Consider the following 55719-nt stretch of genomic DNA (forward strand, 5'->3'; position numbering starts at 1 on the left):
CGCTGAGCATGTCCCCGGCCGGCTCCCGCGGCGGGGCGACGGGCAGGGCGGCGAGTACCGCGTCGTACATCGGTGGATCGCCGTCCCGGACCGGAAGCCGCAGACCGTGCGGGTCGAGGTCGCGGAGACCGACCGCGGGCTCGTTGGCGGCGGGGTGGCCGCGTGCGAGCACCACGTGCAGCGGCTCGGACCAGGCCCGCACCACCGTCACCTCCGTGGACGCGACCGCGCCCCGCACCAGCGCGAGGTCCAGTTCGCCGTCGCGGACGGCGTCCAGACGGGCGGTCACCGGGAGGCTGACCAGGCGTACCTCGGCCGGGCGCGCGCCGCCGCTCAGACGGCTCACCGCCCGGTCGAGCCGTTCGGTGAGGCAGGAGGCCACCCCGATCCGCAGGACGGCCGCGGGTTCTCCGGCGGCCACCCGTACCCGGGCCGCCGCGGCGAGGGCCTCGCGGGCGGCGGTGAGGACCCGTTCGCCGGCCGGGGTGAGCCGTACTCGTCGGGACGTGCGTTCGAGCAGGCGCACGCCGAGTTCGCGTTCCAGCCGGGCGATCTGCTGGCTCACCGCCGGCTGCACGATTCGCAGCCGCTCGGCCGCGCGCCCGAAGTGCAGTTCTTCGGCGACGGTCACGAAGTACTGCAGCGCCCTGAGTTCCATCCCCCTGATCTATCACACGATGTGATCGGTGCGGGGCGCTGGTGATCCTTGTTCGTACTGGTCGGCCCGGCTGGGATGGAAGCGAGCCCCCGGAGCGGTTCCGCCCGCTGGTGCCGCGGCGGGGGAATGCGTACGAACGGAGAACCAGAAGTGAGCATCACGACCCTCGGCGTCATCGGCACCGGTATGGTCGGCGCCGGCGTCGCCCGCCGCGCCGTCGACGCCGGTCTGAACGTCGTCCTGAGCAACTCGCGCCATCCCGATCTGCTGGCCGGTCTCGTCGCCGAGCTGGGCGGGCGGGCCCGCGCGGCCCGCCCGGCCGACGCCGCACGGGCCGGAGACGTGGTGCTGGCGGCCGTGCCGCTGGCCGCCCACGAGCGTCTGCCGCGGGCGGAACTCGCCGGCAAGACGGTGATCGACCCGATGAACTACGCGCCCAGACCCGACTGGGCGCTCCCCGAACTCGACCGCAACGAGCTGACCTCCAGCGAACTGGTCCAGCGGCACCTCGTGGGCGCCCGGGTGGTCAAGGCACTGCACAACATCGGTCCGCGGCAACTGCTGGACCTGCACCGCCCGTCCGGCGCCCCCGACCGCACCGCGCTGCCGCTGTCCGGTGACGACCCGGACGCCAAGAAGGAGGCCGCCGACCTCCTGGACATCCTCGGCTTCGACACGGTCGACCTCGGCCCGCTGTCCGACAGTTGGCGCAGCGAGCCCAACACCCCGCTGTACGCTCTGCCTTACGTGGGGCAGCCACCGGCCGGTCTCACCCCGCAGCAGTTCGTGACCTGGGCCCAGCAGGCACCCGGCGTCCCCGCGCCCGCCCCCCGGATCGAAGAACTGGCCGCCGCGGCGGTACGCGGACCGGCGGGCTTCCGTATGCACTGACACCACGCAACCGGACGTCGGCTCAGGACCGGGCAGCAAGCCACCGCTCGACGGAGGACCACGACATGAGCGACGAGGTCGAGCGGGGCAACGGCCTCGTCCCCGTCCACTACCACCAGTTCGCCATCAGCGACGAGGAGGGACCGGCCGGCCCCACCCTGGGCCGGCGACACAACGGCCTCGTCCAAGTCGCCGACGGGGCCCTCACCGTCCTGACCGGCATCCACACCGGCGACGTCGATGTCACCGTCAGCCTGCACCACTCCCCGCCCCCGCCCGACAGCGGCACCTGGCAGGAGATCGTCGAGGTCTCCGCGCACTCCGCATCCGGTGCCCTCATGGTCCACGGCATCATGGCCGACCTGGACGAAGACCTTCCCGTCCTGTCGTTCAACGGACCGGGCGACTACCGTCTGCGCCTTCACGCACGCGGCCGGGACACCGCCGTCGACCTGGCCCCCGACAGCATCACCGAGTGGTACCTCATCCAGGTCTGGCCGGCCCCCACCCACGAAGCGATCGTGCTGCGCCGGACCGATGCGTACGGGGGCACGGTCCGCGCCCGCTGACATCGGCCCATCACCCTCCCGCCCACCGCTCGCTCGCGGGCGGGACGATGCGCGGGGTTCGGCATCCTGGTGCCGACGCTCCCGCATCTGTCGTTCCAGTCGCGGCCGTTCGTGGCGCTCAAGTTCGTGTCAATGTCAGCGTCTGGGTGCGACGGAGAGACCGACCGGAGGAGGCGACCGGGTCGGCCGCGGTGTCAGGTCCCGGTCGGCACCCGGTCCCGTACCCAGGATGTGAAGGAGGTGAGTGGGATGCCCAGTTCGCGGGCGTACTCCGGGCGGGCGGGCTGGGGGAACTCGTTGAGTTGGGACTGGCCGAATCCCATGGGCGGCAGGCCGGCGGCCACCGCCTCCTCCTCCGTCATGTCGGGCGCGGTCAGCTCAGCGCCCAGGCGGTGGGAGAGCGCCGCGGCGATCTCCGTCATGGTCACGCGGTCGCCGGCCAGCTCCAGTTCGACCCCGTGGAACCGTTCCGGCTCGGCGATCGCCGCCGCGGCCGCCGCGCCGATGTCGTCGACGGCGACCAGGGCGAGCACCGTCTCGGGTTTCAGCAGCGTCACCAGGCCGCCCGCCACACCGCGCGGGAAGACGATGCGCTCCGAGGGCAGCAGGTTCTCCATGAGGTAGGACGGCTTGAGGATCGTCCAGGAGGTGAAGCCCGCCTCGCGCACCCGGTCCTGGATGGTGGCCTTCGCCGTGTAGTACGGCTCCATGGCCGCCCAGCGGCCTTCGATCAGGTGGGCGTGCCGCCCGGCGCCGGAGACCGAGGTGTGGACGAACTGGGGCACCCCCGCCGCGCGGGCGCTGCGGATGAGGTGCGTGGCCTGCGTGACCTCGCCCTCGAAGCCGCGTCCGCCGATGTCGGGCATCTGGACGGAGAAGACGGCGCGAACCCCGTCGGCGGCGCGGGTCAGCGAGGCGGGGTCGTACAGGTCCCCGGTGACCAGCTCGGCGCCGAGGGCCTCGACGGCCTTGGCCCGGTCGCTCGACGGGTCGCGGACCAGGGCCCGGACGGGCACCCCCGACCTGAGGAGGGCGCGGGCGGTGGCACCGCCCTGGCGGCCGGTCGCGCCGGTGACCAGGACGGGTGCGGGGGATGCGGGCATGGGAGTCCTCCAGAATCGGGGCGCAGCTAAGTGGCGGGGCCCGCCATTTAGCTGCCGGGTACGATACGGAGGCCCCCGCCAGTTAGCAACCGGAGAAGAGGACCCGTGGCCGACCAGCAGCGCGCCGACGCACGGCGCAACTACGCGCGGATCCTCGCCGTGGCCGAGCAGGAGGTCGCCGCCCACGGCGCCGATGCCTCGCTGGAACGGATCGCCCGCGTCGCAGGTGTCGGCTCGGCGACGGTGCGCCGGCACTTCCCCGGCAGACGCGCCCTGTTGCGGGCCGTGTTCGCCGAGCGGATCGAGGCGCTGAGCGCCCGCGCGGCCGCCCTCACCGACGCCGCCGACCCCGCGGCGGCGCTGCGCGACTGGCTGGCCGCGCTCACCGACTACGCCGCCTCGGCGCGCGGCATGGCCGACGCGCTGGCCCAGGACCGGCTCACCGAGCCGGAGGACGTGCAGTCCTGCGCGGCGAAACTCGCCGGGGCGCTCGAACCGCTGGTAGAACGCGCCGCCAGGGCGGGCGCGGTGACAGCGGACGTGACCGCCGCCGACCTGATCACACTGGTGACCGGCATCGCCCTCGCCACGGAACACCACCCCGACCCGGCGGCCGAGGCCCACCGGCTGCTCGACCTGACCTGGCGCGGAACCGGCAGCGCGGCGTAGGGATTTCGCCGGCGCGGGGCGTCGCTCGGGTCATGGTCGCGGTCGGCGCGGGACGGCACAGCGGGCGATACCCAGGGTCGTGAAGCATCCAAGTTGCGGAGCCGTGTTTGCATAAATGCAGGTCACGCGCTTGTCCGGTACGCGTCAAGGATGAAGTTTCGCGCACGGCCCCAGAGTTGGACCCGTCCTCTATAGAGTGAGCGCGATGGGCCGTTCTCCGCTGCTTCACGTCCCGGCCGGCCGGGCGTGGAGGCCGACCGATCCTCCCGCCCGGGGGGAGAAGCGCATGGTCGAGAACGAACCGCCGGACTACGGCCGGTGGGCCTTCTACGTCGCCTGTATGGATCTAGCCATCCAACTGGCGAACTGGCTCACCTCGTAGCCCGGCGGGTCCGTCGCAGTGGCCGCTTCCTGACGGGAGCGGCCACTCCCTGTACCCGGTCGATACGTTCCGGCCGCATCGGTTCGGGCGGTGCCCGCCCCGACGTATCCGCGAACGCATTACCTGGCGCCCTGCCAACATACCCACTCGGTTACGGCATCGCCCAGAGAACCGAAGCTCCTTTACGTGAATGGCTTTACGTCATCATCTTTCAGGGATGCTTATTACGCCGATCCGCGTCCCGCCTGCTCCAGGGCGGCTTCGTAGGCGTGCAGGGCGGTGATGACCGTGGCGCGTTCCTCGGGGGCGAGAGCGCGCATGACGCGCTCCCAGGCGGAGGCGTTGCCGGAGAGCCATTCGCCGATGGGTGCGGCGTAGGCGGAGGCGATGGCGATGATGCGGCGGCGGCGGTCGGCGGGGTCGGCGGTGCGCTCCAGGATGCCCAGCCGTGACAGTTCGCTCACCATCAGGCTGACGGTCGTCGGGGCCACCTCCAACCGGGCGGCCAGGTCGTTGACGCTGGTGGGGCCGTCGTACTCCAGGTGGGCCAGCAGCGCGAGGTGCCGGGGTGCCAGGTCCAGGCCCTGGAGCGCCGGGGGGATGGGCAGGCGCTTGGCACGGCCGACGAGCCGTGGCATGAGCAGCAGCAGGGTGCGGACGGCCTCGTCCACGGCAGGTCCGTTCGATTCCGTGGACATCGGTCACCTCTCCAGATAGCTTGAGAAACAAAGGCTTTGTAAGCAAAGGGAATGAGGGCGACTATGCCGCATCTGACCGTTCACCTTCCAGAGGACAGGCTGGCCGGCAAGGAACCCCTCCTCATCGCCGCACTGACCGACGCGATCGTCGACGTCTACGGCGACTGGGCCCGCGACCACGTGAGCATCCGCCTGTCCGCAGTCCCCGCGGGCCGTTTCGCGCGGGGCGGCAGAGCCGTGGACGCGAGCGCCTCGGTGGTCCTGGGCGTCCGCGCCGGCGTCTTCGACCGCCCCGACGCCGCACAGATCACCACGCGCCTCGGCACCGCGCTCACCGACGCGATCACGCGTGCCGTCGGCGACGACCTCCGCGCCGGCACCATGGTCGAACTCGTGGCGTCACCGCCGGAACGCACCTTCGTCGGCGGCGCGCCGACCGCATGATCCTCTCGGCTCGGCCGCCTCACGGCCGGCTGCTTGCCCTGCGGCCGCGGGTCGGGGCGGCCTTGTCCGGCCGAGCCCGGCCGTCTCGCCGGGGAAGGCGATACAGGGGATCAGGCCCGGCCGGGAGCCGGAGGGGCCTCAGTCGGTCTCCATCAGTTCCTTCAGCCGGGCCAGGTCGGCGGCGACCATGCCGGCGTCACGCTCGAAGTCGGCGTCGCTCATGCCCGGCCGTCGGCGGAGGGTGAACACCACTTCGCTTCCCGTGCCGTTGGCGATCACCCGGACCGGGTTGTAGACGGTCTCGCCGTTGGGCAGCGTGACATGGTGGTCGAAGACGCCCAGTTCGTTGCGCGGCGCGAAGGTGATCTCGACCCGTCCCATGGGGGAAGACTCCGCGACCCAGCGGTCCTCGACCTTCTCGATGGAGCCTCCCAGGCCGTTGGCCCACGCGGGCAGGTTGGCCGGGTCGGATGCATAGGCGTAGACGGCGTCGGCGGTGCGGTCGATGCAGGTACTGAGATGACGTGATGCTTCACCGGTGTGGTCCATGGCCGGAACGGTAACGGACCACGGCCGCCGTCCTCTTGAACGGATCGGACGCGCAGGCACTGCTCCGCCGCATACGTGCCCCACGCGGGTGCAGGCGGTGCCGGGCATGTGCGGAGGGGGCGTGCCCATCGGGGTCGGGCGAGCGCGCTCGGGCGCCGGACGGTCGGTCACGTCCGGCGCCCGTCGCGTGGTGTGCGACCGCTCGCTCAGGGCTTCAGGAGGGCCTTGATGGCGCGTCGTTCGTCCATGGCCCGGTAGGCGTCGGCGACCTGTTCGAGCGGCAGGGTGAGGTCGAAGACCCTGCCGGGGTCTATGCGGCCGGTGAGCACGCGGTCGATCAGGTCGGGCAGGAACTCCCGGACGGGGGCGGGGCCGCCGCGCAGGCCGACGTGGGAGTAGAACAGTTCGGTGCCGTCCACCGCCACGCCATGGGGGACGCCGACGAAGCCGATGTTGCCGCCGGGCCGCGTGGAGCGCAGCGCCTGCCGCATGGACTGCTCGGTGCCCACGCACTCCAGGACGCGGTCGGCGCCGATGCCGCCGGTCATCTCCTTGACGCGGGCGACGCCTTCCTCGTCGCGCTCGGCGACGATGTCGGTGGCCCCGAACTCGCGGGCCAGTTTCTGCCGGGGCTCGTGCCGGGACATGGCGATGATCCGGGACGCGCCCAGTTCCTTCGCGGCGATGACCGCGCACAGGCCGACCGCGCCGTCGCCGACCACCGCGACCGTGTCGCCGGGCCCTACCTCGGCGGCGACCGCCGCGTACCAGCCGGTGCCCATCACGTCGGAGCAGGCCAGCAGACTGGGTATGTGCTCCTCGGCCGGCTGGTCGGGCGTGGCGACCAGGGTGCCGTCCGCGAGCGGGATGCGGATCCTCTCGGCCTGGCAGCCCCCCGCGCCGACGAACTCGCGGTGCAGGCAGTTGGTCTGGTAGCCGTTGCGGCAGTTGGCGCAGGTGTTGTCCGAGGCGAAGAAGGAGCCGACGACGAACTGGCCCGGTCGCAGGGTGCTCACCTCGCCGCCGACTTCCTCGACGATGCCGACGTACTCGTGACCGAACGGCGTCGGCCCCTCGACCGGGTTGATGCCGCGGTAGTCCCACAGGTCCGAGCCACACACACAGGTGGCGACGGTACGGATCACCGCGTCCGCCGGGTCGATGATCTTCGGGTCGTCGCGCTCCTCGAAGCGGACGTCCCCGGGGGCGTGGAGAACGGCTCCGCGCATGATGGTGCTCCTTACGGTCGTGCGGGTGGGGTTCAGCGGCGGGTGCTCACGCGCGGACCGGCGTACTCGTCGCCGCTCACGCGCTTGAGCCGGTCGACCTCGTCGGTCTCCCACAGCGCGATGTGTGTGTCCATCGGGCGACTCCTCGGCTCTCGAACGGTAGGGAATCCGGGCACTGCCACTTCTGTGGCCGAGTACCCGTCCCGGCAGCGGCCACCACCGAGGAAACCGCAGGTCACATGCGGGCGGAAGGTACGGTCGTCACACGCACCGAGGCCGGGCGGGCGGCGCCCGGCGACAGCGGTCCACGGAACTGCCCGCACGCCCCGGCACCGGGGCCCCAGCGCCCGTACCGCGCTCACCGCCGAGGCCGTCCAGTCGTCCACCTCTTAGAAAAGGTCCCGTCCTCGACGGCCGGCTCGCGGCCTCCCCGACGGTGATGTTGTGCAGATTCTTGACGGCAGTGACGTTTCTACCTAGGTTCCTCCTGCGTCGGCAACAGCCTCAGGAGCCCATCGTGCAGATGTCCCCCTCCCCTTCCGCAGCCGGTCAACCCTCGGACGGCAACCGCCAGTTGCGTCGCGTGGCCCTGTCGGGCCTGCTCGGCACCGCCGTCGAGTTCTACGACTTCCTCGTGTACGGCACGGTCGCCGCGCTCGTCTTCGGAGATCTGTTCTTCCCCGGCGCCGACCCCGCGGTCGGCACCATCGCCGCCTTCGGCACGTTCGCCGCCGGTTATGTGGCCCGCCCGCTGGGCGGCATCGTCTTCGGCCACTTCGGCGACCGGATCGGCCGCAAGTCGATGATGCTGCTGACCATGGCCCTGATGGGCTGCGGCAGCTTCCTCATCGGCGTACTGCCGACCTACGACACCATCGGTGTGTGGGCGCCGGTCCTGCTCGTGGCCCTGCGCGTGGTGCAGGGGCTGGCCATCGGCGGCGAGTGGGGAGGCGCCACGCTCATGGTCGTCGAGCACGCCGAGCGGGGGCACAGTGCCCGGCGCGGCCTGTGGTCCAGCGCCACCCAGCTCGGTGCCCCGCTCGGCTCGGTGCTGTCCACGGGCGTGGTCACGCTGGTCTCCTCGCTGCCCGACGACGACTTCCGTACGTGGGGCTGGCGGGTGCCGTTCCTGCTCAGCATCCTGCTGCTGGCGGTCGGTCTGTTCGTCCGGCTGAAGGTCGCGGAGAGCCCGCTGTTCGAGCAGGTGAAGCCGGAGCCGGCCGCGCGGCCGCCGATCGTGGCGGTGCTGCGCCGCCCGGTGCCGGTGCTGCGCGCGGCCGGGGCGGGCATCGGCGCGTTCACCGCCCAGTCACTGCTGGCCAGCTTCATGATCTCGTACGCCGTCGACCACGGTTACAGCCGGCCGCAGGTGCTCACCGCCGTGACCGCCGCCTCGTGCGTCGCGCTGCTCGCGCTGCCCGCGGCCTCCGCGCTGTCCGACCGGGTCGGTCGGCGTCCGGTGGTACTGGCCGGGGCGATCGCCTCGGCGGCGCTCGCCTTCCCGGTGCTCGCCCTGGTGGACTCCGGCTCCCCCGGCCTGCTGATCCTGGCCCTCGTACTCGGCCACGGCCTCGCCCAGTCCACGATGTACGCGCCGCTGGGCGCCCTGCTCACCGAGATGTTCGGCACCGAGGTCCGCTACACCGGCGCCTCCCTGGGCTACCAGAGCGCGACCCTGATCGGCGCGGGCTTCTCCCCGCTCATCGCGAGCAGTCTGGTCGCCTCCGGCGGCGGTGGCAGCACCCCGGTCTCCCTGCTGCTGTGCTGCGGCGCGGCGATCACCGCGCTCACCGTGTGGCAACTGCGCGAGACCCGGACGAACACCCTGGGCGCCCCCGCGCCCGGCACCACGACGACCAGCACGTCCAGCCCCGAAGGGACCCTCCGTTGAAAGCCACGACCCTGCTGGTGACCCTGGCCCTGCTGACCTCCGGCGCCCTCCCCGCCCAGGCAGCGGCGGCGGACGACGACGCGCACGTGGAGGGCCGGCTGCCCTCCGGGGCGACCTACCTGATGGACATACCCGCCGCTTGGAACGGCACCGTCCTGCTCTACAGCCACGGCTACACCGCCGCCGACTGGCCCAACCCCGCCCAGAACGCGCCCGACGCGAAGACCCGGGACACCCTGCTCGACCAGGGGTACGCGCTGATCGGCTCCTCCTACGCGACGACCGGCTGGGCGGTCACCGACGCCGTCCCCGACCAGCTCGCCACCCTGGACCTGTTCACGCGGCGGTTCGGCACCGCGCGGCGGACCCTCGCCTGGGGCACCTCGTACGGCGGGTTCGTCACGACCGTGCTGGCCGAGCGGCACGCCGACCGCTTCGACGGCTCGCTGTCGCTGTGCGGGCTGCTGCAAGGCGGGATCGCCAACTGGAACAACACCCTCGACCCGGTGTTCGCGCTGAAGACCCTGCTCGCCCCCGGCAAGGACATCCCCCTCACCGGCTTCACCGGTTCCGTCCAGGCCCAGGCCGCCGCACGCGCCCTCGGCGCCGAGGTCACCGCCGCCCAGCAGTCCCCGACCGGTCGCGCCCGTACCGCACTGGCCGCCGCCCTCCAGCACATCCCCGGCTACAACGACCCCGCCCAGCCCGAGCCCGCACCGGCCGACTGGGACACCCAGCAGGCCAACCAGTACGCCGCCGTCACCGCCCTGGTCCAGTTCCCCGCGTTCGCCTGGCGGCAGGAGGCCGAACACCGGGCCGGCGGCAACCCGTCCTGGAACACCGGTGTCGACTACACCGCCATGCTGCGCCGGTCCCCGCTCTACAAGGAGGTGACCGAGCTGTACAAGAGCGCCGGACGGTCGCTCGCCGCCGACCTGGCCGTCCTCAACCGGGCACCGCGGATCTCCGCCGATCGCGAGGCGGTCCGCTGGATGCGCGACACCAGCGTCCTGACCGGCCGGCTCGCCGACCCCCAGCTCACCGTGCACACCACCGGCGACGCGCTGATCCCGGTCTCCGCCGAGAGCGCCTACCGACGGGCCGCGGCAGCGGCCGGCAGCGGCAGCAGGCTCGCGCAGGCGTACGTCGACGCACCGGGCCACTGCACCTTCACCCCCGGCGAGACCGTCGCCGCCGTCCACACGCTCGAGGACCGCCTGGCCACCGGCCGCTGGTCCACCGACCCCGGCGCGCTCAACGCCCGCGCCCGTGAGGCGGACGCGACGACGCCCGAGCCGCGCTACGTCCGCTACCGCCCGGCGGCTCACCCCCGGCCCTACGACCTCGCCCACCCCGGCGACGCCCGGCACTGACCCCGTACGCTCCCCCGCCACGGCCGCAGGGCGCCGGGTTCACCGATCGGCCTGCGGCTCCGCGGGGACGGTGTCCAGGACGGCGTCCGCGAGCTGCTTGGCCGGGGCGTCGTACTGGGCGGACAGGGCGCGGAAGACGCGTTCGGCGCGGATGGCGGGCCAGTCGGCGGGGAGGTGCTGCGCCGGGAGGCGGGGGTCGGAGCGGACCAGTTGCAGCCAGTCGGTGTGCAGCAGCAGTTGCCGGGCGAGGTCGTCGGACACGTCCGGCACGGGACGCGGGCGGTCCCAGCGGCCGAGGAAGGCCCGGTAGCGCGCGGCGATGCTGGCGATGTCGAAGGCCCGGCTCATCAACTGGGCGGCCTCCGTGGGCCGCGCCGCGTGCGCGTTCATCACGTTGAGGTGGTCCTCCAGACCGAGCCCGGCGACGACGGCGGGGACGTCGATGCGGCCCGGCGCGATCCACAGGCCGTTCTGCAGGGAGCCGAACCCGGCCCACACCAGACGTGAGCGCAGGTCGTGCCGCTGGCTGTGCCACGCCTCCGGCATGGAGAAGGCGACCAGGGTCCACGTACCGTCCCAGTCCCGGTTGACCGCCCCGGCCCCCCAGACCCGGTCGTGTCCGTCCCGGAGCACCTCGCTGGAGCGCGGGGTGAGCCCGAAGTACATGCGGCGGCCCCGCCGGTGACGGACCAGCAGGTCGCGTTTGACCATCCGGGCCAGGGTGGAGCGCACCGCCTCCTGCGAGACCCCCATCCGCGCGAACACGTCGATGACGCTGCCGGAGTACACCGCGCTGCCGCGGTCCAGGACGTAGAGGCCCAGGAAACTGAGCATCAACGACTGCGGCCGGACGGGTGCCGCGGCGCCCTCCTCGTCCCTCATCACCACGTCTTCGTTCGCGCTGGTCACCCGGCTCAGTCTAGATCCCGCCCCGGCCGCGCACCGCCGTACAGCTCGCGGCCACCGCGTCCGCGAAGCTCCGCGCCAGCGGGGAGAGCGCGTCCCAGCGGCGTACGGCCCAGCCGACCGGCAGCGGCCGCAGCGCCGGAACGGGGACGAGCCGCAGCGGGCCGCCGTCGGCGGGCGCGGTCAGGCCCGGTACGGCCGGGACGACGGCGTGGCCCAGGCCGAGTTCGGCGAGGAGCAGGGCGGTGTCCCAGTCGGCGACGCTGGTGTCCGAGCCGGTCCGGACCCCCAGTTCGGCGAAGCCGGTGTCCAGATGGGCGCCGGAGGTGGAGTTCGGCGGCAGCCGGACCAGGCGGATGCCCGCCAGGTCGGCGGCGTCGATCCGGGGCCGGGCGGCGAGCGGATCGTCGGAGCGCACGGCGAGCACCCAGGGCAGTTCGACGACGGGCCGCTGCTCGATGCCGCGCACCGGGCCGCCGACGGTGACCCAGGCGAGGTCGGGGTCGCCGGCCAGGAGGGCGTCGAAGCAGCCCCGGCTGGAGGTCTCGGTCTGGAACTCCAGGCTCACCTTCGGATAGCGCCTGCGGAAGGAGACGATCGCCTCGGCCATGAAGTGCCGGACGGTCGTGCCGCCGGTCGTGATCCGCACCGAGCCGCCTTCGCCGTTCACGAGGTCGCCCAGGCGGCGCAGCGCGAGGTCGAGCCCGGCGATCCCGTCGGCGGCGGCCTCGCACAGGACCCGCCCCGCCGCGGTGGGGACGACCCCGCGCGGCCGGCGCTCCAGCAGGCGCACGCCCGTCTCCCGTTCCAGGCGTTTGACGTGCTGGCTCACGGCGGACTGCGTACAGGACAGGTCGCGGGCCACGGCACTGAGGCTGCCGGCCCGGCACACGGCGACGAAGACACGCAGGTCGTCCAGGGTCACGGCACCCAAGCTACACCTGGGGTGAGGGGAGCAATTCCCAGGATTGACTTGGGTGTTCGGGTGCCGGACGATCCTGGCAGGGCCCAGGCGGCAACCCGTCCGCCGCCTTCGTACGGATCCGGACCGGCGAAGGCACCGGACGGGTGCCGACCACCCCCTCGCCGAAGGGAGACGGACACCATGCCCGCTCTTGCCGCCTCGACCGACCGCGCCGTCGCCCTGCTGCGTGAGCTAGGTGCCGCGGATGTCGCCCACCCCGGCGGCACCCTCCTCGTCCACCTCCAGCACGTCCAGGCGCGGCTGGCGAGGTGGCAGGCCCGCCCGGCCCTGCAACTCGCCGGTCTGTGCCACGCGTTCTACGGCACCGACGGCTTTCCCACGGCCCTGCTCCCGCTGGACCGTCGCCATGAGCTCGCAGCGGTGATCGGCACCGAGGCCGAGTCGCTCGTGTACCTGTACGCCGCGTGCGACCGCGAGGCCACCTATCCGGCCCTCGACCGGGCCGACGCCGCCTTCCACGACCGGTTCACCGGCCGCTCCCATGTGCCGGGGGCGCGGTCGCGCCGGGACTTCGCCGAACTGTCGGCGGCCAACGAACTCGACCTCGCCGTCACCGACCCCGCCTTCCTCGGCACATGGGGCCCACCGTTGCTCGCCCTGTTCACCAGGGTCCGCCATCTGCTGAGCCCTGACGCCTGGCTCGAGTGCCGCACCCTCCTGTCCGCCGGTCCCGGCGGGTCGGCGCGGGAGGCCGACCGGCGCTGAGGCGGCGGACCACGGGCGGGCGGCTGCTATGATCCCCGAGTCGGCCTTCGGCGCCCCGGACTGGGTGCGCGCGGAGGCTTTTTTCATGCCTTCCGACACCCCTGCCTCCAGCACACCTCCCACCACCTACCGTGACCTGCTCCGCAACCGCGAATTCGTCGGCCTGTACGTCAGCTTGACCCTGACGGTCGCCGCGAGCACCTTGTCGGGTTTCGCGCTCGGCACACTGGTCAGCCGGCGGACCGGGTCCCCGTTCCTGACCGCCGTGAGCATGTACGGCGCCACCTTCGCGACGGTCCTCGGCGCGCTGACGCTGATGTCGGTCGCGGACGGAGGCCGTCCCCGCCGGACCCTCGTCGTACTCCAGTGCGTGACGCTCGCGGGGGTCGCCGCCCAGGCGGTTCCCGGGCTGCCGCTCACCGCACGGTTCGGTCTGCTCCTCGTACTGGGGTTCTTCCAGTCGCTGGGCACGGGCGCGCGGATGGGGCTGCTCGCCGAGGTGGTGCCGGTCTCCGCGTACGCACTGGCACGTTCGCTGATGAACATCACCTCCGGCGGCATGGCCGTCCTCGGTTACGCCGTCGGCGCCGTCCTCGTGAGCTGCCTGAGCCCGCATCAGGTGTTCGTCGTCGCGGCGGCCCTGACCGGGGCGGGGCTGCTTCTGGTGGCCGGGACCGTCCGGGAACGCTCGGTCCGTCCGCCCCGCCGGCCCGGACTGCGCGAGACCTGGTCGACGAACACCGCGCTGTTCTCCCGGCCCGGCCCCCGCGCGCTGCTGCTGAACCTGTGGGTCCCCAATGGTCTGATCGTCGGCTGCGAGGCTCTGTTCCTCTCCTACGCCCCGCACCGCGCCGGAGTTCTGCTGGCCGCCGGATCGGCGGGCATGCTCCTCGGTGACCTGGCGGTCGGGCGACTGCTCACCGCCGGGCGGCGGCGCCGTTGTGCCTTCGCTCTGCGGCTGCTGCTCGCCGTCCCCTACCTGCTGTTCGCCCTGCACCCGCCCGTCCTGGTGGCGGTGGTCGCGGTGTTTCTCGCCGGCACAGGCTTCGCCGCCACCCTGCCGCTCCAGGAGCGGCTCCTGGAGCTGACTCCCGATCCGGTCCGTGGTCAGGTGCAGGGAGTCGAGTCGGCCGGCCGGATGACCTGGCAGAGCATCGGAGCCGCGATCGCCGGGGGCCTCGCCCAGTACGTCCCCGCCGGCACGGCCATCGCTTCGCTGGCCGCCGTCTCCGTCGCCGTCACGGTCCTCTCCCGGCCGTTCGTCGTCCGTGTCCGGCTCACCGAGGGGGCGCGCGCCCGGTGGTTCTCACCTCACCTCACAGAAAGGCAGGTCAAGGCGAGTACCGGGCGGGACGCTCATCTCGGGCACGGCGCTCGGACAGCTCGTTCTCAGGTCGTTCGGCCAGAGTCACCGTCAGATGCCCGGCCACCGGGACCGGGCGACGACCAGGGAGTCAGCGACGATGACCGGACTGGACCTGAACGGGACCACGGCACAAGGACCTGAGCAGCGGAGCGGCCGCCATGCCCGTGCGGACCGTCGTCAGTTCATGCGGAAGGTCTTCTTCGCCTCGGGAGCCACCGCCGTGGCGACGATGGGCGGTGCGGGGGCCTGGGCGGCGCTCGCCGACGACACCACCACGGCCGGCGCCGGGGCCGCCGCCTCGCCCGGCGGTGCCCCGAGCGGGGCGCCCGGGGGCGGGGCCGGTGGCGGCCCCGGCGACCAGGGCATCACCGAGGACTTCTTCGGTCTGACCACCGACGGCAAGCGGGTCACCGACCTGTTCACGATCCACTCCACCGGCGTGGCGACCGCTCCGGTCATCAGTGCCGCCGAAGCCTTCCTCGCCGGTCTCACCGACGACCAGAGGACCTCCACGCAGTTCACCGTCCACTCCACCGAGTGGCGCCTGTGGAGCAACGTCGACTCCTACGCCCGCCAGGGCGTCTCCCTCGCCGACCTCACCGGCACCCAGAAGGCCCTGGGGACCGCCCTGCTCGAGGCGGCCCTCAGCGCCGACGGCCTGGAGACCACGGAGAAGATCCGCAGGATCAACCAGGCGGCCGGCGAGGCGATCGGCAACACCGACGCGTTCAACGAGGACGCCTACTACTGGACCGTCATGGGCACCCCGTCCGCCACCGAGCCCTGGGGCTTCCAGTTCGACGGCCACCACCTCGTCGTCAACTACTTCGTCCTCGGCGACCAGGTCGTCATGAGCCCCTGCTTCTGGGGCTCGGAGCCGACCGAGATGGAGATCGACGGGACGACCGTGCGGGTGTGCCACGAGGAGGTCGAGGCCAGTCTCGCCTTCGTCAACTCCCTCACCCCCGCCCAGCGCAAGACCGCCATCGCCTCCGCCACCAAGTCGAACGAGTCGATGAAGGCGGGCGCGTTCTCCGACAACACCGTCCAGGCGTACGAGGGGCTGCGCGGCAACACGCTGAGCACCGCCCAGCGGAAGAAGCTGCTCGGCATCGCCGAAGCGTTCGTGGGCCGGGCCAGGGCCGACGCCGCGAAGGTGCGGATGGCCGAGATCGCCCGCCACCTCGACGACACCTACGTCACCTGGGCCGGTGGCATCGCCGACGACTCCGCGTTCTACGTGCGGGTGCACAGCCCCGTGGTCTGGATCGAGGTCGACTGCCAGGCCCCCGGTCCGCTGGCCGGCGCCTACGACTCCACCCAGGGCACCCCGACGCAGAAGCACGTCCACGCCATCATCCGCACCCCCAACGGCAACGACTACGGCCGGGAACTGCTCCGCCAGCACTACCTGACCTCCCCCCACCACAACTGAACCGCTCGGGCCCGCCGTCCTCCTGTGCGGCCGGTCATCGCGTCCCGGACCGGAGGCTGAGCGCCGCCTGCCGCCCGGTGCGGCGGGCGGCGCTGTCGGCGGTAGGCGTGGCCCGGGCGATGCGGACTTCGGGGCGGACTGGGCCTGCTTCTCGAAGGGCTGAGGGCTCGACGTCAGGCGATGTCGCCGTCGCCGAACGGCGTCGTGACCGCCGGGCGGAAGCCGCGCTCGCGCGGGCGGGCGCGGAGCACCGCGCTACCGGCGCGTGGCGTACGCGCGGATGAAGGCGTGCACACCGTCGGCCATGGTCCGGCGGACCTTCTCGGGGTCGGCGGTGGCGGGCACCGGGTGGCGTTCGTAGGCCAGCAGGACGGTCAGGGCGCTGAAGTGGTCGGCGGCCAGCCGCGGGTCGTCCGTGTCCAGGAGGCCGGCGTCGGCGAAGTGCGCGATGCGGTCCGCCAGTTCCTGTGAGGCCGCCTCCGTCGCCAGGTCGTCCGTGGTGGTGGGCGTCCGCAGGCGCTCCTGGGCGACGAGGGCGAAGGCGGCGGCGTAGTCGGGGGAACGGACGATCGACGTGCCCAGGTCGACGGCGAACGCCGTGAGCGCCTCCTCCAGTTGCGGCACGGTCGTGATCCGCGCGTCGGTGGGGAGGTGCTCGTCGAGTGCCCGGCAACTGGTGGCCAGCATGGAGTCGGACGCGGCGGTGAGGATGGCGAGGAAGAGCCGACGCTTGTCGCCGAAGTAGTCGTACACGGTGCGCTTCGAGACCCCGGCGCGGGCCGCCACGGCGTCCATGCTCACGCGGTCCACCCCCTGCCGCACGAACAGGTCCCGTGCCGCGGCGAGGATCGCCGCACGCTTCTCCGAGGACCCTTCGCGCACCGCCTTCCCCGGGTCGACGGCGTTCGCGCTCGTGTTCATGTCCACCTCCACGGCCACTCTACACCGTGCAGTTTACTTACTACACTGCACGGTGTAGTGTCGTCCGCGTTCGCAGGACTCCGCGGCTCCCGCGCAGCACGTCACCCCCTTGGAGATCTCTGGCCGGCCGGCCCACCGGCGCGGCCAGAAAGGATCAGGCCACCATGACCGAGACCCGCCACCCCCTCCCCCGGCGCTCCGCGCTCGTCTCCGGCGCGAGCATCGCCGGCCCCGCGGTCGCCTACTGGCTGCACCGCTACGGCTTCGACGTCACCGTGGTGGAAAAGGCGGCCACCGTACGCGGCGGCGGCTACCCCATCGACATCCGCGGGACCGCCGTGGAGGCGGTGCGGCGCATGGGCCTCCTCCCCCGGTTGCGGAAGGCCCACGTCGACACCCGCCGCATCACCTTCCTCGATCCCGACGGAGACGCCGTCGCCGCGCTGCGCCCCGAGTCCATGGCCATCGGCGCCGACGGTGACCTCGAAGTACGGCGCGGTGATCTGACCGAGATCCTCTACGACGCCGTCCGTGACTCCGTCGCGTTCGAGTTCGACGACTCCATAGCCGCCCTCGACGACCACCCGGACTGCATCGAGGTCACCTTCCGCAGCGGCGCCCGGCGCACCTTCGACGTCGTCATCGGCGCCGACGGACTGCACTCGCACACCCGTCGGCTGGTCCTCGGCCCCGAGGAGCGCTTCCACCACTACCTCGGCGCCTGCTTCGCCGGCTTCACCCTGCCCAACCACCTCGGGCTCGTCTCCGAGGGCCTGCTGTGGAACGCCCCCGGCCGGTCCGCCGCCCTCTACGCCGTCGGCTACGGACAGGACGTGTTCGGGCTGCTCACTTTCCGGCGCTCCGACCCGCCCTTCGACGCCTTCCGCGACCCCGAGGCGCAGCGCGAGCTGCTCGCCGCCACCTTCCCGGACGACCGCTGGGAGATCCCCCGGATCGTCGCCGAGATGCACACCGCCGACGACCTGTTCTTCGACGTGGTGAGCCAGATCCGGATGCCCCGCTGGTCCGCGGGCCGGGTCGCACTGGTCGGCGACGCCTGCTACGCGCCGTCCTTCCTGACCGGACAGGGCACCAGCCTCGCCCTGGCCGGCGCCTACGTGCTGGCCGGCGAACTGGCCACGCACCGCGACCACGCCGAGGCGTTCGCCGCCTACGAGAGGGTGATGCGGCCGTTCGTGACCGCCAACCAGGCGCTCGCGGGCGACGGCGACACCGAGCTGTTCCCCGCCACCGAAGAGGCCCTCCGGCAGCGCAACACCGCCCTGCGCGCGCTCTCCGCCCTCCCCGCCGACCGGCCGCACGCCGAGTACAGCGCCCTCACCCTGCCCGACTACGACTGAGCACGGCGGCCGGTCCGTCCTGTGGCGGTGTTCCGGGCCGGCCCCTACCGGTGCGCGGGCGCGCGCCCCAGCACCGCCACTGCCAGGGCACCTGCCGCGAGGGCGCCGCCCACGTACATCACGGCCCGGACGCCGGCCCCGTCCGCGACCAGGCCCCCGGCGAACGCCCCCAGCGCGATCGCGCCGTTGAACACGCCGGCGAACAGCGCCGAGACCGCCTCGCGGGCGTCACCGGCCGCCCTGAGCAGCCACGCCTGCGTGGTCACCGAGACCCCGCCGTAGGCCAGCCCCCAGACGGCCAGCAGCACCCCGGCCGTGACCACCGGACCGTCGAGCAGCGGCATCAGGCAGACCGCCACCGCGAGGACCAGCCCGATCACCACCAGCACAGCGCGCGGCGAGCGCGTGGCCCCCGCCCCGGCGGCGAAGTTGCCCAGCACCCCGGCCACCCCGTACACCAGCAGCACGGTGCCGATCACCGACGCCTCGGCCCCGTAGAGCCGCTCCAGGGCGGGGCGTACGTAGGTGTAGGCGGCGAAGTGACCCGTGACCAGGAGCGCCACCGCGCCGAGCCCGGTCGCCACCGGCGGACGGGTGCCGAGCCGCAGCACGCCGCCGAGCCGGACCTCCTGCTCGGGCGGCAGCCTCGGCAGCGACACCGCCAGCGCGGCCAGCACCACCAGCGCGAGGGCGGCGGCAGCGGCGAACGCGGCACGCCAGCCCGCCAGTTCACCGAGGTAGGTACCGGCCGGGACGCCGAGCACCGAGGCCACCGAGATGCCGCCGAACACCAGCGAGGTGGCCGGACCCACCGACCGCCCGGGGACGAGACGGACCGCGAGACCGGCCGCGACGGCCCACACCCCGCCCATGCCGGCGCCGACCAGGACCCGGGCCGCCACCATCACCGCGAAGTGCGGGGACCAGGCGGCCAGCAGGTTCCCGGCGGCCAGCACCGCCATCAGGGCGCACAGCACCACCCTGCGGTCCAGCCGGCCCAGCGCCGGGGTGAGCAGCGGCGCGGACACTGCGCCCATCACGCCCGTGACCGTCAGCGTCAGCCCGGCCGTGCCCTCCGTGACGCCCAGCGCCGTGCCGATCGGTGTGAGCAGGCCGACGGGCAGCATCTCGGAGGTGACCACCATGAACGTCGCGCCCGCCACGGCGGTCACCGCGGGCCATCCTCCGCCCCGCTCTCCGCGCGGACGGTCCTGGGTCACACCTGTGAGTTGCCGACTCTGTGCCATGCCGTCAGCCAACCGGCCGCGGACCGGCGGAACAACGGCCGATCTCTCATGGTTCCATGAGCTGGGCTACTCGATCGGCATCGCACAGGGGGTCGGCCATGGGCACGCTGGAGATCCGCGAGCTGGAGGCGTTCCTCGTGCTCGCCGAGGAACTGCACTTCGGCCGCGCGGGTGAACGCCTGTTTGTGTCGCAGAGCCGGGTCAGCCAGTTGCTGAAGTCCCTGGAGGCCCGTATCGGTGCCCCGCTGGTGGAGCGCACCAGCCGCCGTGTGCGCCTGACACCGCTCGGGCAGACCTTCCTGTCGTCGCTGCGCCCGGCGTACGAGGCGCTGCGGGCGACGGTCGAGGAGACCCGGGCCGCCGCCCGCGGTACGGGCGGGGTGCTGCGGATCGGCTTCCAGGGCACGATCGACGACCAACTGGCCGGTGCCGTGGCCCTCTTCGAGGAACGCCGCCCCGCCTGCGCGGTCGAGGTGGCGGAGATCGCCCTGTCCGATCCGTTCGGGCCGGTGCGCCGCCAGGAGGTGGACTGCGCGGTGGTACTGCTGCCGGTGGCCGAGGACGACCTGGTGCTCGGGCCGGTGTTCTCCCGGCAGTTGCGGGTCCTCGCCCTCCCCGCCCGGCACCCGTACGCGTCCCGCGCCTCCCTCTCGGTGGAAGAGCTGGCCGACGTGCGGTTGATCGGCGTGCGGGGCGATGCCCCGGACTACTGGCGCCACGCGCAAGCCCCCCGGCGGACCCCGGACGGCCGGCCCATCCCGGCCGGTCCCCTCGTCAACACCCTCCAGGAGGGCCTCTCGCTGGCCGCGGCGGGCCGGGGAGCGATGCTGCTGTGCCGCTCCAGCGCCGAGTACCACGGGAGCGGCCGCAGTTCGCTGGCCTTCGTGCCCGTCGAGGGCCTGCCCGGCTCCCTGCTGGGCCTGGTCCTGCGCCGCGCCTCCAGCTCCCCCCAGGCCCGCGCCTTCGCCCAGGCCCTCGCCGAGACGCTCACCGAGCCGCCGCACGGCCTTCGTCCGTCGCGAAAAGACGCTGGATCACCGGGCACGTCCCCGCTTACGGTGACGCCATGAGCGATCACCCGGAGACGCCTGTCGCGCCCGTCGAAGCCTTCGAACCGCCCTACTACGTCGCCGTGTTCGCCACGGTGCGGACCCCGGACCAGACCGGCTACGGCGAGACCAACGCCCGCATGGAGGAACTGGTCAAGGACGTCCCCGGGTTCCTGGGCATGGACCACGCGCAGACCCCCGGCGGGCTGGGCATCACCGTCGGGTACTTCCGTGACGCCGAGGCCCTCGCCGAGTGGCGGGACAACGCCGAGCACCGCGCGGCACAGCGGCGCGGGCGGGCCGACTGGTACCAGAACTACACCCTGCATGTGGCGAAGGTGGAGCGGAGCCACGGATTCACCCGCGCGCCGGGGTAGTGCCGGGACGGACACGGGGCGGGGCGCGCGGTCACCGCGGCGTCGGCGGAGCCCGCGCGGGCAGTGCCTCGCCCCCGGCTCAGTAGATGCTCAGGCCGTACACGGCGAGTATCTCGACCACCGGCTGATAGTAAGTGACGCCCCCGCTGGCGCAGTTGCCGCTGCCACCGACGATGATGCCGAGGGCCGTACCGCCGGAGAACGCCGGGCCGCCCATGTCTCCGGGCTCTGAGCAGAGGTTCGACCGGAACAGGCCGGACACCACGCCGCCGCCGTAGTTGACGGTGACGTTGACCGCCTGGACGGTTCCGCAGCGGTAGCCCGAGGTCCGTCCGACGTGGCAGATCTGCTGCCCCACGGCCGGGCTGGCCGCGGCGGTGATGTCCTGGACCCCGCCGCCGCCCAGCGAGATCTCGCCCGGGTAGGAGACCGTCGTGTTGGTGTACCGGATGACCGCGTAGTCGTTGCCCGGGAAACTCATCCCCGCGGTGACACCGACGGCCGTGGTCAAGGTGGAGTCGGCGTACCAGGTGCTGCCGACGCTCCCCACGCACCAGCCGGAGACCAGGGCGTACAGCGTGGAACCGGACCGGGCGTTGAAGCCGACGGTGCACCGGGCGCCGCTCGCGCTGTAGAGCGTGTTGCCGCCGCGCACCACGACGGCGCCGGCCCGTGCCTCCCCCGCCCGGGCGTCCGGCCCGGCTGCGATGGACCAGCCGAGCAGCAGGGCGAGGATGAGCGCGGCCCGCAGGACGGTCCCGGCGGGGCTGGCGAAACGAGCAGGGTTCACGGCGGCCTCCCACAGCGTGTGCCCGCCATTGTGAGGCTCGCGGGCCCGCACGGTCAGACCGAAAGCCGCCAGTCACGCGACGCGACCGGCCCCCCGCCGCCGCTCCCGGCTTCGGCTCGCCCGGCAGACGACCGGTTATCCCATTGACAGCCTCGTACACCATGGCCGGAACCGACCCGCCCGCGTGCGAGTCTCACAGTCCGGACAGTTGAGGTATCCATGCTGGCCTCGGGCTTTACACAGGAGTAACACTGAGGGCCGGCCGTTTCCGGTGCGGTCGGTGCGATGCGCCGGCCCCGCTCCGGGGCGGCCCGTCCTGCGCGCGGCAACGGCGCCGAGCGCTCCTCACCGGTCGCGTACCGGTGGCAGCCGTGTCAGAGAGGGACCCTGTGACGACCCGAGACGACAGCAAGAGCCGGCTCGACGCCCTGCGCGTCGAGATCGAGCGGCGCAACCCGGCCCAGCCGGAGTTCCACCAGGCCGTGCACGAAGTGCTGGACACGCTGGCCCCGGTGCTGGCGGCCCGGCCGGAGTACGCCGAGCCCGGTCTCATCGAGCGGCTGTGCGAGCCGGAACGGCAGGTCATCTTCCGGGTGCCCTGGCAGGACGACCAGGGCCGGGTGCACGTCAACCGGGGTTTCCGGGTGGAGTTCAACAGCGCGCTCGGTCCGTACAAGGGCGGTCTGCGCTTCCATCCGTCCGTCAACCTCGGCATCGTCAAGTTCCTCGGCTTCGAGCAGATCTTCAAGAACGCGCTGACCGGCCTGGGCATCGGCGGCGGCAAGGGCGGCAGCGACTTCGACCCGCACGGCCGCAGCGACGCGGAGGTCATGCGGTTCTGCCAGTCGTTCATGACGGAGCTGTACCGGCACATCGGCGAGCACACCGACGTACCGGCCGGTGACATAGGGGTCGGCGGACGCGAGATCGGCTACCTGTTCGGGCAGTACCGGCGGATCACCAACCGCTGGGAGGCCGGGGTCCTGACCGGCAAGGGAGCGGGCTGGGGCGGCTCGGCGATCCGGCCCGAGGCCACCGGCTACGGCAGCGTGCTGTTCGCGGCGGCGATGCTGCGCGAGCGCGGCGAGGACCTGGAGGGGCAGACGGCGGTCGTCTCCGGCTCCGGCAACGTCGCCATCTACACCGTCGAGAAGCTCCTCGCCCTCGGCGCCAACCCGCTGACCTGCTCGGACTCCAGCGGGTACGTCGTCGACGACAAGGGCATCGACCTCGAACTGCTCAAGCAGGTCAAGGAGGTGGAGCGCGGGCGGATCAGCGAGTACGCCGAGCGGCGCGGCGCCTCCGCGCGCTTCGTGCCGGACGGACGGGTCTGGGAGGTGCCGGCCGACATCGCGCTGCCGTCCGCCACCCAGAACGAGCTGGACGAGAACGACGCGGCGACCCTCGTGCGCAACGGCGTGAAGGCGGTCGCCGAGGGCGCGAACATGCCCACCACCCCCGAGGCGGTGCACCTGTTCCAGCGCGCGGGCGTCGCCTTCGGCCCCGGCAAGGCCGCCAACGCGGGCGGGGTCGCGGTGAGCGCGCTGGAGATGGCGCAGAACCACGCCCGTACGGCCTGGTCGCCGGCCCGGGTGGAGGAGGAGCTGACGCACATCATGAACGACATCCACGCCACCTGCCACGAGACCGCCCTGCGCTACGGCGCCCCCGGCGACTACGTCACCGGCGCCAACATCGCCGGCTTCGAGCGGGTCGCGGACGCGATGCTCGCCCAGGGCGTCATCTGACGCGGACCCGCCCGCGCGGCTGTCCACGGACGGGGTGTCCGTGGACAGGGCCGCGGTTCCTGTCGGCTCCGGGACGCGGGTGGCGAGGGCCCGCCGGGCCACGTCGGAGCTGACGGCTCGGGAGTCGATCCCGTGCGGGACGCCGGGGTTCCTCCGGCGGAGGACCGGTGTCAGGCGGTGGGCGGGACGACGACGACCTTGCCGTGCACCGCGCCCTGGGCGGCCCGTGCGTGCAGGGCCGGCAGTTCGGCCAGCGGCACCCGCTCGGCGACCTCGACGCGCAGTTCGCCGCTGTCGACCAGGGCCACCAGGTGCGCCAGTTGGCCGGCGTCGCTGCGGACGAACAGGTCGATGCCGCGCACGTCCCGGTCCTCGTCGCTGGGGGCCGGCATCCATACCGTGGTGTTGACGAGGACCCCGCCGGGGCGGATCACGGTGACCAGGGCGGCCAGTTCGGCCGGGTCGACCGGCGCGAGGTTGAGGGCGATGTCGACCGGTTCGGTCACCGCCGCGGTCACACTGGTGGCGGTGTGGTCGATCACCTCGTCGGCACCGGCGGAGGTGACCGCCGCGCCGCTGCGCGGGCTGCCGGTGGCGATGACGTGGGCACCGGCGTTCTTGGCCAGTTGCACGGCGTAACCGCCGACCGCGCCGCCGGCCCCGTTGATCAGTACCCGCTGTCCGGCCGTGAGCTTGCCGTGGTCGAACAGCGCCTGGTACGCCGTCAGGCCCACCAGGGGCAGGGCGGCGGCGTCGGCCAGGGGCACGTTCTCGGGCGCCGCGGTCAGGGCCTCGGCGGGGGCGAGGGCGTACTCCGCGGCGGCTCCGGGACGGTCCATCGGCAGGAAGCCGACCACGTCGTCGCCGACGGCCAGGCCGGTCACGCCCTCGCCGAGCGCGTCGACCGTGCCGGCGATGTCGATGCCGGGGGTGTGCGGCAGCTCCGTCGGGATGGGGCCGCGCATGAAGCCGGCGCGGATGTTGCCGTCCACGGAGTTGAACGAGGTGGCGGCGACGCGGACCCGGACCTGGCCGGCGCCGGGAGCGGGCTGCTCGGTGTCCTCGTAACGCAGGACGTCGGGGTCGCCGTACTCGTGGAAACGCACTGCCTTCATGTCGGTACTCGCTTTCATCGCGATCGATGCTGCTTCGAATTCGAAGCAACTGTTGAGGAGCGTACATCTGCTTCGAATTCGAAGCAAGGGGTGGGGTCGGTCAGTGCCGGTGCGGACGCATCGCCGCCGCCAGTTCGGCGGCGGCCCGGCCGATACGGGCGTCCAGCTCTCCCGCGTCGCCGTCGGAGGTGCTCTGCCGGTCCGGGGGTCCGGCGACGACGACCGTGGGGACGGGATCGGCGCGCAGGCCGGTCAGACGCCCGCGCAGGACGTGCGCGAGGCCGGGGGCCGGCCGGTGCGGGCCGGTGTGCAGCGCCAGGAGCACCGGCATGCCGGCGAGGACCCGGTCCCCGAGGACGGCGAAGAACGAGTCGAACAGCTCGCCCGGGGACGCGGCGAGCACCGGGGTCGCCACCACCAGCCCGTCGGCCGCCGCGACCGCCGCGACCGCCTCCCGCAGGTCGAGGCTGGCGCGACCGTGGGCGGCGTGCTGGGCGAGGTCGGCCGCCAGCCGGTGCAGCTCCACCACCTCCACCTCGGCGCGCGCACCACCGGCCGCCAGTGACCGGCACACCACCTCCACGACCCGGTCCGCCAGCAGCCGGGTCGGCCGCGGACGACCGGCACCGGCACCGGCGCTCACGACGGTCAAGGACACCGGGCTCCACCCGGCGGTACTCATGCCGGCACCGCGTGCACGGCCTCGTCCCCGTGGCCCGGCCGCGCCGCCCTCACCGCGCGGACCCGGACCGCCGGTCCGTCCGGCCGGTCGACGCGGCGCCGGGCGGGGCGCCGGTGACAGCGCCGCCGGTCCGCTCGACATGCTGCTGGTCCTCGCGCGGTGCGAGGCAGGGGATGCTCATGGCCGGTCCTCGGGACTGTGCGGGCGGCGGCGCCGTCCTCCTTCCCGCAACCCTGCGCCGCGTCGCTGCCCGATCACCAGGTTCCGCGGTGCTCAACAGCGTCCAGAACTGCCCACCCGGTGCGGCACCCGCACCCACATCCTTCGAATTCGCAGCAGTAGACTCAGGTCATGTCTGATTCGCCGCCCTCGCTCAACCCCGTGCAGCTCGGCGCCTACTTCGACCTGATCGAGGTGACCAGCCTGCTGCGGCACGCCGTCGAGCAGCAACTGCGCGAGACCGGCGACCTCAGTTATGTGCAGTTCCAGTTGCTGGCCCGCCTCGGGGACTCGCCGACGGGCAGCCACCGCATGACCGACCTGGCCGACGGCGTCGTCTACAGCCGCAGCGGCCTGACCTATCAGGTGAGTCTGCTGGAGAAGGAGGGTCTGGTCGTCCGCGCCCCCTCGCCGGACGACGAGCGCGGCGTCACCGTGACCCTCACCGGCGCCGGACGCGCACTGCTCGCGAAGGTGCTGCCGGGTCACGTCGAGGTGGTCAGAAGCCTGTTGTTCGCCCCGCTCGCATCCGAGGACGTCGAGACCCTCGCCGGCCTGCTGGCGCCGGTACGGGACCACATGCGTTCGGCGCCCCCGCGCTCGGCCGCGCCTCGCCGCCGCAAGGGCGGGGCGTAGCGGCCGTCGCCGTCAGGCCGCTCGGCGGGCGTACCGCGCCGGCGTCACCTGGTACTGCTTCTTGAAGGCCCGGATGAAGTGGCTGCTGTCGGTGAAGTGCCAGCGCGCGGCGGCCTCGGAGACGGTGAGGCGGGTTCCGGGAACGCTGAGCGCCTCGGCCGCCTCCGCCAGGCGCCGGCGGCGTATGTAGGCGCTGAACGACTCGTCGAGTCCCGCGAAGGCCCGCTGCAGCGTGCGTACGGAGACGTGCAGGTGCGCGGCGATGGCGGCCGGGGACAGGTCCGCGTCGGTGAGGCGGGTGTCCGCCAGGTCCTTGGCCGCCTGGGCGAGCGCCGGGGTGAAGGTGGGCTCGCGGTCGTCGAAGTGGTCGAGGACCAGCCCCTTGGCCAGTTCGATCAGGGCGGTGCGGGACGCCCGCGCGGCGGCCGGGCCGAGATCGCCCACGGTCCGCTGGACCATGGTGGTGTGGGCCATCAGGACCTGCGCGGCGGGCGAGGTGGCCGGACCGGAGCGGGGCCTGCCGGAGACCAGGGAGCGCAGGGCGTCGCCGGGGAAGATGAAGATGCGGCTGGCGCTGTCGGCCGTGGTGTGGAAGTGGTTCTCCCGTACGACGTGGTGCATGAAGTAGGTGCCGGCCGGGATGCGGGCGTCCCCGCCCTGGTCGTGCGGGTCCTGCAGGGCCAACGCGCCCCGCAGTCCGACGTACAGCCTGATGTGGTCGTGCTCGTGCGTGCCGACGGCCCGGGTCCTCAGGGGCGAGGAGCCCCAGAGTTCGTTGACGGCGGTGTCGTGCAGGGTCACCGAGCGCATGGTCCCCTGGAAGCCCTCGACCGTGGCGGCGTCGAACTCCGGCAGGGGGTAGCTGTCCCCCATGCGGTCGTTCCAGGTGTCGATGAACGACTCCCACGTCTCCCGGCCGGAGCCGGTGGCTTCGGCGTCGACGGCGAACGTGCCCACCTTCCCGCCCGGGCCGAGGAAACGCGGTCTGTCGCTCATCCGTCCTCCTCGTCGATGATGATGTCGCCGGTGTCCCATCCGGTGTCGTCAACGTACACGCCTTCCATGAACGGACGTTCTTACTCTGGCTGCACCGACCGTTGATGATCACCGTCCGCGGGTGTGGCCGGCCGAGCCGCCGCCCCGCGCTGCGGCGCCACCGCGGATGTCGTGCCCCGTGCGCGGTCGTCATCGCCCGGCGCCCGACCCCCCTGACCGAACTCCCGAGGAGACGAACCCGATGATTCCCGACGACGACCCGACCCGGTCGCTGACCGTGGCCCACCCGGACGACCCCGGCACGACCTACGTGTCCCTGGTGGGCAACACGTACGCCATGCTGGTCACCGGCGAGCAGACCGACGGCCGGTACTGCCTGATAGACATGCGCGTGCCGGATGGTGGCGGCCCGCCGCCGCACCGGCACGACTTCGAGGAGATGTTCACCATCCTCGAAGGCGAGATCGAGTTCACCTTCCGCGGCGAGAAGCACACGGTGACGGCCGGGTCCACGATCAACGTCCCGGCCAACGCGCCGCACCACTTCCGCAATGTCTCGGGTGCGCCGGCCCGCATGCTGTGCATGTGCACCCCGGCCGGGCAGGACGAGTACTTCCTGCGCATCGGTGACGTGGTCGCGGGCAAGGACGCGCCGCCGCCGCGGTTGTCGGAGGACGAACTGGCGGAGCGCCGCCGCCGCGCGGCCGAGCTGGCCTCGACCTACCGCAGCGAGTTCCTCTGACCCGGCCCAGGCGCCCTGGGTGCTCGGCCGGGCCCGGGTCCGTTCCGGTCCGCTGAGTCGTCCGTCCCGGAAAGCTCCGGTACGTCCGGTGCGCCTACTGCGACCGCTATGCGATGAGGAGCGCGGAGTGACAGCCGTCGGACTGGCGGACCGGCTGGCCGCGGCGCGAGCCGGTGCGCTGGTCGGCCGGGAGCCGGAGCGGGAGGTGCTCGACCGGATGCTGTCGGGCGCGGCGGACGCCCCGCTCGTGGCCTACCTGCACGGCCCCGGCGGCATCGGCAAGTCGTCGCTGCTGCGCCACGCCGCGCGGCGGGCCCAGCTCGGCGGGCGCCGCGTGGTGCACGTGGACGGCCGGTTCCTGGGCGCCGATCCGCGCCAACTGGCGGAGGCCGCCGCACCGGCGTGCGCCGAACCCGGCGCGGTGCTGCTCATCGACAGCTTCGAGCAGTGCCGGTCCCTTGAGGCGTGGCTGCGCGAGACCCTGCTGCTGCGGCTCGCCGACCGGGCGGTGGTGATCCTGGCCGGCCGGAACGCCCCCGACGCCGAGTGGTCGCTGGACCCCGGCTGGGCGCGCCTGTTCACCGCGCTGGCCGTGCGGCCGCTGGACGCCGCCCGGTCCCAGGCGCTGCTCGCCGCCCGGGGGGTTCCCGCCGGACGGCGCGACGCCGTGGCCGCCTTCGCCGGCGGCAACCCGCTCGCCCTGTCGCTGTCCGCCTCCGTGCCCGCCCCGGCACCGGGCACGCCGTGGGAGCCGACCGGCGACGTGCTGGCGACCCTGGTCGAACGGCTGGTGGGCGACCTGCCCGGCGCCGTCCACCGGCGCGCCCTCGAAGTCGCCGTCCAGGCGCACGTCACCCGCGAACCCCTGCTGCGCGCGGTGCTGGGCGACGAGGGCACCGACGCGGTGTTCTCCTGGTTGCGTCAGTTGCCCTGCGTCGAGGTCACGCCCGAAGGGCTGCACCCGCACGACGCCGTGCGGGCGGCCTTCGCGGCCGATCTGCGCTGGCGGGACCCCGAGCGCTACGACGACGTACGGGTCCGTGTCTCACTGGCGGGCCTGCGGTCCGTACGCGCCGCGACCGAGGACGACGCGCCGCTGCGGGCCGCGGAGTGGATGTTCCTCTTCCGCGACCAGGGCGACCCGGACCATCCCTACACCTACCGGGCGTACCCGGATATCGAGGACACCCCGCTGCGGCCCGAGGACGTGCCCGGCGTGGTGCGCCTGGCCGAGGACGCGGAGGGCCCGGCCTCGGCGGCCGCGGTCGCGTACTGGGTGCGCCGGCAACCGGCGGCCTTCCGCGTCCACCGCTACAAGGGCTCCGCCGCGCCCGTGTCGTTCACGGCCCTGCTGCGGCTGGACACCCCGCTGGCCGAGGACCGCGCCGCGGACCCGGTGGTCGCGGCGGTCTGGGACCTGATGGCGGCGGTCGCTCCGCTCGCGCCGGGCGAGCATCTCGGCATCCGCCGCTTGGCGGTGCAGCGCGGCCACCAGGGGCCCCTGAGGGAACTCATCACCCGGCGCGCCATCGGCGAGGAGATGCGGGCCCACGGACGCGCGGCCACCTTCACCGTGATCGAGGACGCCGACCGGTGGGGACGCCACCTCGCCGAGGCCGGGATGCCGGAACTCGCCGCCGTGGCGGCCGGCGGGCGGCTCCACCACGTCTTCGGCCGGGACTGGCGGCGGCAGACGGTGGAGCAGTGGGTGCGGCACCGGGCCCGCGCCGCGCACCCGCCCGTGGCGACCTGGCCCGCGACCGCCGCCCCGAGCGGCCCGGCGGGCCCGGTGCCGCGCGCGGAGTTCGCGGAGGGCGTGCTGGAGGCGCTGCGCACCTGGCACTCGCCGCGCGCCTTCGCCACCAGTGTCCTGCTGCGCTCCCCTCTCGTGCCGCGCGGCTGCGCCGACCCGGCCGCGGAGCTGCGCGGTGCCGTCCTCGCCGCCCTGGACGCGATCCAGACCGACCCGGCGGGCGTCAGGGCTCACGAGGCCCTCACCGCCACGTACATCACCGCGTCCCGCACCCACAAGAGCGCCGCCCGGCGCCTCGGGGTGCCCTACGGCACCTACCGTCGCCATCTCGCCCTGGCCAAGGAACGGCTCATCGCACAACTGCTGCGGCAACCGGCCATGACCTCCTCACCGCGGCAGGAGTGCCCTGAGGGAAGCCTGTCACCCTGATACGTCGTTCAGTCGGCCTCGGCGCGTCGTCGCGCCCGGCCCGTACCGGGGCGGGGGGACCGGATGCGGTCCCGGGAGGGGGCGCGCGGGGGCCGATGTCTGGTCCGGGACTCGGCCGGCCCCCTACGCTGGGCCGGTGATTCGACGGAGTCTCACCGAACTCGGCCGCGCGCGCGTGGTGTTCGTGACGGTCGTTGTGTGCTCGGCGGCAGCGGGCCTGGGGGTACTGCTCTGGCCGGACTCCGGCGGCGGGGGCCAACCGTCCCCCGGCGCCACGGCGCCGGTCAGGAAACTGCCGGTCGTGGTCGACTCGGCGGTGCCGGGGCTCATCGACGCCGACACCGACCGCTCGGAGATGGGCCTGCCGTCGATGCCCGGCGACGACCCGCTCACCGAGCGGGCACTGACCGAGATCCAGGAGAGAACGCTCGTCATGGCCGGGATCCGCGCCGACGTCAGTGCCGCGTGCGAGGGCGGCCGGGTCCTGCCGAAGGCCGGGCACAAAACGCTGTGCACGGTCACCTACCGGGGCGTGGAACTGACGTGGGACGTGTGGGTCTCCGACGTCGCCGGGTCGGGGGCCGGGCAGTTGTACTGGTACGACATCTACCCTCCCGACTCGGGCCTGCTGCTGGCCGACGCGGTCTACGGCCGGTTCTGGAACGAGCACCACAAGACCGCCGAGGAGCTGCGCTGCGACCGGATCCCCGCTGTCAAGACGGTCGAACTCGGTGCCGACACCGGCTACGCGTGCCAGTACCTGGACACGGCGGATGCTGACACGCCCCGCTGGGTGACCGAAGAGGTCCTCGCGGACACGACCGGTCCCGTCTTCCGCGAGCCCGAACAGCGGGACACCTCCGGCTCCTGAGGGCGCCGCGCCCTCGGGAGCGAGCCGCGCCCCGGCCGGCCGAGGGTCACGGCACACGTCACGCCTGGGCGGTGGGACGTACGTTGATCTCGCCGATCTCGACATCGCCGGGCTGCTCGACGGCGAAGGCCACCGCGCGGGCGACCGCCGCCGGAGGGATGCCCACCGCGTCCATGTTCTGACGCGTCCGCTCGCGGAGCCGCGGGTCGGTCATGGAGTCGGCGAGGTCGGTGCGGACGTATCCCGGCGAGATGGCTGTCGTGCGCACCACCCCGTCGGTGGACTCGGTGCGCAGCCCCTCGTGCAAGGTGCGCACCGCGTTCTTGGTCGCCGCGTAGACGGCCATCGAGGGGGACACGGTGAGACCGGCCACGGAGACGATGTTCACCAGGTGGCCCGCGCCCTGCTCCCGGAAGACGGGCAGCGCCGCGGCGATGCCGTGCAGCGCGCCACGGAGGTTGACATCGATCATGGCCGACCAGCTCTCGGTGTCGAGGTCGGCCAGCGGGCTGATCGGGGCGATGCCGGCGTTGTTGACCAGCACGTCGAGACGGCCGTACCGGTCGACGGTGGTGGAGACCAGGCGCCGCAGGTCCTCGGCCCGGGTGACGTCGACGACGCACGTGGTGGCACGGCCGCCCTGCCGCTGGATGTCCTGGGCGACGGCGTCGATGCGTTCGCCCCGTCGGGCGGCGAGGACGACCGCGGCGCCGCGTTCGGCGAGGAGGCGGGCCGTGGCCTCGCCGATGCCGCCACTCGCTCCGGTGATGGCGACGGTCTTGCCGTGCAGAGAGAGCACTGCTGCCTCCAAGTAAAGTGGACACGTGTCCGGTGTGCGACTCACCCTACCGGACACGTGTCCATTTGTGGTGAGGGTGGCATCGGGAGAGGCCCATGAACGTCAGGAGCGGTCCATGAAGGCGCCACGCCGTCCGGACGCCGCACAGAACCGGACCCGCATCGTGGAGGCCGCCCGCGCGGCCCTCGCCGAGTCCGACCACGTCCACCTGAACGAGATCGCCAAGCGCGCCGGGGTGGGACAGGGAACCCTCTACCGGAACTTCCCCAGCCGCGAGGCGCTGCTGGCCGAGGTCTACCGGCGCGATGTGGAGGAACTGGTGGCCGCCGCCTCCGCTTTGCTGGCGGAACACGAGCCCGTGGACGCCTTGCGTCACTGGCTCGACCGGGTGATCGACTACGCCGAGGTCAAGCGTGGCGTCCTGGCCGCGCTGGAGCCCGCGGCCTGGCAGGATCTCGTCGCGGACAGCCACCACCCCATCGAGGGCGCCCTCGGCCGTCTGCTGGAGGCCGGGAAAGCGGCCGGTTCCGTCCGCGCGGACGTGGACGCCCGCGGGGTCCTCCAGCTCATCGCCTATCTCGGGCGGCTGGACCGGCAGGAGTGGGACTCGGCGGCGCGGCCTCTGATGAACGTCGTCCTCGACGGTCTCACCCGGTGACGGCCCGCCGGACGGTTCACGGCCCGCTCCGGCGCCGACGGCAGGCCACCGCACCGGCACCCGCGGTCGGTCAACGCCGCGCCGCCCACCGGGTGTTGCCCCGCCCTGCAAAAATGCACGAGCGAACGCGCCGCTGCCCGTAGACTCCTGACGTGGCATTCATCAGCATTCCGCACTACTGCTTCCTGTGACCGGAAGACGCTGAGGGCGACGCCGGACGGCGCCGCCCTCCCCGGTGTGCCTCTCGCGCGCACGACGTCCCCGCCGAGGCGGTGACGTCCTGAGTGCGCGCAGGCCCGGTCTTCTCCCCTCACCCCTCAGTCAGGAGTGCTTCGTGCCCGTGTCGCTTCCCCCTGCCCTGCACCTCTCCCTCGACCTGCTGCGCTGCCCGGCCTGCCGGACCGGCCGGCTGCGGCCCCGCGACGGCGCTCTGCGCTGTCCGGCGGGCCACACCTTCGACATAGCCCGCCACGGCTACGCCGGACTGCTCACCGGCGCCCGCGCCACCAGCGGTGACGACACGGCCATGGTGCGGGCCCGGGACCGGTTCCTGTCCACCGGCGCCTACGCGCCCGTCCGTGACGCCGCGGCCCGCCTGGCGGCCGGTGCCGTGACCGGGGAGGCCACCGTGGTGGACGCGGGGTGCGGCACCGGCTACTACCTGGCCGGTGTGCTGGACCGGCTGCCCGGCGCCCGCGGCCTGGGGCTGGACACATCGGCCCGCGCGCTGCGCTCGGCGGCCCGTGCCCACCACCGGGCCGCCGCGGTGGCCTGGGACGTCTTCCGGCCCTTCCCCCTGGCCGACGGCGTGGCCGATGTCGTGCTGGACGTGTTCGCCCCGCGCAACCCGCCCGAGTTCCACCGTGTACTGCGCCCCGGCGGCCGGTTGATCGTGGTCCGCCCCACCGGTCGGCACCTGGCCGAACTGCGCGGCACGCTGCCGTCGATGGTCACGGTCGACCCGGTCAAGGAAGAGCGCCTGCACCGGGCGCTGGACCCCTTCTTCACCGCCGCCGTCACCGAACAGGTGGAGTACCGCGCCGAACTGACCAGACACGAGGCCATGGATCTGGTGGCGATGACACCGAGCGCCCGCCACACCAGCCGTGCGGCCCTGGACGGCGAGGGTCCGCTGCCCGGCCGGGTCACCGTCTCCGTACTGGCCACCGCGTACCGGCCCCGCTGACCGGTGCGAAGGCGCGCTGCCGCTCTCAGACGGCGGTGCGGTGGCGGGCGGCGCTGGTGAGGCGTTCCCAGTTGCGGTGGCCTATGTCGGCCTTCTGCTCCTCGGTGAAGGGCGCGTTCTCCAGGAAGGCACGGGCCCGGCCGCCGCTGGTGTCGACGTAGGGGAAGCCGCCGGGGCGGAAGCCGTAGGTGAAGGGGTAGTCGGTGGAGTACAGCATCCGGTCGGTGCCCATGACCTCGGCGGTCCACCGCAGATAGCGGGGGCTGTTGGTGCCGCTGCCGGCGACCCAGAAGTTCTGCCGGAAGTAGTCGGCGAGCGGTCGGCGCAGACCGCCGGCCTCGGCGAAGAAGCCGGTGTGGTCGAGGTAGAAGAGGACGATCTCCCCCCAGTGTCCGGCGATGATCTGCAGGTCGGGGAACCGGTCGAAGGTCCCGTTGAAGATCATGCGCAGATACTGGACGCCCAAGTCGTAGTACCAGCCGATGCCCGCCCCCGCCAGCGCGGTGCCGATGGGTCCGATGCCGGAGTAGTAGGCGTCGACGACCGGTGCGGGAGGCATCTGCGGGTGGAAGTGCAGGGGGACGCCCAGGTGTTCGGCGGCGGCGTACAGCTCGTCGTTGGCGGGGTCGTCGGCGAGCCGGTTCCCGGTGCGGCCGTACAGCATGGCCCCGGGGAACCCCAGTTCCGTCACGGCGCGCTCCAGTTCGGCCGCGGCCGCGGCGGGCGACTGCACGGGGATCGCGGCGAACGCCTGGAAACGGTCGGGGCGGGAGGCGACGATCTCGGCGAGCTGGTCGTTGGCGTCCCGGGCCACGGCGATGGCCTCGACATCGGGCAGGTCCTGCACTCCCGGACTCGCCAACGACAGCACCGCCACGTCGATGCCCTGGTCGTCCATGTGCGCCAGCCGCCGCTCACCGTACTCCAGGAGATTCCGGGCGACGGGACCGTCACCGAAACCGCGGGCCGGGATCCGCGGTGATCCGTTGCGCTCGTACGCCTCGTGGACGGCGGGCACGACCACCGTCTCCTCCACCCCCACGATCCGCAGACGATCAGCCATCACGCCACTCCTCACACGCCGATACAGACGATACACAAAGCACGATACCATCGTTACTAACGACGGAAACAGTGATTTCGTAACGTCGATAACAGTGGTCGGCACCGGATCGGTCCGAGGGCCGGTCAGTGGTGTCCCTGGACGTCTCCCAGGGTCGACGCGGCGACCGGGTCGCCGTGCGGGAAGTCGCCCGGGGGGATGCCCGGATGGTGTCCGTCGGGTGCTGGGGCGGGGGCCGTGTCGGCTCCGAGCGTCAGACGGGAGACGATGCGGTAGCGGTCGCCGCGGTAGAGGGAGTGGACGTATTCGACCGGGCGCCCTCCGGTGTCGGTGGTCAGACGTTCGAAGAGGAGGGCCGGGGAGAGTTCCGGTACGTCGAGTATCTCCGCCTCGGCGCGTGTCACCACCGTGGGTTCGATGGTCTGGGTGGCCTCGCTCACGTGGATGCCGTGGTGGGCGCGCAGATGCTCGTAGAGGTCGCCGTGTTCGAGTTCGCGGGCGGTCAGGCCGGGCACGAGGTCGGCGGGGATGTGCAGGTGCTCGATGGCCATCGGCGCGGCGTCGACCAGGCGCAGCCGGGCTACGTAGACGATCCGCGCGGCGGGTGAGAGGCGCAGCCTGCGGCCCACCCGGGCGCCCGCGGGGACCGTGGTGAACTCCAGCAGCCGGCTCGCCCAGCTCCCCGACGCCTGGGGCACGCCGAGCGAGTGGTGACCCGGCACGAGTTCCTGGGTGATCTTCTCCGGGGCGACGAACATGCCCCGGCCGTGTTCGCGGACGAGGACGCCGGCGGCGACCAGTTCGTCCACGGCCGCCCGCAGCGTCGGCCGGGACACGCCGAGCCGGGCGCACAGGGTGCGCTCGGAGGGGATGGCGTCCCCGGGGCGGCGCTGTTCGACCATCTCCAGTACGGCGTCGCGGACCCGCTCGCGTTTGAGTACGCCGCCGGCCCGGTCCGCCCGCCGCCCGCCGCTGCCGGGGGGCGGTGCGGCGGGCGGTGCCCCGGGGCCCGTCCCGGGGCCGTCCGGTCGGGCCGTATCCGGTGCTCTGTCACCCATCCGTGCCGTCCCCTCCGGTGCGCGCACCGCCCGTACGCGGTTGACCAGTTGTCGCCGTCGTGGCCTCAACACTGTACGGATCAGGACCAGTTCGCGCCCGCTGGTAAAGGGAGCGGCAGGCTGCGGATTTCCTCGGTGGAGCGAACATCCTTGTGTACCAAGGGGGTTGACGGACTCATTGGTCCATGCCAGTTTCGTCCAGCATCAGCAGGTCATCTGTCCAGTTGGTCACTGGTCAGGTCCCTGGTGGGTGCTGTCCCTGCCGCGCGCCATCCAAGAGCTCCCCTTGAGGTGAACCGTGAAGTTGCGCTTGCTCGCCGGCGTGTCCGTGCTCACGCTGACCACCGCCCTCAGCGCCTGCTCCGGCGACGCCTCCGGCGGCAGCGGGGACGGCGGCGCGTCCTCACTGACCGTCTGGCTGATGCGGGACAGCGTCTCCGCCGCCTTCCAGAAGGAGTTCACCACCGCCTTCACCACGGCACACCCCGACATCGACCTCACGATCCAGACACAGGAGTGGGACGGCATCGGCCAGAAGGTCACCGCCGCTCTCGCCAGCAACGACGCACCCGATGTCATCGAGGTCGGCAACACCCAGGTCGCCCAGTACGCCCAGAGCGGCGGACTGCTCGACCTCACCGGCAAGAAGGCCGACCTCGGCGGCGGCACCTGGCTCAAGGGACTGGCCGAGCCCGGCTCCTGGGAGGGCAAGCAGTACGGCATCCCGTACTACGCCGCCAACCGCGTCGTCGTCTACCGCAAGGACCTCTTCCAGCGGGCCGGTGTCGACCCGGCCGCCCTGCGGACCCGCGCGCAGTGGCTCGCCGCCACCAAGAAGCTGAACCGGGGCGGCCATCAGGGCATCTACCTCACCGGCCAGACCTGGTACGCGCTGGCCGGGTTCATCTGGGACGAGGGCGGTGACCTGGCCGTCCGGAAGGGCGGGCGCTGGCAGGGGGCCCTGGACACCCCGCAGGCCCTGGCCGGGATGGAGTTCTACCAGGAGCTGCAAGCGCTCGGCAAGGGGCCCAAGGACGCCGACGAGGCCAACCCTCCGCAGGCCGAGGTCATGGCCGAGGAGAAGGTCGCGCAGATCATCTCCGTGCCCGGCGGGGCCGACATCGTCGCCGAGCAGAACCCCGCTCTCAAGGGCAAGCTCGGCTTCCTGCCCATCCCGGGCAAGACCGCCGACCGGCCCGGCGCGGTCTTCACCGGCGGCTCCGACCTGGTGATCCCGGCCGCCTCCCGGCACCAGGACGCCGCCTACACCTTCGTCAAGGAACTCACCGGCGACACCTGGCAGAAGAAGCTCGCCCTCGCCATGAGCTACGTACCGAACAAGACCTCCCTCGCCTCCGCCGTGGCCTCCGACCCCGGAGCCGCCGCGATGGCCGCCGGCGCCGCCCAGGGCCGGGCCACGCCCAACACCCCCGGCTGGGCCGCCGTGGAGGCGGAGAACCCGATCAAGGACTACATGACCGCCGCCCTCACCGGCGGCGACATGAAGCGGGAGGCGGCGAAGGCGTCCGAGGCGATGACCCGCGCGCTGAACAGCGCCTCCTGACGCACGGCTCCCATCCGGTCGACGACATCCGGTCGACGACCGCCCCGTACGAAAGGAGGAGCCGTGTCCGCCGTCCGAGAGCACACCGTTCCCCGCCCCGCCCGTCGCCGGCCGGGCCGCACTCCCCCGCCGCCCGCCGCCGGCCGTGCCTGCGGCGACCGCGGCGGCCCCTGGCCCTACCTGCTGGTGGCACCCGCCGTCCTCGGCATGCTGTATCTGCTGCTCTACCCGCTGGCCCGGGCCGTCCTGATCTCCTTCCAGGACTTCCGCCTGCGGGAACTCATCTCGGGGAACGCCCGATTCGTCGGCTTCGCCAACTACCGGACGCTGCTGACCGATCCTCGGTTCTGGACCGTCGTGCGCCGCACCTTCCTGTTCATGGCCGTCAACGTCGTCCTCATCATGGCGATCGCCCTGCTCGTGGCGCTGATGACCCAGCGGCTCGGCCGGGTCTGGCGTACCGCCGTGCTCAGCTCCCTGGTGCTGGCCTGGGCGATGCCGGTGGTCGCCGCCACCACCGTCTTCCAGTGGCTGTTCCACTCCGAGTTCGGCGTCGTCAACTGGGCGCTGACCTCCCTCGGGTTCGACTCCTTCGAGCGCTACCCCTGGTTCGCCCACGGCACCGCGGCCTTCGCCATCCTCGTCACCCTGGTGGTGTGGCAGTCGGTGCCCTTCGCCGCCATCACCCTGTACTCGGCGCTCACCACCGTCCCCGCCGAACTCCACGAGGCCGCCCGCATCGACGGCGCCGGCGCCGTGCGCGTCCTCAGGTCGGTGACCCTGCCGATGATCCGGCCGATCGTGACGCTGGTGTGGTGCCTGGAGGTGATCTGGACGTTCAAGGCGTTCGTGCAGATCTGGGTGATGACCAAGGGCGGCCCCGGTGACGCCACCACCATCCTGCCCGTCTACGCGGTGCAGACCGCGCTGTCGAGCCAGCGCTACGACCTCGGCTCGGCCGCCTCGATGGTCACCGTGGTCCTCATGTCGGGCGTCCTGGTCCTGTACTTCCGTCAGATGTTCCGGCAGGAGGGCGAGCTGTGAGCGCCGCGCACGCCACCGGTCCGGTCCGCCGCACCCCCGCCGCCCAACTGCGCCGTCTGCCGCTGCACGCGGGGGCCGCGCTGACCGTGCTGATCTGCCTGTTCCCCGTCTACTGGATGGCCGTCACCGCGTTCAAGCCGTCCCGTGACATCCAGTCCGCCGATCCCCGGTTCGTGCCGCACGCCTGGACGCTGGACCACTTCCGCACCGCCGTGCAGGCGGACGGCTTCGCCCAGTTCTGGCGCAACAGCCTGCTGGTCACCGCCGGGGCCGTCCTGCTGTCCCTGGTGGTCGCGCTGGGCGCGGCGTTCGCCGTGGCCCGTATGCGGTGGCGGGGACGGCGGCAGTTCGTCCTCGCCGTCTTCGTCGCCCAGATGGCACCGTGGGAGTCGCTGATCATCCCCGTGTACATCATCGCCCGCGACACCGGCATGCTCGACCGGCTCGCCACCCTCACCCTGATCTACTTCATGGTCACGCTGCCGTTCACCATCATCGTGCTGCGCGGCTTCATCGCCACCATCCCGGCGGAGCTGGAGGAGGCCGCGCAGGTCGACGGCTGCACCCGCCTCGGGGCGTTCCGGCGGGTCGCCTTCCCGCTGCTCGCCCCCGGTCTCATGGCCACCTCGCTCTTCGGGTTCATCACCGCCTGGAACGAGTTCGCCTACGCCAACTTCCTCATCATCAAGAACCAGGAGAACCGGACCCTGCCGGTGTGGCTCTCCTCGTTCCAGAACACCTTCGGCACCGACTGGGGCGCCACCATGGCCGCCTCCACCCTCTTCGCACTTCCCGCCCTGGTCGTCTTCCTGGTCCTCCAGCGCCATGTCACCTCCGGTCTCGCCGCCGGAGCCGTCAAGGGCTGAGGCCCGCCCCGCGCACCGCGCCCGACCCCGGTAGCCCGCCCCCTTCCCGGAAGGCCGCCCCGCCCGTGCCCTCACCTCACCGCGAACAGACCCTGCTGCCCCGGCCCACCCGGGTCGTCGCCCGCTCCGGCCACTTCCCCCTCGACGCCGGCACCAGCATCCGCACCACCCGCGACGCCGAGGGCGCGGCCGACCTGCTGCGCACCCTTCTCACCCCCGCCACCGGCCTGCCCCTGCCCTCCTCGCCGACCGGCGCCATCACGCTCGCCGTCGACGCGGGACTGGCCGGCCTCGGCCGGGAGGGGTACGGGCTGACCGTCTCGCGGCACTCCGTCCTGCTGCGTGCCGCCCGGCCCGCGGGTCTGCTCCGCGGCGTGCAGACCCTGCGCCAGCTCCTGCCGCCCGAGGCGCTCGCCCCGGCGGCGGCCGCCGTCCGCCGCGAGCGGTGGGAGGTGCCCTGCACCGAGATCACCGACGTGCCCCGGCACGACTGGCGCGGCCTGATGATCGACGTGGCGCGGCACTTCCACGACGCCGCCACGCTGCGCCGGCACATCGACCTGCTCGCCCTGCACAAGCTCAACGTCCTCCACCTCCACCTCACCGACGACCAGGGCTGGCGGATGCCCGTGCCCGCCTTCCCCCGCCTCACCTCGGTCGGCGCCCACCGGGCCGAGTCGATGGTCGGCCCCGACGGCTCCACCCGCTTCGACGGCCGCCCGCACGGCGGCGCGTACACCCGCGCGGAACTCGCCGGGCTCGTCGCCTACGCGGCGCGGCGCGGTGTGTCGGTGGTGCCGGAGATCGGGATGCCCGGCCATGTCCGCGCCGCCCTCGCCGCCTATCCGCACCTCGGCAACCACCCCGGGCGCGCCCTCGACGTATGGACCCGCTGGGGTGTCTGCGACACCGTCCTCGGCGTCCACGGCGAAGCCCTCGACTTCCTCCACGCCGTCCTCGGCGAGGTCATGGACGTCTTCCCCTCGCCCTACGTCCACCTCGGCGGGGACGAGTGCCCGACCACCGAGTGGGAGCACAGCCCCGCCGCCCGGGCCCGCGCCGCCGCGGAAGGGCTGCCCTCGCCCGCCGCCCTGCACGGCTGGCTCCTGGGCCGGGCGGGTTCCCATCTGCTGGAGCACGGCCGCCGTCCCGTCGGCTGGGCCGAGCACGGCACCCGGCTGCCGCCCGGGTTCACGGTGATGAGCTGGCGCGAGCCCGCCCACGCCGCCGACGCGCTGCGCCGCGGCCACGACGTCGTCCTCACCCACCACCGCACCACCTACCTCGACTACGCCCAGGACGACGCGCCCGACGGTCCGCCCGCCCAGCCCGGCCCCGTGGTGGACCTGCGCACCGTCCACGCCGGCGAGCCCGAACCGGTCGCCCCCGGCACCGGCGGCGGGCGGGTCCTCGGGACCCAGGCGCAGATCTGGACCGAGTTCGCCCCCACCGCGGCGGACCTCGACCGCCTCGCCTACCCCCGGCTGTGCGCGCTGGCCGACCGGGCCTGGAGCGGCCCCACCCCCTGGCCGGACTTCACCGCCCGGCTGAGCGCGCACACCGCCCGGCTGGACGTCCTCGGCGTCCGCCGTCACCCCGCCCCGGCCGCGCCCCGGACCGCCGCGGCGACCGGCAGCGGTACCGCGTCCTCCGCATAAGCCGACTCCCCCTCACCGAAGAGAGGACACCACTGTGACCAGCAACGGAACCCCGCCCACCGGGCGGCGCCACGGTCGTCTGCGGGCCGCCGCCGCGGCCTGCGCCGTCACCGCCCTGGGCGCCACCGCGCTCGCCGCCCTGCCCTCCACCGCCAGTGCCGCGGGCGAGCTGTCGGTGCAGTACCGCACCAGTGCCACCGGCGCCACCGCCGACCAGAGCGAGCCATGGTTCAAGGTGCGCAACACCGGCGCCGCCGCCCTGCCGCTGAGCGAGGTGAAGCTCCGCTACTACTTCAAGGCCGACTCGGCCGGTGCCGCCTACCGCTTCGGCTGCTCCTGGGCCGTCAAGGGCTGCGCCAACGTCACCGGCACCTTCGGCACCCTCGCCCACCCCACGGCCACCGCCGACCGCTACCTGGAGATCGGCTTCACCGCCGGCGCCGGCTCCCTCGCCCCCGGCGCCGACAGCGGTGACCTGCAACTGCGGTTCTACCAGTCCACCTGGCAGTCGCTGCGGCAGAGCGACGACTACTCCTTCGGCGCCGCCCAGACCGCCTACGGGGACTGGACCAAGGTCACCGCCACCCGCGCCGGCACCCTGGTGTGGGGCGAGGCCCCGGCCGGCAACACGCCCACCGACCCGCCGACCACCCCGCCGCCCGGCTCCGGCACCCTCTGGGACGACTTCGGCTACACCTCGTACAACGATCCGAGAATCTCGGCCAACGGCTGGTCGGTGCGCGCCAACTCCGGCGGCCCCGGCGTCCCCGGAGCCACCTGGGACCCGTCCAACGTCACCTTCGCCGACTCCGGCGGCAGCACCGTCATGACCTTGGAGACCTCGACCGACGGCACGGCCGCCGGCACCGAGCAGACCGAGGTGCTCACCAAGACGACCAAGTTCCGCAACGGCACCTACGCGGCCCGGGTGCGGTTCAGCGACGCCCCGGTCTCCGGCCCCGACGGCGACCACCTGGTGCAGACCTTCTTCACCATCAACGACCTCAAGGCACCGATGGCCGACGACTACGCCGAGTACGACTTCGAGTACCTTCCCAACGGCGGCTGGGGCGAGCCGTCCAGCATCCTCTACACCACCTCCTGGGAGACCTACGATCCCGACCCGTGGCAGGCGGTCAACCAGCACACCGAGGACCGCCGGAGCTACGCGGGCTGGCACGACCTGGTCCTCACCATCGACGACAGCGCCGTCAAGTACTACGTCGACGGGCAGTTGTTCGGCACCCACGACGCCGCCTACCTGCCCGAGCGCCCCATGTCGATCAACTTCAACCAGTGGCTGATCGACCTCGCCGGTCAGCCGTCGACCACCCCGCGGGCCTACCGGCAGCAGGTCGACTACGTCCTGCACGTCAAGGACCAGGTCCTGACCCCCGCTCAGGTCAGCGGTAAGGTCGCGGCCTACCGGTCGGCGGGCACCGCCTTCGAGGACACCGTCCCCACCCCCTAGTACGCCTTCCGCCCGGGAGCCCCCCCGGCTCCCGGGTGACGCCGCGGTACCCGGCGGGCGTGGCGGCTCAGTGCAGGGTCTGGGCGGCGTACAGGGCGCCGAGGGCGGTGGCGAGGGTGCCGAGCAGGAGCCGCAGGAGGCGTTCCGGCAGCCGGGGCTGGAGGCGGGCGCCGAGGTAGCCGCCGATCAGTCCGCCGGTGCCGCAGGCCAGGCCGAGCCACCAGTGGGGGGCGACGTCCCCGGAGCTGACCAGCGACAGCAGCGCGAAGGCGGCGGCGCCGACCAGCGAGGTGGCGAAGGTGGCGGCGAGCGCGGCCGGGGCGACGCGGGCGACGGGCAGACCGCGGCCGACGAGGACCGGTCCGAGGATCGAGCCGCCGCCGATGCCGTAGACGCCGCCGACCACTCCGACCGCCAGGGCGAGGCCGGTGAGCGCCCGCGGGGTCAACTCCCGGGCGTGCGGCGGGCGGTGGCGGGCCGGGGTGAGGGTGCGCAGGCACAGCCACAGGCCGAGCGGCAGCAGCAGGGCGGCGATCAGCAGCCGGAAGACGCCGGGCCCGGGGAGGGCGAGGACGCGGAGGGCGGCCCCGGCCACCACGCCGGGCAGGGTGCCGAGCACCAGGCGCCGGGCGAGGTCGCCGCGCAGCGCGCCGTCGCGGCGGTAGCGCCACAGGGCGCCGGGTCCGGCGACGACGTTGAACAGCAGGTTGGTCGGGGTGACCGCGGGGTCGGGCACCGCGAAGACGCTCATCTGGACGGGCAGCAGGAACACCGCGCCGGACACCCCGACCGGGGCGGTGACGGTCGCGATCAGCAGACCGGCGGCCAGCCCGCCCGCCAGCGTCCAGTCCACCGCCGCCCCCGTTCGCCGCTCACCCGGCCGGACCCCGGTCCCCCGCCGCCGGGCGGCCCGCCCGGCTTGCACCTGACGCCGGTGTCAGGTCCTAGCGTAGTGCGCGCCGGCACTCGCCGGACATCCATCCCCCTCACCTCACGCACGGCCGGTCGCCCTGGCCGCGTGGAAAGGCAGAGCGTCATGCGCGCAGTCCGCTATCACGAGTACGGCGGTGTGGAGACCCTCGTGGTCGAGGAGGTGCCGGACCCGCACCCCGGGCCCGGCGAGATACGTATCCGCGTCGCGGCGGCCGGGGTCAATCCGGTCGACTGGAAGGTGCGTTCCGGCGCGGTGCGCGAGGTGCTCCCCGTGGATCTCCCTGCGATCCCCGGGCGGGACGCCGTCGGTGTGGTCGACGAGGTGGGCGAGGGCGTGCGGGGCGTGCGCGTCGGTGACCGTGTCTTCGGGCTGGGCGGCGTCACCGGTGCGACGGCGGAGCTGGCCGTGCTCTCGGCCTGGGCCCCCGCGCCCGCCGCGTGGAGCGACGAGGAGGCCGCCGGTGCCGCCCTGGCGGCCGTGACCGCGATGGGCGGGCTGACGGCGCTCGGTCCCCTGCGGGGGCGCACACTGCTGGTCGAGGGCGCCGCCGGAGGCGTGGGCAGTGCCGCGGTCGAGATCGCGGCGGCCCGGGGCGCCACCGTGATCGGCACGGCCGGCGAGCGCAATCACGCCTTCCTCGCCGCGCTGGGGGCCGTCCCCACCACCTACGGCACCGGCCTCGCGGACCGCCTCGCCGCCCTGGCCCCGCACGGCGTCGACCTCGTGCTGGACACCGCCGCCTCCGGGTCCCTGGCCGATCTCGTCGCGATCGCCGGCGACCCCGCCCGCGTGGTGACGGTCGCCGACCATGCCAACGCCGGGCGCCTGGGGGTGCGGGTGGCCAACGCGGAGAACGACCCCGCGCTCCTGGCCGCGGCGGCCGAACTGGGCCGGCAGGGCCGCTACACCCCGCGCGTCGAGCGGACCTACCCGCTCGAACGGATCGCGGACGCGCACGCCTACGGCGAACGCGGACACACGCGCGGGAAGATCGTGGTCCGCCTCTGAGCGCCGGACCGCCGCGCCGGGCTCAGGCCGGCTTGCGCCAGACGGAGATGTGCTTGGCGGAGTCCTGGGTGAACGGCGTACCGTCCCAGTCCGCGACCCGGCGTTCGAGTTCCAGACCGGCGATCCGTGCCATCAGGTCGAGCTCCGCGGGCCACGCGTACCGGTGCCGGGAGCTGTCGCGGCGGTAGCGGCCGTCGTCGCCGTCGCGGGTGAAGTGGTGGGAGACGAGGACCTGCTCGACCAGGTCGAAGGTGTCGAAGCCGAGATGCCGTTCGGAGACGTCGAACGGCACCGCCACCTGGCCGGGCGGCAGCAGCCGCAACGGCGGCACGCCCAGCTCGATGACGAACCGGCCGCCGGGCCGGAGATGACGGGCCGCGTTGCGGAAGCACTCGACCTGCTCGTCCTGGGTGAGCAGGTTGCCGATGGTGTTGTAGACGAGGTAGACCAGGGTGAACTCGCCGGGGACCACGGTGGTGGCCATGTCCCCGATGGTCACCGGGAGCTGACTTTCGTCGATCTTGCGGCGCAGGACCGCCGCCATGTGCTCGGACAGTTCGATGCCCACGACCGGCACGCCGCGCCGCCGGAGCGGGACGCCCACGCGTCCGGTGCCGATGGCGAACTCCAGCGCAGGGCCGTCCCCGGCGAGTTCGGCGAGGAAGTCGAGGGTCGGTCCGAGCACGGCGGCCGAGGACATCTCGGTCTCTTCGGCGTCGTAGCGGTCGGCGGTCGCGCGGGTCCACAGTTCACTGCTGGTCACGGACGGCTACTCTGCCGAGCGGCGAGGGCCGCTGTCGACGCATTTTTTCCTGCCGCCCGGCGCGAGCGGGCGGTCCGGACGACGACGCCGCCGGTACGGGCCGGGGTGCCTCACTTCACGCTCATGTGCAGGCGCAGGACCAGGCCCTGTGCCGACGACCGGATCTCGACCAAGTCGCAGAGCTGATGCATGATCCACACGCCGCGTCCGCCGGTCGGCGCGTACGGGTCGGGGCGGCGGCGGCCCGTCAGGGGGTCGGCCAGCCGGCCGCGGTCGCTGATCTCCGCGACCAGTTCGCCGTCGGCCCGCCACAGGCGCAGCCGGCCCTGGCCCCCGCCGTGGCGTACCGAGTTGCTGGTGGCCTCGCCGATGGCGAGGAGCCAGTCCGTGCGGCGTTCCGGCGACAGGCCGGCGGCCGTCGCCCAGTGGTCGGCCTCGTCGCGCACCCGCGCCAGGTCCTCCCTGCCGAACGCGAGGACCACCGCGTCCCGTGGCTCGGGCAGCGGTACGTCGCAGTCGCGGCAGACCTCGCGGGGGTCGGTGTAGCGGGCACTGGCCCGGTAGGCCGCCGAGTCGCCGACGACCGGGTGGGTGCGGTACGCCTGGGCCAGTACCTCCTCGGGCAGCGCGGTGTCGTAGGGACACAGGATGCTCAGGCCCCGGCCCTCGAAGGCCAGGTTGATCAGGGCCTCGTGCCGTGTGGCCTCCCAGCTCTCGGCCGGGGTGCGCCCGACCCAGATGGGTTCCCCCACGATCGACACCGGCCTGGCGTCCCGCCCGGGGCGGTCGGCGAACTCCTGCAGCATCGACAGGATGCGTCCGGGATTGCGTCCCGCGTCGGTCATGTCCACCCACATCACGCGCTCGTGCTCGCCGTCGAAGAACTCCTTCAGCAGCTTCAGGCGGGCGCCGGGCACGGCCACCAGCACGTCCTGCCCCTCGTCCAGGGCGCCGCGGACGAAGCCCCCGACGCCGTCGAGGTACTCGTCCTCGGTGGCGTAGAACAGGGCGGGGTGGAAGAAGGGGGCGAGCCGGTCGGCGTGGTCGTTCATCAGCGAGTCCGTCGTCATCGGTCGAGGACCTCCACCGCGGAGCCGAACTCGGGGAACAGATCCAGCAGCCGCCGCAGAGGCGGCGGGGCGTGGCGCACCCCCAGCGGCGGGCCGGCCGGCCGGTCGGCGACCGCCGCGGCCAGGGTGGCCAGCGAAGCGGTGTCCAGGTGCCGCAGGCCCGCGAGGTCCAGTTCCACCCGGGCGGTCGGCATGCCCCGGACGGCGGCGGCCGCGGCGGCGACGGCCTCCCGCGTGTCGTACCCGGCGGAGCCGGACAGGCGCAGGCCGGGACGGTCGGTCAGCGGCGTCACCCGCAGCACCGGCCGGCCCACCGGACCGCCCCGGTTCGCCGGGTGGGCGCCGACCAGGACGTCCACGCGGTCGTCGGGCAGCAGGCGCCGGTCGTAGAAGCACCAGGCGGTCAGGGGCAGCCGCTCGAAGACCTCCTGGTGGATGCGGAGCTCGTACTCCAGGAGCCGGTCCGCCCCGGGTATGTCACGGGCGCCCCAGGACATCTCGCCGATCGCCCGCAGCCCGGCGTACCCCCGGGCCGCGGACTCCTCCACCGCGTCGTACCACAGCCCGATCATCGCGTCCGGGTCGAAGCCGGTACCGGCGAGATACGTCTGTGCCGCGGTGGAGACGGAGAGCTGGCCCCGCCGCTCGGCGGCCACCGCGTCGATGCCCGCGTCGCCGAGGGTGCGCAAGACCCGGCCGGGGTCGGTGGTGTCCGCGAAGTACTTGATCTCCTCGTCCCGCGCCAGCCCGTCCCGGACGAAGGCGCACAGGTGGGCCGCCCACTCCTGGTCGTCGGCGAAGACCACGCTCGAGTGGTGCCCCGTCCCGGGCTCCCGTTCGGCGGGAACAGCCGCTCCCGGCATTTTCACCACGCTGCCCCCGCTTCCTGGATCCGGTCCCTTCCATGGAAGCACACCGGACGGACGGCGCCGCTCCCCGGCCGCGCCCCCGCCCGGCCCGGGGCCGCGCTACAGGCCATGGACGGTGGTGAGGTCGCTCAGTCCCGAGATCGTCAGCACGGGCGCGAGCAGCGGCGTGGCCACCAGCTCCACCCGGTCGGCGTGGGCGAACAGGACGTTGAGGCCGGCGCTGTCCAGGTATTCGACCCCGGTGAGGTCGAGGAGGACCGGGCCCTGCTCGGCGTCGAGTGCCTCGGCGAGGACGTCCGTGTTGGTCATGTCGATCTCACCGACGGCGGTGAGCAGCAGGGTGCCGTCGGCCCGTCGGCCCGGGGTCAGGGTCAGGGGGGTGGTCATCACGCGATCCTCGTGTGCATCTGGACAGTGGTGCCGGCGGCGCCGGAGGTGACGGTGACGTGCTGCATCATCGCTTTCATCAGGGTCATGCCGCGGCCGCGGTGCGCGTTGGCCTCGGGCTGCGGTGTCTTCCACTGTCCGCTGTCGGTGATGACCAGGCGCAGATCGTCCACGTACGCCTCGGCGCGCAGCCGGACGATCTCCCCCGGGGAGTGGCGGTGGCCGTGCTCGATGGCGTTGGCGCAGGCTTCCCCGGCCGCGACCAGCACGTTCTGCGCGGTCTGCGGGGGGAGCTGGCAGCGTTCCAGCCAGGTCCGCAGGGCCTGCCGGACCGGCGCGAGCTGCGAGGACTCGGCGGGGAAGGCCACGTCCAGCGGTGCCGGGTGCCGGTACAGCAGCAGGGCGACGTCGTCGTCGTAGCCGTTCTCGGGTGCCAGCCGGGACATGACCTGGGTGGCGAGATCGTCGACGGCGGCGTCCCGGCCCTCGTGGACGGCCTCGCCGGCCTGGTCGATGCCCACGCTCAGCGGGCGCCGGCGGCGCTCGACGAGACCGTCGGTGTACAGCAGCAGGGTGGCGCGTGCCGGGATCGTGCACGTGCCCTCGGGGCGTACCCGGCCGGGCCGGACCGCCAGCGGCACGGACCGCCCCTCCTCCAGCAGGCGGGTGGTGCCGTCGTGGTGGACGAGGATGCCCGGCGGGTGCCCGGCGCTGGAGTAGGTCAGCAGACCGGTGTCGGGGTCGAGGACGCCGCAGAAGACGGTGGTGCACAGCGCCCCGGAGACGCCGGCGGCGAAGCGGTCGAGGGCCATCAGGGTCTGGGCGGGGCTGGCGTCCTGCAGCAGCAGCGCGCGGCAGGCGCTGCGGAGCTGGCCCATGACGCTGGCCGCCTCCAGTCCGCGGCCGACGCAGTCCCCGACGACGATGCCGATCCGCCCGTCGGGCAGCGCCACCGTGTCGTACCAGTCACCGCCGACCTCCAGTGGGCGGGTGGCCGGTTCGTAGCGGACGGCGAAACCGTCGGGCAGGTCGGAGGGGCCGAGGATGGCCCGCTGCAGGGCGATGGCGGTCTCGCGCTGCTGGTCGATCTGGTGGACCCGGACCAGGCCCTGGGCGAGGTGTCCGGCCAGCAGCGACAGCAGCAGTTGGTCCTCGTGCGTGAAGGGCCGGCCGGCCCCCAGCTCCACCCACAGCACCATCGGTCCCTCGGGGTGCTCCACGGCGATGGCCGCGCTGGTGTGGTCGGTGACCGGGGTCAGCGGCGGCCGCTCGCGCAGGGCGGTGAGCGCCTCGCGCCGGTCGGCGGGCAGCTCCCGCCAGTGCGGTGCGCTGCCGGTGCCGGTCACGGCGGGTTCCGTGTGGTGGCCGAAGACGACGGCCAGGACCTGCCGGGCCCGCCACAGCTCCTTCAGCTCGTTCAGGGCACCGGTGAGTGCCTCGGGCACGCTGGTGGCCTGGGACACCTTGAGGCTGAGCGCCGCCAGGGCGCTGTCCCGCTGGACCACGTAGTGCTCGGCGGTGACGTCCCGGAAGGTGCCGACGACCACGCGGTGCCCGGTGTCGGGGTCCTGGGCGTGGTTGAAGGCGACGTCGATCCAGAGCCGGTGCCCTTCCCGGTGGGTGACGGGGACCGTGTAGCGGCCGTGTCCTTCCGCCACCAGACCGGCGAAGGCGCGGGCGACCTGCTGGTGGCCCTCGGGGTCGCTGTCGGCCTGCGGCCACCAGGGGTGGATCGGCCGGTAGGGCAGGTCCTCGGGGCCGTAACCGAGGATGTCGGTGAACGCCGCGTTGATCTCCACGACCGCGCCCTGCTCGTCGCAGACGAAGAACGCCTCCTGGAGGGACTCGACCAGCGCGGTGCGCCAGCGGGCGTGGTGGGTGCGCAGCCGGGACAGCTCCACCGTGGCCCGTACCCGGGCCAGCAGCTCCGCCGCCGCGAACGGCTTGACGAGGTAGTCGTCCGCGCCGGCCTGCAGGCCCTCGATGGAGGCTTCCTGCCCGGCCCGCGCGGACAGCAGCATCACCGGTACGGCCGCGGTGCGCGGGTCGCCGCGCAGCTCGCGCACCAGGGACAGCCCGTCCAGGCGGGGCATCATGACGTCGCTGACCACGAGGTCGGGGGCGTCCGCGCGCACCGCCCGCAGCGCCTCCCGCCCGTCGGTGACCGCCTCGACCTGGTAGCCGGCGCCGCGCAGGATGCGGGTGAGGTACTCGCGCATGTCGGCGTTGTCGTCCGCGATCAGCACCCGTGCCGGTACCTCGGGGCCCGAGGGGTAGGGCGCGTCGCCGGTCTCCGGCACCGCCGGCGCCCCCGTGGCGGAGGTGCCGGCGGGCAGCCAGCGCAGCGCCTCCAGGACGTACGGCTCGGCGGTGGTCGAGGGGGCGGCGTCGGAGGCGGCCGGGGCCAGGGCGTCGTCCGGGAGGTGTCCGGTGCCGAAGGGCAGGCGGACGGTGAAGCGGGTGCCCTCGCCGAGCGTGCTGACGGCGGTGATCGTGCCGCCGTGCAGGCCGACGAGTTCCTTGACCAGGGCCAGTCCGATGCCGCTGCCCTCGTTGGAGCGCGAGCGGGCGGTCTCGATGCGGTGGAAGCGTTCGAAGAGCCTGGGCATCTCCTCGGCGGGCACGCCGATGCCGGTGTCGGCGATCGTGACCACGGCGTGGCCGTCCTCGGCACGGACCGCGACCCGGATGGACCCCTCGAAGGTGAACTTCAGCGCGTTGCTGAGCAGGTTGAGGACGACCTTCTCCCACATGCCGCGGTCGATGTGCACCGGCTCCGCCAGCGGGGGGCAGTCGACGTCGAAGGCGAGCCCGGCCTTGTCCACGGCCGAGCGGAAGACGCTGGCCAGCTCGGCGGTGACCGCCGACAGGTCGACCGGCTCGTACCGGGCCTGCATCCGGCCGGCCTCGATGCGGGAGAAGTCCAGCAGGCTGTTGACGAGCTTGCCGAGCCGGAGGCTGTTGCGGTGGATGGTGTCGAGTTCGTCACGCACCCGGGGGTCGCCCGCGGCGAACCGTGTGCGCAGCTCCTCCACCGGCCCCATGATCAGCGTGAGCGGGGTGCGGAACTCGTGGCTGATGTTGGAGAAGAACGCGGTCTTGGCCCGGTCCAGCTCCGCGAGCTCCTCGGCCCGGCGCTGCTGGGCCTCGTAGCTGCGCGCGCTGGAGATGCCGGCGGCGATGTGTCCGGCGACCAGTTCGACGAAGCCCCGGTAGCCCGGGTCCAGGTCCCGGTACCGGTTCAGTCCGGCCACCAGGAAGCCGTACGGGGCGCCGCCCTGTTGCAGCAGCGGTACGACGAGGGCCTCGGTGGGCGGCTGCGGCCGGCCGCCGGTGGGCAGCCCGGCGAACCCGTCGCCCTCCAGGGCCACGGTCACGGACTCACCCCGGGCCGGCGCGTCGACCGGCCAGGGCCCGGTCGTGCCCGGTGACAGGGTGGCGGGCGCGGCGGGGTGCGGGCCGGTCAGGCCGGCGGACGCCGCGAGCCGCGCGGTGCCGTCCGGCTCGAACAGGTAGGTCAGCGTGAAGGGGAGGTCGTGCAGGTTGCGGCCGAGCTGGTGCGCGGCGAAGGCCAGCATCTCCTCCTCGGTCCGTACGACGCTGGGGTCCGAGCCGAGGTCGCGCAGCGTCGTCATGCGCCGCCCGCCGATGACCCGCTCGGTCTCCTCGCTCACCACGCACAGCATGCCGACGACCGCGCCGGAGTCGTCCCGCAGCGGGCTGTAGGAGAAGGTGTGGTACGTCTCCTCCTCGTATCCCGCGCGCTTCAGGAAGAGCAGCAGCGCCTCGTCCCAGGTGGCCTCGCCGGTGCGCAGCACCGTGTCGATGCGCGGGCCGATGTCGTCCCAGATCTCCGCCCACACCTCGCTCGCCGGCCGGCCCAGGGCCCAGGGGTACTTCTGCCCGAGGGTGTCCCGGCGGTAGGCGGCGTTGCAGAAGAACGTCAGGTCGGGTCCCCACGCCATCCACATGGAGAACCGGGAGGAGAGCAGGATGCTCACCGCCGTGCGCAGGCTCTGCGGCCAGCTCTCCGGCGGTCCGAGCGGGGTCGCGGCCCAGTCGACCGCGGCCAGATCCCGGCCGATCTCCGGGTCGGCGGTGAACACCTCGGCCACCGCGGCCGGCGGCCGGCGCCCGGCGTCTGCAGAACCTGCCACAGGAAACCCTTTCGTCCACACCGCTCGGCCCGCGGCCGCCAGTCGGCCGCACCACCACCGTCACCGCCCCCGGGCCGGGACGGGGCGGGCCTCCCGCACCGGTCGACGGCCCGAGCGGCGCCACCCGCACGGCACGCCCCTTACCCCGGGTAGCGTGACCGTCCCCACCTCGCGCAAACGACCGCTTCGTAGGATAGACGGATCATCCGGGGGCATCAGCACCGGGCACGGGTGCACCATCACGCAGGAGGCCGCAGGGCTATGACACCGAATGCGCCAGCTCGTCTCCTGGCCCTGGCGTCCGACGGGGACAGACGCTCCGCCCCGGTCCGCGAGTATCCCGTCGCGGAGGCGTCGCCCAGTCCCGCCCTGGACCGGATCGCCGCGCTGGCGGCCCGGATCTTCGGCGCCCCGATGGCCGGCGTGACGCTCGGTGACCCCGACCGCGCGCGGCTGATCGCGTCCCACGGCCTGGCGGACACGGCCGAGGCGTTCCGCCTGCCGGGGCTGCCGGTCCTCGGCGGCCCGCGGCCGGAGGCGTTCATGGTCACCGACGCCCTCACCGATCCCCGTACCGCGGACCATCCCCTGGTACGCGGCGGCCTCGGCGTCCGGTTCTACGCCGCCGCGCCGATCGTCACCGCCGGGGGGCAGCGCCTGGGCACCGTCAGTGTGCTGGACACCCGCCCGCGCCATCCCGGCCGCGACCGGCTCGACGCCCTGCGGGACCTGGCGGCGCTGGCCATGGAGGAACTCGAGCTGCGCCTGTCGGCGGTGCGCACGGTGGCCGCCGAACGCGCCCGCCGCGCCGACGCCGAACGCCTGGCCCGCACCCTGCAGCGGACCCTGCTGCCGCCGACGCTGCCCTCGGTGCCCGGCCTGCGCTCGGCCGCCGCCTACCACACGGCCTCCCCGGACGAGGTCGGCGGCGACTTCTACGACCTGTTCCCCCTGGAGAACGGCCGCTGGGGCCTGTTCATCGGCGACGTGTGCGGCAAGGGCGCCGACGCCGCGGCACTGACCTCGCTCACCCGCTACACCCTGCGCGCCGCCGCCATCTACGACCCCGACCCCTGTGCCGTGCTGGCCAACCTCGACGCGGTGCTCAAAGGGGAGCAGCAGGACGGCGGACCGCGGCACTGCACCGCCCTGTTCGGTGTGCTGGAGCCGGCCCCCGGGGACGCCTTCACCGTCACGCTGGCCGGCGGGGGCCATCCCCCGGCCCTCGCGGTGCGCGCGGACGGTACGGTGGAGCCGATCTCCACGATCGGCGGACAGCTCATCGGCCTGCTGCCCGAGCCGCGCTTCGTCCGGACCACCACCCGTCTGGCTCCCGGTGAGTCGCTGCTGCTGTACACCGACGGTCTCGTCGAGGCCCGGACACCCGACGGCGACATGCTCGGTCAGGAGCGGCTCGCCCAGCACCTGGCGGCGGCCGGCGCGTCGTCGGCCGACCGGTTGCTGCACACTGTGAGCGGCCTCCTGGGCAGCCTGGGGCCGGGCGTCGGCGACGACACCGCGCTGCTCGCCCTGTCCGTACCCGTACCGCCCGCATCATCTCTTCAGGAGAACCGGTGACCGAGCCCACCCTGACCGTCGAACAGCAGATCCACCAGGCAGGTCCCGTCGTCCTGACGGTGACCGGTGAACTCGACCACCACACCGCCCCCCAGCTCTCCCAGGCGCTGGACCACGCCCCCCTCGGCGACGGCAGGGCCCTGGTGATCGACCTGTCCGGTCTCGCCTACTGCGACTCCACCGGCATCACCGTGCTGGTCACCGCCTACCACCGCGCCCAGTCCGCGGGCTCCTCGCTCAGCCTGGCCGGTCTCAGCCACGATCTCACCCGGGTCTTCCAGACCGTCGGCCTCGACCAGGTGTTCACCCTGCACCCCGGCCTCGACGACGCCCTCGCCGCGCTGCGCCCCTGACCTCCGGGGCCGAGGCGGGGGCTCCGCCGCCGGCCGGTCACATCTCGGGCACCGCCGAGGCGGCGGGCGCCGGTGCGGCGTCACCCGTCGCGGGGCGGGTCCCGGAACCGTGGCGGCGCTGGTGTGCCAGCAGTCCGAGGAACCCGGCGAGGAATCCGCTGATCAGCCCGGACACGGCGTGGTTGGCGGCGTTCGCCCCGGCGCTCGACGGCACCCCCACGGCCAGATAGTTGACCAGAGCGCTCATCACCGCGCCCATCACCCCGCCGATCGCTCCGCCGACGACCGAGGCGCGCATCGCGGACGGCCGACCGGAAGCCCGCCCGGGACGGCCCGGCACCGGCGCCTCGACACCGAGCACGCCGTCCAGCGCGAGCGGCCCCGGCCCGGCCAGCAGCACGACCAGGAACGCCGCCGCCATCATCAGCGGGAACTCGATCCCCGCCCCGCTCGCCGCCCCCTCCTGGGGTGTCATGAACCCGGTGTCCGCGTCGACCAGTGCCATCGCCAGACACAGATGGGCGGTCAGCAGCAGCGCGGTCAGCCGGGACAGCAGCCCGAGGACGAGGAAGACCCCTCCGGCCGTCTCCCCCACCGCGACCGCCCAGGCCGTCACGGCCGGTACGGGCACACCCATGCCCCCGAGGAACGCGCCGAACCCGGCCGGTCCGTCGACCAGCTTGTCGAGGCCGTGCACCGTCATGACGGCCCCGGCGGCGAGCCGTGCGACCGCCGGCGCCACGGACGGGAACCGATGGGCCGGGGCGACACCGACGGCACGTCTCAGGCTGTCCGACCGGTAAGCGGGCATGGCGGGTTCCTCTCCCACGGGTGACGGGTGCGTACGCCGGTACCGGCCCGGACGGTGCGGCGGGCAGGGCGGTGCCCCGGCGGACTCGACCGCGTGCCGCCGCGGCCGGGCGGGGCCGTTGACGTATGCGTCACTGTGCGGTGTGCCCGCGCCCGGGGGGAATCCCCCGGCGCATCGGAACCGCTGATGGCGCGCATCCACGGGGTGGATGGGGTGCCGTCGGGTCAGCGGCCCGGGTACGGGGTCCCGGCCCCGGCGCGGGGCGGTACCCGGCTCATGGGCGGGGGTTGGTGCGGGTCCACCGCGGGCGGGCGTCGCCGCCGCGGTGTCCGGCCACGGAGGCGCAGCGCCGGCACACCCGCTGCACCCGGTCGGCCGCGCCGCCGGATTCGGGGAAGATGTCGGGCCAGGTGACATGGGGGAAACGGATCAGTCGGGAACGGCTCAGCGAGAGTCCGCACACGGTCTCGTTCCGGCCCGGCTGCCAGGCGTGCACCTCACCGGAGGGCAGCCTGCGACGGCCCTCCTCCTCGTCGGTCCACTGGCCGGAAGCGGCGACGACGTACTGCTGGCGTTTCATGGTGCGGACCACCTGGCGATCATCATCCGGTTCCCCGTGCTTGCTCGTCCTTGGTCGGCGAGTGCCGCGCCGGCCGCTTCTCACACCTCCGCGCGGTGCCGACGGGGACGCGCATCCCCCGGCCCGCCCGGGGGACTCGGCAGGCAGTCCCCCGGAAAGGAACCGACATGTCCACTCCCCATGGCGACGAAGAGCTGTCCCACCCGCTGGAGCAGGTCACCGGCGAGAAGGACGTACCCCCCGAAGAAGAGGCGTCCGGAGGTGACGAGGGCGCCGCCGGCCGCGAAGGGCAGGCCGGCCAGGACACCGACGAGGCACACCCGGAGCAGGACGCGACCTGACGGCCGGGCCGCCGCCGGGCGGGCGGGCACGTGCGCGCCCGTCCGGCGCAGTCGTGCTGGCCGTGCGGCCGGGCCGAGGTCAGGGTGGAGGTGTCCGGCCGTTCCGCCGGCCTCTCCCCCTCACCGAAGGAGCACGGTCATGTCCGAGCGCAACACCCTCATCCGCAGCCTGCACGATCTGGGCCTGGCCGCGTGGTTCGGCGGCTCGCTCATGGGCGCCGTCGGCCTGAACGGCGCCGCCCACGACGAGGGCGGCACACAGACCGCCACCGACCGGATCTCCTCGTCGGGGTGGGCGAAGTGGACGCCCGTCAACGCCGCCGCGATCGGCGCCCACCTGTTCGGCGGCGGCGGTCTGCTCGCCGCGAACGCCCACCGGGTCGCCACCCAGCAGGGCGTGGCCGCCTCCACCACGGCCAAGACCCTCGTCACCGCCGCCGCCCTGGCCGCCACCGCCTACACCCGCGTCCTGGGCAAGAAGATCGAACTCGCCTCCTCCACCGACCCCTCCGACGTGGAGAAGGCGCAGCAGCACCCCGTCGACCTCGGCAAGGCACGGCGGCAACTGGTCTGCGCCCAGTGGGCGGTCCCGGCCCTGACCGGCTGCCTGGTCGTCCTCAACGCCCTGCACGGGGAGCAGCAGCGCCCGGTCGAGCAGGTCCCCGGCATGTGGCAGCGGGCCCGCTCCATGACCCACCTCACCTCCTGACCG

The 55719-nt window shown here is 73.3% G+C and carries 54 protein-coding genes (1 of these 54 running past the window's edge); 29 read left to right on the top strand and 25 right to left on the bottom strand.

Features of this window, described 5'->3' with window-relative positions; translation table 11 throughout:
• On the bottom strand, positions 1-658 hold the 5' portion of the coding sequence (locus IE316_RS07655; RefSeq protein ID WP_190203389.1) for a LysR family transcriptional regulator. Its footprint begins 191 nt before the window's first position; the window shows 658 of its 849 coding nt (coding positions 1-658); its start codon is at positions 656-658; its stop codon lies beyond the left edge, outside the window.
• 150 nt (positions 659-808) lie between these two features.
• Between IE316_RS07655 and IE316_RS07660 the strand changes: the two genes are divergently transcribed.
• Both IE316_RS07660 and IE316_RS07665 read left to right on the top strand, forming a co-directional pair.
• The gene (locus IE316_RS07660; protein ID WP_229910256.1) at positions 809-1549 is read left to right on the top strand and encodes an NADPH-dependent F420 reductase; all 741 of its coding nucleotides are present in this window, start codon (positions 809-811) and stop codon (positions 1547-1549) included.
• Positions 1550-1614: 65 nt separating this feature from the next.
• The gene (locus IE316_RS07665) at positions 1615-2118 is read left to right on the top strand and encodes a hypothetical protein (RefSeq protein WP_190203761.1); all 504 of its coding nucleotides are present in this window, start codon (positions 1615-1617) and stop codon (positions 2116-2118) included.
• Positions 2119-2312: 194 nt separating this feature from the next.
• Here IE316_RS07665 and IE316_RS07670 read toward each other — a convergent pair whose 3' ends face one another.
• Complete coding sequence (locus IE316_RS07670) at positions 2313-3221, bottom strand: NmrA/HSCARG family protein (protein ID WP_190203391.1); 909 nt, start codon at positions 3219-3221, stop codon at positions 2313-2315.
• A gap of 105 nt (positions 3222-3326) precedes the next feature.
• Here IE316_RS07670 and IE316_RS07675 point away from each other — a divergent pair, with 105 nt between their 5' ends.
• Positions 3327-3890, top strand: coding sequence for a TetR/AcrR family transcriptional regulator (locus IE316_RS07675; RefSeq protein WP_190203392.1), 564 nt, complete (start codon positions 3327-3329; stop codon positions 3888-3890).
• Positions 3891-4496: 606 nt separating this feature from the next.
• Here IE316_RS07675 and IE316_RS07680 read toward each other — a convergent pair.
• Positions 4497-4970 (bottom strand): MarR family winged helix-turn-helix transcriptional regulator, encoded by a 474-nt coding sequence (locus tag IE316_RS07680; protein WP_190203393.1) that lies wholly within the window; start codon positions 4968-4970, stop codon positions 4497-4499.
• A gap of 63 nt (positions 4971-5033) precedes the next feature.
• On the opposite strand from IE316_RS07680, the gene IE316_RS07685 reads away from it, so the two are divergent.
• On the top strand, positions 5034-5414 hold the full coding sequence (locus tag IE316_RS07685; RefSeq protein ID WP_190203394.1) for a tautomerase family protein: 381 nt from the start codon (positions 5034-5036) through the stop codon (positions 5412-5414).
• 138 nt (positions 5415-5552) lie between these two features.
• On the opposite strand, the gene IE316_RS07690 is transcribed toward IE316_RS07685, so the two are convergent.
• On the bottom strand, positions 5553-5963 hold the full coding sequence (locus IE316_RS07690) for an SRPBCC family protein (RefSeq protein ID WP_190203395.1): 411 nt from the start codon (positions 5961-5963) through the stop codon (positions 5553-5555).
• A gap of 206 nt (positions 5964-6169) precedes the next feature.
• Complete coding sequence (locus tag IE316_RS07695) at positions 6170-7192, bottom strand: zinc-dependent alcohol dehydrogenase family protein (RefSeq protein WP_190203396.1); 1023 nt, start codon at positions 7190-7192, stop codon at positions 6170-6172.
• Between the two features lie 523 nt (positions 7193-7715).
• Here IE316_RS07695 and IE316_RS07700 point away from each other — a divergent pair.
• Positions 7716-9083: an MFS transporter gene (locus tag IE316_RS07700; RefSeq protein ID WP_190203732.1), complete on the top strand. Its 1368-nt coding sequence runs from the start codon at positions 7716-7718 to the stop codon at positions 9081-9083.
• Positions 9080-10456: an alpha/beta hydrolase family protein gene (locus IE316_RS07705; RefSeq protein ID WP_229910257.1), complete on the top strand. Its 1377-nt coding sequence runs from the start codon at positions 9080-9082 to the stop codon at positions 10454-10456. The genes IE316_RS07700 and IE316_RS07705 overlap by 4 nt, the downstream gene beginning before the upstream one ends.
• A 39-nt stretch (positions 10457-10495) precedes the next feature.
• Here the strand turns inward: IE316_RS07705 and IE316_RS07710 are convergent, their stop codons facing one another.
• Positions 10496-11365: a PaaX family transcriptional regulator gene (locus tag IE316_RS07710; protein WP_308438902.1), complete on the bottom strand. Its 870-nt coding sequence runs from the start codon at positions 11363-11365 to the stop codon at positions 10496-10498.
• Positions 11366-11375: 10 nt separating this feature from the next.
• Positions 11376-12287, bottom strand: coding sequence for a LysR family transcriptional regulator (locus tag IE316_RS07715; RefSeq protein WP_190203398.1), 912 nt, complete (start codon positions 12285-12287; stop codon positions 11376-11378).
• A gap of 180 nt (positions 12288-12467) precedes the next feature.
• On the opposite strand from IE316_RS07715, the gene IE316_RS07720 reads away from it, so the two are divergent.
• The 3 genes from IE316_RS07720 to IE316_RS07730 all read left to right on the top strand — a co-directional run bounded on the left by IE316_RS07720 (position 12468) and on the right by IE316_RS07730 (position 15853).
• Positions 12468-13052, top strand: a complete 585-nt coding sequence (locus IE316_RS07720) for a DUF6817 domain-containing protein (RefSeq protein WP_190203399.1) — start codon at positions 12468-12470, stop codon at positions 13050-13052.
• A gap of 85 nt (positions 13053-13137) precedes the next feature.
• Positions 13138-14559 (top strand): MFS transporter, encoded by a 1422-nt coding sequence (locus tag IE316_RS07725; protein ID WP_229910258.1) that lies wholly within the window; start codon positions 13138-13140, stop codon positions 14557-14559.
• Positions 14516-15853, top strand: a complete 1338-nt coding sequence (locus IE316_RS07730) for a DUF3500 domain-containing protein (RefSeq protein WP_190203400.1) — start codon at positions 14516-14518, stop codon at positions 15851-15853. Before IE316_RS07725 ends, IE316_RS07730 begins: the two co-directional genes overlap by 44 nt.
• 255 nt (positions 15854-16108) lie before the next feature.
• Here the strand turns inward: IE316_RS07730 and IE316_RS07735 are convergent, their stop codons facing one another.
• Positions 16109-16774, bottom strand: a complete 666-nt coding sequence (locus IE316_RS07735) for a TetR/AcrR family transcriptional regulator (RefSeq protein ID WP_190203401.1) — start codon at positions 16772-16774, stop codon at positions 16109-16111.
• Positions 16775-16938: 164 nt separating this feature from the next.
• Between IE316_RS07735 and IE316_RS07740 the strand changes: the two genes are divergently transcribed.
• Positions 16939-18135 carry an FAD-dependent monooxygenase gene (locus IE316_RS07740; protein WP_190203402.1) on the top strand — a complete coding sequence of 399 codons (1197 nt, stop codon included), beginning with the start codon at positions 16939-16941 and terminating at the stop codon, positions 18133-18135.
• A gap of 44 nt (positions 18136-18179) precedes the next feature.
• Here IE316_RS07740 and IE316_RS07745 read toward each other — a convergent pair whose 3' ends face one another.
• Positions 18180-19307: an MFS transporter gene (locus IE316_RS07745; RefSeq protein WP_229910259.1), complete on the bottom strand. Its 1128-nt coding sequence runs from the start codon at positions 19305-19307 to the stop codon at positions 18180-18182.
• 173 nt (positions 19308-19480) lie between these two features.
• Between IE316_RS07745 and IE316_RS07750 the strand changes: the two genes are divergently transcribed.
• The gene (locus IE316_RS07750; RefSeq protein ID WP_190203404.1) at positions 19481-20452 is read left to right on the top strand and encodes a LysR family transcriptional regulator; all 972 of its coding nucleotides are present in this window, start codon (positions 19481-19483) and stop codon (positions 20450-20452) included.
• Positions 20449-20808, top strand: coding sequence for an antibiotic biosynthesis monooxygenase family protein (locus IE316_RS07755; RefSeq protein ID WP_190203405.1), 360 nt, complete (start codon positions 20449-20451; stop codon positions 20806-20808). Before IE316_RS07750 ends, IE316_RS07755 begins: the two co-directional genes overlap by 4 nt.
• 79 nt (positions 20809-20887) lie before the next feature.
• On the opposite strand, the gene IE316_RS07760 is transcribed toward IE316_RS07755, so the two are convergent.
• Complete coding sequence (locus IE316_RS07760) at positions 20888-21598, bottom strand: S1 family peptidase (RefSeq protein ID WP_229910260.1); 711 nt, start codon at positions 21596-21598, stop codon at positions 20888-20890.
• A gap of 389 nt (positions 21599-21987) precedes the next feature.
• Between IE316_RS07760 and gdhA the strand changes: the two genes are divergently transcribed.
• Complete coding sequence (gene gdhA, locus IE316_RS07765; protein WP_190203406.1) at positions 21988-23346, top strand: NADP-specific glutamate dehydrogenase; 1359 nt, start codon at positions 21988-21990, stop codon at positions 23344-23346.
• 170 nt (positions 23347-23516) lie between these two features.
• Here the strand turns inward: gdhA and IE316_RS07770 are convergent, their stop codons facing one another.
• The 3 genes from IE316_RS07770 to IE316_RS35905 form a co-directional block, all read right to left on the bottom strand.
• A complete protein-coding gene (locus IE316_RS07770; RefSeq protein WP_190203407.1) occupies positions 23517-24461 on the bottom strand; it encodes an NADP-dependent oxidoreductase in 945 nt (314 codons plus the stop codon).
• Between the two features lie 100 nt (positions 24462-24561).
• Entirely contained in the window at positions 24562-25104 is a 543-nt protein-coding gene (locus IE316_RS07775; protein ID WP_229910289.1) for an NAD(P)H-dependent oxidoreductase, read from the bottom strand.
• Between the two features lie 88 nt (positions 25105-25192).
• Positions 25193-25324 (bottom strand): hypothetical protein, encoded by a 132-nt coding sequence (locus tag IE316_RS35905; RefSeq protein WP_268257632.1) that lies wholly within the window; start codon positions 25322-25324, stop codon positions 25193-25195.
• 170 nt (positions 25325-25494) lie between these two features.
• Here IE316_RS35905 and IE316_RS07780 point away from each other — a divergent pair, with 170 nt between their 5' ends.
• Positions 25495-25998: a MarR family winged helix-turn-helix transcriptional regulator gene (locus tag IE316_RS07780; protein ID WP_190203409.1), complete on the top strand. Its 504-nt coding sequence runs from the start codon at positions 25495-25497 to the stop codon at positions 25996-25998.
• Positions 25999-26010: 12 nt separating this feature from the next.
• Here IE316_RS07780 and IE316_RS07785 read toward each other — a convergent pair whose 3' ends face one another.
• Positions 26011-26994 carry a helix-turn-helix domain-containing protein gene (locus IE316_RS07785; RefSeq protein ID WP_229910261.1) on the bottom strand — a complete coding sequence of 328 codons (984 nt, stop codon included), beginning with the start codon at positions 26992-26994 and terminating at the stop codon, positions 26011-26013.
• Between the two features lie 241 nt (positions 26995-27235).
• Between IE316_RS07785 and IE316_RS07790 the strand changes: the two genes are divergently transcribed.
• From IE316_RS07790 to IE316_RS07800, 3 genes are all read left to right on the top strand, one after another.
• Entirely contained in the window at positions 27236-27736 is a 501-nt protein-coding gene (locus IE316_RS07790; RefSeq protein ID WP_190203410.1) for a cupin domain-containing protein, read from the top strand.
• A gap of 127 nt (positions 27737-27863) precedes the next feature.
• Positions 27864-29918: an ATP-binding protein gene (locus tag IE316_RS07795; RefSeq protein WP_229910262.1), complete on the top strand. Its 2055-nt coding sequence runs from the start codon at positions 27864-27866 to the stop codon at positions 29916-29918.
• A 136-nt stretch (positions 29919-30054) separates the two neighbouring features.
• Positions 30055-30789 (top strand): hypothetical protein, encoded by a 735-nt coding sequence (locus tag IE316_RS07800; protein WP_190203411.1) that lies wholly within the window; start codon positions 30055-30057, stop codon positions 30787-30789.
• A 58-nt stretch (positions 30790-30847) separates the two neighbouring features.
• Here IE316_RS07800 and IE316_RS07805 read toward each other — a convergent pair whose 3' ends face one another.
• On the bottom strand, positions 30848-31588 hold the full coding sequence (locus IE316_RS07805) for an SDR family oxidoreductase (RefSeq protein WP_190203412.1): 741 nt from the start codon (positions 31586-31588) through the stop codon (positions 30848-30850).
• A gap of 115 nt (positions 31589-31703) precedes the next feature.
• Between IE316_RS07805 and IE316_RS07810 the strand changes: the two genes are divergently transcribed.
• Positions 31704-32246 (top strand): TetR/AcrR family transcriptional regulator, encoded by a 543-nt coding sequence (locus IE316_RS07810; RefSeq protein WP_190203413.1) that lies wholly within the window; start codon positions 31704-31706, stop codon positions 32244-32246.
• A 334-nt stretch (positions 32247-32580) separates the two neighbouring features.
• Positions 32581-33432, top strand: a complete 852-nt coding sequence (locus IE316_RS07815; protein WP_190203414.1) for a methyltransferase domain-containing protein — start codon at positions 32581-32583, stop codon at positions 33430-33432.
• Between the two features lie 25 nt (positions 33433-33457).
• On the opposite strand, the gene IE316_RS07820 is transcribed toward IE316_RS07815, so the two are convergent.
• Together IE316_RS07820 and IE316_RS07825 are read right to left on the bottom strand one after the other, a co-directional pair.
• Positions 33458-34495, bottom strand: a complete 1038-nt coding sequence (locus IE316_RS07820) for an amidohydrolase family protein (protein WP_190203415.1) — start codon at positions 34493-34495, stop codon at positions 33458-33460.
• A 125-nt stretch (positions 34496-34620) separates the two neighbouring features.
• Complete coding sequence (locus IE316_RS07825) at positions 34621-35553, bottom strand: GntR family transcriptional regulator (RefSeq protein ID WP_229910263.1); 933 nt, start codon at positions 35551-35553, stop codon at positions 34621-34623.
• A 298-nt stretch (positions 35554-35851) separates the two neighbouring features.
• Here IE316_RS07825 and IE316_RS07830 point away from each other — a divergent pair, with 298 nt between their 5' ends.
• The 5 genes from IE316_RS07830 (at position 35852) to IE316_RS07850 (ending at position 42156) form a co-directional block, all read left to right on the top strand.
• Positions 35852-37117, top strand: a complete 1266-nt coding sequence (locus IE316_RS07830) for an extracellular solute-binding protein (protein ID WP_190203416.1) — start codon at positions 35852-35854, stop codon at positions 37115-37117.
• Between the two features lie 63 nt (positions 37118-37180).
• The gene (locus IE316_RS07835; protein WP_190203417.1) at positions 37181-38161 is read left to right on the top strand and encodes a carbohydrate ABC transporter permease; all 981 of its coding nucleotides are present in this window, start codon (positions 37181-37183) and stop codon (positions 38159-38161) included.
• The gene (locus IE316_RS07840) at positions 38158-39027 is read left to right on the top strand and encodes a carbohydrate ABC transporter permease (RefSeq protein ID WP_190203418.1); all 870 of its coding nucleotides are present in this window, start codon (positions 38158-38160) and stop codon (positions 39025-39027) included. Before IE316_RS07835 ends, IE316_RS07840 begins: the two co-directional genes overlap by 4 nt.
• 65 nt (positions 39028-39092) lie before the next feature.
• The gene (locus tag IE316_RS07845; RefSeq protein WP_190203419.1) at positions 39093-40685 is read left to right on the top strand and encodes a beta-N-acetylhexosaminidase; all 1593 of its coding nucleotides are present in this window, start codon (positions 39093-39095) and stop codon (positions 40683-40685) included.
• A gap of 34 nt (positions 40686-40719) precedes the next feature.
• The gene (locus tag IE316_RS07850) at positions 40720-42156 is read left to right on the top strand and encodes a cellulose binding domain-containing protein (RefSeq protein ID WP_229910264.1); all 1437 of its coding nucleotides are present in this window, start codon (positions 40720-40722) and stop codon (positions 42154-42156) included.
• A 67-nt stretch (positions 42157-42223) separates the two neighbouring features.
• Here IE316_RS07850 and IE316_RS07855 read toward each other — a convergent pair whose 3' ends face one another.
• Positions 42224-43009, bottom strand: a complete 786-nt coding sequence (locus IE316_RS07855) for a sulfite exporter TauE/SafE family protein (protein WP_190203420.1) — start codon at positions 43007-43009, stop codon at positions 42224-42226.
• A gap of 183 nt (positions 43010-43192) precedes the next feature.
• On the opposite strand from IE316_RS07855, the gene IE316_RS07860 reads away from it, so the two are divergent.
• Entirely contained in the window at positions 43193-44098 is a 906-nt protein-coding gene (locus IE316_RS07860) for an NADP-dependent oxidoreductase (protein WP_190203421.1), read from the top strand.
• Between the two features lie 22 nt (positions 44099-44120).
• Here IE316_RS07860 and IE316_RS07865 read toward each other — a convergent pair whose 3' ends face one another.
• The 5 genes from IE316_RS07865 to IE316_RS07885 all read right to left on the bottom strand — a co-directional run bounded on the left by IE316_RS07865 (position 44121) and on the right by IE316_RS07885 (position 51344).
• Positions 44121-44861, bottom strand: coding sequence for a class I SAM-dependent DNA methyltransferase (locus IE316_RS07865; protein WP_190203422.1), 741 nt, complete (start codon positions 44859-44861; stop codon positions 44121-44123).
• 110 nt (positions 44862-44971) lie between these two features.
• Complete coding sequence (locus tag IE316_RS07870; protein ID WP_190203423.1) at positions 44972-45931, bottom strand: anti-sigma factor RsbA family regulatory protein; 960 nt, start codon at positions 45929-45931, stop codon at positions 44972-44974.
• Positions 45928-46737, bottom strand: coding sequence for an MEDS domain-containing protein (locus tag IE316_RS07875; protein WP_229910265.1), 810 nt, complete (start codon positions 46735-46737; stop codon positions 45928-45930). Before IE316_RS07875 ends, IE316_RS07870 begins: the two co-directional genes overlap by 4 nt.
• Positions 46738-46899: 162 nt before the next feature.
• Positions 46900-47187, bottom strand: a complete 288-nt coding sequence (locus IE316_RS07880; RefSeq protein ID WP_190203425.1) for an STAS domain-containing protein — start codon at positions 47185-47187, stop codon at positions 46900-46902.
• Positions 47187-51344: a SpoIIE family protein phosphatase gene (locus IE316_RS07885; RefSeq protein WP_373311106.1), complete on the bottom strand. Its 4158-nt coding sequence runs from the start codon at positions 51342-51344 to the stop codon at positions 47187-47189. Before IE316_RS07885 ends, IE316_RS07880 begins: the two co-directional genes overlap by 1 nt.
• A 261-nt stretch (positions 51345-51605) precedes the next feature.
• On the opposite strand from IE316_RS07885, the gene IE316_RS07890 reads away from it, so the two are divergent.
• Positions 51606-52922 (top strand): PP2C family protein-serine/threonine phosphatase, encoded by a 1317-nt coding sequence (locus IE316_RS07890; RefSeq protein ID WP_190203426.1) that lies wholly within the window; start codon positions 51606-51608, stop codon positions 52920-52922.
• Positions 52919-53275 carry an STAS domain-containing protein gene (locus tag IE316_RS07895; protein ID WP_190203427.1) on the top strand — a complete coding sequence of 119 codons (357 nt, stop codon included), beginning with the start codon at positions 52919-52921 and terminating at the stop codon, positions 53273-53275. Before IE316_RS07890 ends, IE316_RS07895 begins: the two co-directional genes overlap by 4 nt.
• A 37-nt stretch (positions 53276-53312) precedes the next feature.
• Here IE316_RS07895 and IE316_RS07900 read toward each other — a convergent pair whose 3' ends face one another.
• The gene (locus IE316_RS07900; protein WP_190203428.1) at positions 53313-54086 is read right to left on the bottom strand and encodes a DoxX family protein; all 774 of its coding nucleotides are present in this window, start codon (positions 54084-54086) and stop codon (positions 53313-53315) included.
• A gap of 274 nt (positions 54087-54360) precedes the next feature.
• Positions 54361-54666, bottom strand: coding sequence for a hypothetical protein (locus tag IE316_RS07905; protein WP_190203429.1), 306 nt, complete (start codon positions 54664-54666; stop codon positions 54361-54363).
• A gap of 167 nt (positions 54667-54833) precedes the next feature.
• On the opposite strand from IE316_RS07905, the gene IE316_RS07910 reads away from it, so the two are divergent.
• Both IE316_RS07910 and IE316_RS07915 read left to right on the top strand, forming a co-directional pair.
• A complete protein-coding gene (locus tag IE316_RS07910) occupies positions 54834-55007 on the top strand; it encodes a hypothetical protein (RefSeq protein WP_190203430.1) in 174 nt (57 codons plus the stop codon).
• A gap of 139 nt (positions 55008-55146) precedes the next feature.
• Complete coding sequence (locus IE316_RS07915) at positions 55147-55716, top strand: hypothetical protein (protein ID WP_190203431.1); 570 nt, start codon at positions 55147-55149, stop codon at positions 55714-55716.
• The last annotated feature ends 3 nt before the right edge of the window (positions 55717-55719 follow it).

Origin of the sequence: Streptomyces fumanus (genome assembly GCF_014655295.1) — a bacterium.
GTDB classification, from domain to species: Bacteria; Actinomycetota; Actinomycetes; order Streptomycetales; family Streptomycetaceae; genus Streptomyces; species Streptomyces fumanus.

What these genes read in the sequence shown, in the direction of transcription:
- IE316_RS07665 (WP_190203761.1), top strand. Translation starts at nt 1,615, where the DNA reads ATGAGCGACGAGGTCGAGCGGGGCAACGGCCTCGTCCCCGTCCACTAC.
- IE316_RS07670 (WP_190203391.1), bottom strand. Translation starts at nt 3,221, where the DNA reads ATGCCCGCATCCCCCGCACCCGTCCTGGTCACCGGCGCGACCGGCCGC.
- IE316_RS07680 (WP_190203393.1), bottom strand. Translation starts at nt 4,970, where the DNA reads ATGTCCACGGAATCGAACGGACCTGCCGTGGACGAGGCCGTCCGCACC.
- IE316_RS07685 (WP_190203394.1), top strand. Translation starts at nt 5,034, where the DNA reads ATGCCGCATCTGACCGTTCACCTTCCAGAGGACAGGCTGGCCGGCAAG.
- IE316_RS07690 (WP_190203395.1), bottom strand. Translation starts at nt 5,963, where the DNA reads ATGGACCACACCGGTGAAGCATCACGTCATCTCAGTACCTGCATCGAC.
- IE316_RS07695 (WP_190203396.1), bottom strand. Translation starts at nt 7,192, where the DNA reads ATGCGCGGAGCCGTTCTCCACGCCCCCGGGGACGTCCGCTTCGAGGAG.
- IE316_RS07700 (WP_190203732.1), top strand. Translation starts at nt 7,716, where the DNA reads ATGTCCCCCTCCCCTTCCGCAGCCGGTCAACCCTCGGACGGCAACCGC.
- IE316_RS07720 (WP_190203399.1), top strand. Translation starts at nt 12,468, where the DNA reads ATGCCCGCTCTTGCCGCCTCGACCGACCGCGCCGTCGCCCTGCTGCGT.
- IE316_RS07725 (WP_229910258.1), top strand. Translation starts at nt 13,138, where the DNA reads ATGCCTTCCGACACCCCTGCCTCCAGCACACCTCCCACCACCTACCGT.
- IE316_RS07730 (WP_190203400.1), top strand. Translation starts at nt 14,516, where the DNA reads ATGACCGGACTGGACCTGAACGGGACCACGGCACAAGGACCTGAGCAG.
- IE316_RS07735 (WP_190203401.1), bottom strand. Translation starts at nt 16,774, where the DNA reads ATGAACACGAGCGCGAACGCCGTCGACCCGGGGAAGGCGGTGCGCGAA.
- IE316_RS07740 (WP_190203402.1), top strand. Translation starts at nt 16,939, where the DNA reads ATGACCGAGACCCGCCACCCCCTCCCCCGGCGCTCCGCGCTCGTCTCC.
- IE316_RS07750 (WP_190203404.1), top strand. Translation starts at nt 19,481, where the DNA reads ATGGGCACGCTGGAGATCCGCGAGCTGGAGGCGTTCCTCGTGCTCGCC.
- IE316_RS07755 (WP_190203405.1), top strand. Translation starts at nt 20,449, where the DNA reads ATGAGCGATCACCCGGAGACGCCTGTCGCGCCCGTCGAAGCCTTCGAA.
- IE316_RS07770 (WP_190203407.1), bottom strand. Translation starts at nt 24,461, where the DNA reads ATGAAGGCAGTGCGTTTCCACGAGTACGGCGACCCCGACGTCCTGCGT.
- IE316_RS35905 (WP_268257632.1), bottom strand. Translation starts at nt 25,324, where the DNA reads ATGAGCATCCCCTGCCTCGCACCGCGCGAGGACCAGCAGCATGTCGAG.
- IE316_RS07780 (WP_190203409.1), top strand. Translation starts at nt 25,495, where the DNA reads ATGTCTGATTCGCCGCCCTCGCTCAACCCCGTGCAGCTCGGCGCCTAC.
- IE316_RS07785 (WP_229910261.1), bottom strand. Translation starts at nt 26,994, where the DNA reads ATGAGCGACAGACCGCGTTTCCTCGGCCCGGGCGGGAAGGTGGGCACG.
- IE316_RS07790 (WP_190203410.1), top strand. Translation starts at nt 27,236, where the DNA reads ATGATTCCCGACGACGACCCGACCCGGTCGCTGACCGTGGCCCACCCG.
- IE316_RS07810 (WP_190203413.1), top strand. Translation starts at nt 31,704, where the DNA reads ATGAAGGCGCCACGCCGTCCGGACGCCGCACAGAACCGGACCCGCATC.
- IE316_RS07820 (WP_190203415.1), bottom strand. Translation starts at nt 34,495, where the DNA reads ATGGCTGATCGTCTGCGGATCGTGGGGGTGGAGGAGACGGTGGTCGTG.
- IE316_RS07825 (WP_229910263.1), bottom strand. Translation starts at nt 35,553, where the DNA reads ATGGGTGACAGAGCACCGGATACGGCCCGACCGGACGGCCCCGGGACG.
- IE316_RS07860 (WP_190203421.1), top strand. Translation starts at nt 43,193, where the DNA reads ATGCGCGCAGTCCGCTATCACGAGTACGGCGGTGTGGAGACCCTCGTG.
- IE316_RS07870 (WP_190203423.1), bottom strand. Translation starts at nt 45,931, where the DNA reads ATGACGACGGACTCGCTGATGAACGACCACGCCGACCGGCTCGCCCCC.
- IE316_RS07880 (WP_190203425.1), bottom strand. Translation starts at nt 47,187, where the DNA reads ATGACCACCCCCCTGACCCTGACCCCGGGCCGACGGGCCGACGGCACC.
- IE316_RS07890 (WP_190203426.1), top strand. Translation starts at nt 51,606, where the DNA reads ATGACACCGAATGCGCCAGCTCGTCTCCTGGCCCTGGCGTCCGACGGG.
- IE316_RS07900 (WP_190203428.1), bottom strand. Translation starts at nt 54,086, where the DNA reads ATGCCCGCTTACCGGTCGGACAGCCTGAGACGTGCCGTCGGTGTCGCC.
- IE316_RS07905 (WP_190203429.1), bottom strand. Translation starts at nt 54,666, where the DNA reads ATGAAACGCCAGCAGTACGTCGTCGCCGCTTCCGGCCAGTGGACCGAC.
- IE316_RS07910 (WP_190203430.1), top strand. Translation starts at nt 54,834, where the DNA reads ATGTCCACTCCCCATGGCGACGAAGAGCTGTCCCACCCGCTGGAGCAG.
- IE316_RS07915 (WP_190203431.1), top strand. Translation starts at nt 55,147, where the DNA reads ATGTCCGAGCGCAACACCCTCATCCGCAGCCTGCACGATCTGGGCCTG.